Source organism: Frankia sp. Allo2 (assembly GCF_000733325.1).
Lineage (GTDB): Bacteria > Actinomycetota > Actinomycetes > Frankiales > Frankiaceae > Frankia > Frankia casuarinae.
In genome coordinates this window covers 1-57,671 of sequence record NZ_JPHT01000021.1, presented here as the reverse complement: position 1 = coordinate 57,671, position 57,671 = coordinate 1, and the positions used below count along the sequence as shown (strand labels likewise).

The following is a 57,671-nucleotide window of genomic DNA, read 5'->3' as shown; positions in this document are numbered from 1 at the left end:
GCCGGGTCGTCGGGGTCGGCCCGTAGCCGGGGCAGCACCGACCACGGCGGCAGCGCGGTGAGGCCACCTTCGCCGGTGAGGCCACCTTCGCCGGTGAGGCCACCTTCGCCGGTGAGGCCACCTTCGCCGGTGAGGCCACCTTCGCCGGTGGGGTGGAGGTCGCCGGTGAACCGCCGGCTCGGCGCCGGCGCCGGGGCCGGTGTCCCGCGTTCGGCCGCGACGATCTCCCGCAGCACCCCCAGCAGTTCGTCGTGCATCTCCTCGGCGCCGGTGAAGCGGCGGTCGGGATCGGGCGCGGTCGCCTTGAGCAGGAACCGGTACAGCGACTCGTGCCGGGCGAGGACGGGATGGTCCGCCGCCGGTGGCATCGTGTGCAGGTAGGTCGAGGTGTTACCGCGGAAGTCCAGGATGAGGGTCGCGAGAGTGCGTCCCACGGCGAACAGGTCGGAGGCGACCGAGGGGCCGGTGGTGGGCACCTCGGGTGCCTGGTAGCCGAGGGTGCCGCAGCCGGCTCCGGCTACTGCGCCGTCGTCGATGCGACGGATCGCGTCGAGGTCGATCAGGCGCGGTGTCTCCCGGCCGAGCATCACGTTGTCGGGTGTGAAGTCGCCGAACACCAGGCCGTTTCGGTGCAGGTAGGCGAAGGCGGGCAGCGCCGCGAGGAGGTAGGCGACGGCCTGGGTGACCGGCAGCGGGTCGGGCCGGCCGGCGTCGGCCCGACGCCGGCACAGCACCTCCCGCAGCGAGGTGCCGCCGATGTACTCCATCACGATGTAGCTCGTGCCGGCATGCTCGACGAAGGTGAAGATCCGCACGATCGCCGGATGGTCGACGGAGGCCAGGAACCGGCGCTCGGCGATGGCCGCGGCCTGTGCCTCGCGGTCGCCGGAGTCGAGCAGGCCCTTGAGCACGACCCAGGAGCCCTCCGCGACGCTCGGGTCCCGGGCGAGGTAGATCCAGCCCTGGCCGCCGTGCGCGAGGGCCCCCGCGATCTCGTACGGCCCGACGCGGTCACCGGCGTGCAGCGTGGGACGGAACGAGAACGGCTGGCCGCATCCCGGGCAGAAGCCCTCGGGACGCGCGGGCCGGCGGCCCCGGGCGCGTCCCACCGGCGCGCCGCACCCGGCACAGGCCCGCCGCCGTTCCGGGATCTGCGGGTCCGCCAGCAGCATCGACGCCGGGTCCGGCACGTCGGGCTCGGGCACGTCGGGCTCGGGCACCTCGACCAGACCCGCGCCCAGCCGGCTCGGTGCGGTCCGCGACCCGTCCTCGACGACGCCGCCGCAGTCCGGCTCCGGGCAGGGGATGACCGCGTTCACGCACGCTCCTCGGTTGAGATCGTGGTTGAGATCGTGGTTGAGATCGGGGTTGAGGTGAGGGGTGGGCGAGGGGGAGCGCCCCCCGAACGCAGCCGGGTCAGGACCGCGTCCATCTCCCACCGAGAGATCATCATCGGTCAGTCCCGGTAGCGGGCGACCGGTGGCGTCGGCGGCGGGGCGAACGGTGCCGACAGCCACCGCCGGGCCAGCCGTTTCCAGGTGCCGTCGGCGATCGCGCGGGCCAGCACGCCGTTGACGAAGCGGGTCAGTTCCGGATGGTCGAGGCTGACGGCGACCGCGTCCGGCTCGTCCGACAGGGCCGGTCCGACAACGTACAGCCGCGGGTCCTGGGCGGCCATCCCGTTGAGGATGGCCGTGGTGGTCATGACGGCGTCGACCTCCCCGGCCTGGAGCAGCACGAGGCAGTCGGCGATGTTCGGCACGGTGCGCAGCACCGGGCGCGACGGTGCCCGCCGGATGGTCGCCGCCGCGCCGGCCGCCGCGCCGGCCGCCGTGCAGACCCGTCGCCCACCGAGATCGTCCATCCCCTGGTACGGCGAGTCGCGGGGGACCAGGACCCGTTGCGTCTCGTTGTAGTAGACGGCGGAGAAGTCCACCAGCGCGCGCCGCTCGCAGTTCGTCGTCATGGTCGCCACGACGACGTCGACGGCGCCGTCGCGCAGGACCGGGATGCGCTCGGCGTAGGTGACCGCGCGGAACCGCACGTGTCCGTCCGCGCCGAAGATCCTCCGGCCGACCAGGTTGGCGATCTCCACGTCGAAGCCCTCGAACTGGCCGGTGAACGGGCTGATCGACCCGAAGGGCGGGACGTCGGCCAGCACCCCGGCGATGAGGTAGCCGCGGCGTTCGATCGTCTCCAGGACGGTGCCCGTGGGCATCGCGCCCGGCGAGGGCAGCCGGCCCGGCGGGCGCCAGCTGGCCTGCGGATCGTCGCAGGTGGGTGTCGGCGTCACGGCCGCGGCGGCAGGCGTGAGGGCGGCAGGCGTGAGGGCGGCGGGCCGCGGGGGCGTCGGCGTCGCGGGGGCCAGGGGTCGGGCCTGGGCCGGCAGCGGACTGTCGACCGTGCCGCAGGCGGTGACGCCGACCGCCAGGGCGACGGTAATCAGTACCGTCACCGCTCGCGCCGTCGCGACCCGGATGATCATCATCGGCTCACCGGTAGTCGTTGATTCTCAGCTGGATGCCGACGAAGGCCAGGGCCGCGGCGAGCCCGAGCGCCACGGTGGCGCCGAGCGGCAGGCGGTTCAGCGCCTCGCCGGCGGCGGACAGGCGCGCTTCGAAGCGGGTACGGCTGGTCGTGAACACCGCTTCCGAGGCGTCGTCGAACCGGGTGAAGGAGGTCGTGCCCTCGCCGAGCGCCACGGCCACCGCCTGCTGGAACCCGCCGACATCGGACACCAGGTTACCGACCCGCAGGCTTGTCGCCTGGTATCCGCGCCAGGCCGGTTCCAGGGCGGCGCGGGCCGGGCCGTCCGGGCCGCGCAGGGCCACCGTCGCCGGCAGAACCCCGGTCCCGCTCCGGCGCCCCCTGTCGTCGTAGCCCAGTCGGGCGGCCGCGGCGCGGGCGTCCTCGTCGAGTTCCACGCCGTTGCCGTGGGCGACCAGCGACAGGCTTTCGTCACCCCATGCCCGTAATGCCAGCACCCGGGCCTGCGCGGTCAGCGTCATCGGGACGTACCCGTGGTCCCGGCTTTCGACGAGACGGCCACGTTCCACGCCGAACGCGGTCAGCGTCAACCCGAGGATGATCGCGGTGAGCGCCGTGGCGGCGAGCAGCGGCAGATTGAGGATCCGGTGGGTGCGCCGGAACAGCCGCACCTGCAGCGCGACGAGCCCGGCGAGCGTCGCGGCGCCGACGGCGCCGACCAGGAACACCTGGTGCCAGGAGCTCGCCCGCCGGTAGCCGTGGTCGATGTCGGTGGCGTCGGCGGTGGCCAGCGCGTCGGCGGCGGGCAGGATGGTGTCCCGCATCAGCGCGGACGCCTGCCGCAGGTAGGCCCCGCCGACGGCGAGGCCGAGCCGGTTGTTCGCCCGGGCCCGTTCGACCAGGCCGGTGTAGACGGGCAGTTGCGCGCAGAGCACGGCCAGGGGCTGGCGCGGACCACCGGCGCGGGCGAGATCGACGACGCGGTCGCCCGCCGCGGCGATGCTGCGCGCGTAGGCGGCACGCTGCCCCGGTGGTTCGACGCCGCCGGCGAGGAAGGCACGGGCCGCCGTGGCGTCCGCCGCCCAGAGCTCGGCGCGCAGGCTCTGGGCGGCGATGAAGGACGCGCCGCTGTCCTTGGTCAGGGTGTCGATCGCGTGCCGGCGGGTCTGCGTGGCGCCGAGGGCGGNGACCCACAGTGCGACGAGCGCGAGGACCACGAGCACGGACAGCAGGCGCAGCCGGCCCGGCGGGGTCGCCGCCCGGCGCCGTACCCCCGTAGCCACCGCGGTCATGGCTGGTGAGCGTATGGCCTGCGCAACCGCCGGGTAGCCACACTGTCACCTTGGCGTCACCCCGGCTGGTACCTCGTGCTGGCGCTGCGGCTGTGGGGCCAGCCGGTAGCCGCCACGGGCTCAGCCGAGCCGCCGGGAGGAGGTGGCCGGCACCGGTTCCGGTTCGGCGGCCGTCGGCCGGTGCGCGGAGTGCTCCACCCAGGCGGCCCCGGCGGTCGTGGTGGGATGGCCGAGCAGGTAGCCTTGGCCGTAGGGGATCCCGGCCGCCATCGCCGTGTCGAGCTCCATCGGGGTTTCGATGCCCTCGGCGATGACGCAGCCGCCGATCTCGCCGGCGACCTGCACCAGTCCCGTCGCGATGGCGCGCCTGGCCGGATCGGTGTCGATCCCGTGGGTGAGGACCCGATCCAGTTTGATGATCTCCGGGCGCAGGTGGATGAGCTGTTCCAGGCCCGCGTAGCCGGTGCCGACGTCGTCGATCGCGATGCGGACCCCGCGGCGGCGCAGCACGCCGACGGCGACCAGCAGCTCCGAGTCGTCGCCGATGTGCTCGTGCTCGGTGATCTCCACGATGAGGCGATCGGCCCCCCGGTCGGGAAGGATGTCGACCAGGCCGGAGGTGATGGTGGACGGCGAGGCGTTGACGGCGAGGGTGAGGTCGGACGGGAGCGTCGGCAGGACGGTCAGCGCGTGGCGGATCGCCATGAGTTCCAGTTCGATGCTCAGGCCGACGGTTGCGGCGTCGTTGTACCACTGCTGCGCATCGCCGGTCGTGTGGGGGAAGCGGGACAGCGCCTCGACCCCGACGATCCGCTCGTCCGTGAGCCTGAAGATCGGCTGGAAGATCATCTTTGGGCCGCCCGCGTCGATGAGGTCGCTCACCTCCTGCCAGATGCGGCGTCGCTGTTCCCACAGGCGGTGCAGGTCGAGGACCGCGTCGCTCAGGAAGGCCGCCAACAGGTGCAGGAAGTGCACGTCGCGGTCGCGTGGGTGGGGGAGCGCGTCGTGGGCGAGGCAGCCGACTATGCCGTACACCTCGCCGTCGTTGTCGGCGACCGGCGCCGCGGCGTACGCGCCGACGCCCAACTCGCGGACGACGCCCGCGTCCGCGGTGCGCGGATCGGTGCGCGTGTCCGCGACGATCTCCGGTATCTCGCCGGACAGCACCCGCCCGAGCAGGGCATGCTCGCGGCGGATCGTCGAACCCGGCGCCAACCTGAACCCCCGTGCGTCCCCGCTGAGAACCTGCAGGACAAGCAGATCCCCGTCGATCCGGGCCAGCCCCGCGACGTCCATCCGCAGATGCCGGCGCAGGATCTCGAGGAGATCCGTCACTACTGTGTCCGGCTGTGTGACGCCTGCCGGCGGGCCCAACGTCGACAGCGCATCCGTCATCCGGACCACCTCCATGTTCGGCATGCCCGAAACCACCCGCTGTCATGCCGGGCCGGAGCGCTGTCATGCCGGGCCGGAGCTCAGGCCAGGGCGGCCTCGACGGCGTCACCGACCAGCTGGCCCAGCCGCGGTGGCGCTCCGCGACGCACGCGCACGTGCAGGGGTTCGGGCGCAACGGCGGGCAGGTCGTGGCGCCGTTCGAGCCCCGGGGGAACCGGCCCGACGTCGGCGAGCAGAGCCACCCCGACCCCGGCGCGGGCGGCGTGCAGCACACCGGCGAGATGGCCTGCCTCACCGACCACCCATGCCGTGCGCCCGACCCGCGCCAGGGTGCTCAACGCCTGGCTGCGAATGGTGCAGGGATCGTTGATCGCCACGAGGGGCAGCGGCCGGTCCGGCGGCGGAGGAGTCCAGCCGGCGGCGGCGTACCAGGCGAGGGGAAGGCAGCCGGCGGGGCGGGCCACCGCGCCCCGTGCCGTTCCCAGGAGCACGGCGACGTCGACGGCACCCTGGTCGAGGGCCTCGGTGAGCCGGGCTCCCCGGTCGAGGCGGAACCGGATCTGAGCCTCGGGAAAACCGGTGGTCAGGGTGGACATCCACAACGGCAGCAGATGGTCGGCGGCGTGCTCGGTCGCCCCGACGGTGATCGTCCGAAGCTCCGCGGGCGCGCCGCCCTCCCGCCGGCCGACCCCCAGCTGCTCGAGCGCGCCGTCGTGCAGGGCGAGGATCCGCCGGGCCGCGGTCAGGAGCAGCTCACCATCCGGAGTGAACCGGGTGGCGCGACCGTCCGGCTCGACCAGCGGGCGGCCGATCGCCTTCTCCAACCGGCGGACATGCTGGCTCACGGCGGACTGCGAGATACACAGCAGGTGCGCGGCGCGGCGGAAGCCCCCGCAGTCGGCAATGGTGACGAAACTTCGCAAAGCCGTTACATCGAGCACGGGGGACACGGGCGCACTATAACACGAATTGATTACGTTTCGTGATTAGTTTGATCACGAATCCGCGTTGGACATCGGTTGGAAAAGGCACCACTCTCAGGAACATGGTCGGCAGGTCGAGCGCATCCGAGTATGGGCTGGTCATGGCGTACGGGCTGGTCACGGCCCGGGCCGGGGCCTGCCGTCGGGCGCGGGACCCGCTCGGCCGGTGCGTGCTGACGCGGCGGCGAGTCGTCGACTTCGGGATCCTCGCATCCTCCTGCTGTCGCTGCTGTTGACGCGGTCCTCGCCGCCCGGCCCGACGGCGCTGCGCTCCCGACGGCGCTGCGCTCCCTGATGACCGTCTTCCAGCACGTGCGGCAGGCCCGCGATCCCTTCTGGCCCGACGATCTTTACCGGACGATGATCGCCGACTCGCTGACCCGGCCGGTCCTGCTCAACGCCGTCCGGGCCGAGCCGGAGCTGGGCGCCCCGGTCCGCGGCGGACTGCCCGCCACGAAGATCCGTCGTACCGCCGACGGTTGGGTGCTGACTGGGCACAAAGGCTACGCGACGAGCTCGGAGGGCCTGAGCTACCACCTGGCATGGGCGGCGACCGAGGACGACGACCCGTTGCTGGGACACGCGATCGTGCCGGCTGACAGCCCCGGAATCCGCATCGTGCGCACCTGGGACCACTTCGGGCTGCGGGCAAGCAGCACCCACGACGTGATCTACACCGACGTCGAGATCCCCACCGGGAACTTCCGGGGGGTGCCCCGCTCCGCCCAGCCTGCCGACACGAGCCTGGCCGCCGTCACGATCGGCGCCACCGCCCTGTATGTCGGGGCGGCGCGGGCCGCACAGGAGTTCTTCGTGCGCTTCGCGAACGAACGCGTTCCGACGTCGCTGGGCCGGCCGATCGCCACCACCGAGCGGATCCAGACGATCGCCGGGGAGATCGAGGCGCAGCTCGTCGCCGCCGAGGAGGTCGCCTTCGGGGTGGCCCGCCGCTTCGATGAGGGCGCGCCGGACGCCGCGGAGCGTGCGGTGCTCGCGAAGCCCCTCGTCGCCCGGGCCGCCATCACCGCCGTGCAGACCGCCGTCGCAGCCATCGGCAACCCCGGCCTGACGCGGCACAACCCGCTCGAACGGCACCTGCGCGACGTGCACTGCGTCCGCGTCCATCCCCCCAGGAGGACACGGCGCTGCTGATCGCCGGTCGCCGGACCCTCGCCACCGCAGCTCCCGCTGTGCGGTCCCCTGCCCCGCCCGCACCACCCGAATCGACGCCGACCTCGTCGTCTCGTCCAGGAGCACCTCCAGGAGCACCTCCAGGAGCACCTCCAGGAGCACCATCACCATGACTACCCCGACTACCCCGACTACCCCGACTACCCCGCACCGGCACCGAACGACGCGAAGGCTGGCCGCAGCGGCCGTCTCCGTCCTCACGACCGTCACGCTCGCGGCCTGCGGGAACGGCGGCGGCAGCACGGCGTCGGGCGGGACCCCCGTCCCCGGCGGGCGGCTGAAGATCGCCTTCTGGTCGGACCTCCAGAACTGCGTCGACCCCAACCAGGTGTACTGGATAGAGACGCGCAGCCTCGACCGGAACATCGCCGACTCACTGACCGATCAGGATCCCAGCACCGGGAAGATCGTTCCCTGGCTGGCCAACAGCTNGACGGTGAGCCCCGACGCCAGCGAGTACACGTTCTCGCTGCGTAAAGGTGTGACCTTCAGCGACGGCACCACGCTCGACGCGGCTGCGGTGAAGACGGCCTTTGACGGGTTGCACGCGCTCGGCGCCAAGTCGACGCTGGGCCTGAGCTACCTGGCGAACTACAAGGCGACGACGGTCGTCGACCCCACCACGGNGAAGGTCGCCTTCAAGGGCGCCGCCCACCTCGACGGCATCGACGTCACCTACATCGCCGAGGACAGCGTCCGCGTCGGCCTTGACGATCCCGTGCCCGGGCAGTACTTTCGCCCCCTCTGGGACGCGCTGCACCTCGACTTCGGCCTCTCGCTCACCCAGAACACGACCGTCGGCGCGCTGCTCGCCGACAAGCTGCCCACGACCCTCGCCCTCGCGGCGGTCGCCGTCGTGCTCATGGCGGTGCTCGGCGTCACGGTCGCCTACCTCGCCAGCTACCTCCAGTGGGGGCCGGCGCGGGCGCTGCTGCCCCGGCTGCCCGCCGTCGCCATCTCGCTGCCGCCCTTCTTCGTGGGGCTGCTGCTCATCCAGATCTTCGCCTTCTCCCTCGGCTGGTTCCCGGCCACGGGCACGGACGGGTGGCGCAGCCTGGTGCTGCCCGCGCTGACCCTGTTCGGCGTCCTCGTCGGCCACATGGTGGCGAACGCCGTGGTCGTCGAGACCGTCTTCTCCCGCAGCGGCATCGGGCTCCTGGCCCAGCAGTCGGTCCTCAGCCAGGACGTGCCTGTCGTGCAGGCGATCGTCCTGATCGCCGCGGCCCTGTTCGTCACCGTCAACCTGCTCGTCGACCTGCTCTACTCGCTTCTCGACCCACGCGTCGCGTGGACGCCCCGGGTCAACTAGGCAGGAACTGATGCCCGAGAACATCCTCGCCAGGAATCGCGACCTCGCCCACCGAGAAGCTGCGCGGCCCGAGCCTCCACCACCTGTTCGGCACCGACGAACTCGGCCGGGACCTGTTCACCCGGGTCATCCACGGCTCCGCCATGACGGTCCGGGCAACCGGGGCGTCCGTGCTCATCGCGGTCGTCGTCGGTCTCGCGATCGGTGTCCTCGCCGGATTCTTCGGCGGCTGGATCGACGTGTTCCTCATGCGCGTGGTGGACGTTCTGCTCGCGATCCCGCTGCTGCTGGCGCTCGCGATCGTCACCGCCCTCGGGTTCGGCCTGGTGCCGATGGCGGTCGCGGTGGCGGTGGCCCTCGTGCCGCAGTTCGCGCGGACCAGCCGGGCCCAGGTGTTCCAGGTCAAGGGCCAGGCCTACGTCGAGGCCGCCCGCACCGGGGGCGCATCCTGGGGTCGGGTGCTGTGGAAACACATCCTGCCCAACTCGTGGGGTCCGGTGGCGGTGCTCGCGGTCCTCGACTTCGGGACGGCCGTGCTCGTCATCTCCTCGCTCAGCTTCCTGGGCTTCGGTGCCCCGCCACCGGCGGCAGAATGGGGGACACTCATCTCGAACGGGCGCAACTTCCTTATCACCAGCCCCTGGCTGTCGCTGCTGCCGGGTCTGTTCGTCGGGCTGGTCGTGTTCAGCCTCAACCACATTGCCCGCACGATCGAAGAGGTGCAGCGGTGAACATGGTGAACACGGTGAGCGCGTGAATGCCGTGAGCACGGTGAGCACGAAGGCGGACGCCGTGGCGGGCCGGAACATCGTGGAGCTCACCGGGCTGTCCGTCGCGGGCACCGGCGTGACCGGCGCGTCCGAGCGGGTGCTGCGGACGATCCGCGGCACGGTGATCGGACTGGTCCCGCAGGACCCGATGGTCGGGCTCAACCCGACGATGCGGATCGGCGGGCAGGTGGCCGAGGCCGTGCGCCGCAGCGGCGTTGACAAGCGGCTCGTCTCCGCCGAGGTGGTCGAGGCGCTCGACCGGGCCGGGCTCGACAACCCGGTCCTGCGGGCCCGGCAGTACCCGAACCAGCTCTCCGGCGGCATGCGGCAACGGGTCCTCATCGCGATCGCGATCGCCGCGCATCCGCGCCTCATCGTCGCCGACGAACCGACGAGCGCGCTCGACGTCACCGTGCAGCGGCGGATCCCCGACCATCTCGGCCGCCTGGTTGCCGAGTCCGGCACCTCGCTGCTCATCATCACCCACGACCTCGGGGTCGCGGCCGACCAGGCCGACCGGGTCGTCGTGATGCGGCGCGGCCGGGTCGTCGAACGCGGGGCACCGGCGTCGATCCTGCGCACCCCGCGCGACCCTTACACCCGCCACCTCATCGAGGTGGCGCCGGCGTTGTCGTCCACCGGCGGCCTCGTCCCGCGCTTCCCCGAGGCGCCCCCGGCTCCCGAGCTGCTGCGGCTAGAGGGGATCACGAAGGACTTCCGGCTGCCCCGGACCCGGGGCGGGGAGCGGGTCTTCCGGGCGCTGGACGAGGTGTCCCTGTCGGTGCGGGCGGGCCAGACCCTGGGCCTCCTCGGCGAGTCCGGGTCGGGCAAGACCACCGCGCCGCGCATCGCGATGGGCCTGGAGAAGCCGACCAGCGGCCGGATCCACCTCGACGGGCAGGACATCACCTCCGCCGGCTGGTCGCAGCTGCGGCCGCTGCGGCGGCGGTTCCAGCTTGTCCACCAGAACCCGTTCTCCTCACTGGACCCGCGGTTCACCGTCGGGGAGAGCATCGCCGAGCCGCTGCTCTCCTTCCGCGTCGGCGACCGGGCCAGCCGCGCCGCCCGGGTGCGCGAGCTGCTCGATCAGGTCGCCCTGCCCGCCGCGTTCCGCGGCCGCCGGCCGATCGAGCTCTCCGGCGGCCAGCGCCAGCGGGTCGCGATCGCCCGGGCACTCGCGATCGAACCCGAGCTGGTCTTCCTCGACGAACCCGTCTCGGCGCTCGACGTGTCGGTGCAGGACCAGATCCTGACCCTGCTCCTGCGGCTGCAGCAGGAGCTCGGGGTCGCCTACTTCTTCATTTCCCACGATCTCGCCGTCGTGGCCCAGCTCGCCCACGAGGTCGCGGTGCTGCGCGCCGGCCGCATCGTCGAGAGTGCTCCGGCGGCCGACGTCCTCACCGCGCCGACGCAGGACCACACCCGCGAGCTGCTCGGCGCGATTCCCGGGCAACGGTTCGCGGCCGCACTCGCCGCCGCCCAAGGAAAGGACGCACGATGAGTCGCAGGTACGCACGCACGGTGAGTCGCGGGTACGCACGCACGGTGAGTCGCAGGTACATCGTCATCGGAGCCGGGGCCGTCGGCGCGACCGTCGCCGTGGAGCTGCGGCTCGCCGGGATCGACGTCGTCGTCGTGGCCCGGGGCGCGAACCTCGCGGCGCTGCGGGCGGGCGGGCTGCGCTACATCCGACCGCCGGCCACGCCCGGCGGTGAGCCCGACGAGCGGCGGATCCCCCTCGACGTCGTCGGCGGCCCGGACGAGGTCGACCTGCGTGGTGACGACGTGCTCGTCCTCGCCACCAAGTCGCAGGACTCCGAGGCGCTGCTCGCGCAGTGGGCATGGCGGCCGGTTGACGTTGACGGCACGCGGCGCACGGCGGCGGAGGCGCTGCCCGTCGTGCTGCTTCAGAACGGGATCGAGAACGCCCGTACGGCGTTGCGCCGGTTCGCCACGGTGATCGACGCGGTCGTCCTCAGCCCCTCCTCGCACGTGCGACCCGGCGAGGTCGTGTCCCCGGCGGCCCCGCTCGCGGCGGCCTTCTACCTGGGCCGCGCCCCTCGCGGCGCCGTTGACGACCCGACCGCCGAGGCTGTCGCGGCCGACCTGCGCCGAGCCTCGTTCGCCGTCGCGGTCGTCGCGGACATCGACCGACGCAAGGCCGGCAAGCTGCTGGGCAATCTGGCCTACAACCTCGACGCGATCTACGCTCCGAGCGAGCTGCGCGACGCGGCGGCTGCCGTGCTGGTCGAGGAGGCGCGGCGGGTGTTCGCCGCGGCCGGCGTGGAGACCGCCGGCGTCTGTCCGGACGACGGGCTCGACCTGTCCGGCCTCGTTCCGCACGAGATCCCCGGCTTCTCCCGGGAGGGCAGCTCCACCTGGCAGAGCCTGGCGCGTGGCGGGTCGGTCGAGTCGGACTTCCTCAACGGCGAGATCGTGCTGCTGGCCCGCCTGCACGGGCTGGCGGCACCGGTCAACGCCGGGGTGCAGCGGCGGATCGCCACCGCGGCGCGCACCGGCACGCCGCCGGGCGGATTCGACCAGGCCGACCTCGCCGCCCTGCTGGCCTCGGCACCTGCCGGCGTGGTCCCCTATGCCGGCGTGGTCCCCTATGCCGACGTGGCCCCGGATGCCGGCAGGACACGTGCCGGCGTGGCGCTCGGGGAGGTCCTCGTCAACGTGAGACGTCTGCACGACGAGCTGCTCTCGCCCGGCCCGCCGCTGCTGCTCGACGTCCGCTGGGCCCTGGGTGACCCCCACGGGCACGACCACTACCGCGAGGGCCACCTGCCGGGCGCGGTCTACGTCGACCTGGACACCGAGCTCGCCGCCGCACCGGGCGGGACCGCCGGGCGGCATCCGTTGCCCGAGCTCGTCAACCTCCAGCAGGCCGCCCGGCGCTGGGGGCTGACCGCCGGGCGTGCGGTCGTGGTCTACGACGCGGTCGGCGGGCTGTCCGCCGCCCGGGCCTGGTGGCTGCTGCGCTGGGCGGGCGTCGCCGACGTCCGCATCCTCGACGGGGCACTCGCGGCCTGGCAGGAGGCCGGGTTCCCGCTCGAGACCGGCGAGATCATCTCGGCGCCCGGCGACATCGTCCTGCACGCCGGTCAGCTGCCGGTGCTCGACGCGGACGGCGCCGCCCGGGTGGCCCGCGAGGGTGTCCTCCTCGACGCCCGTGCGGCCGAGCGGTATCGCGGCGAGGTGGAACCGATCGACCCGCGCGCCGGCCACATCCCGGGAGCGGTGAGCGCCGCGACGGGGGAGAACCTCGACGCGAGTGGCCGGTTCCTGCCCCGGGACGAGCTGCGGGCCCGGTTCGCGGCCCTCGGCGTCGTCGGCGGCGGCGACGTCGGCGTCGGCGGCGACGGGAACGGGGCCGGCGGGCGGGCGCGGCCGGTCGGGGNGTACTGCGGATCCGGAGTGACGGCCTCCCACGAGATCGCCGCGCTCGCCGTCGCCGGCATCGACGCCGCCCTGTACCCGGGTTCCTGGTCGGCCTGGTCGGCCGACCCCGACCGGCCCGTCGCCACGGGTCCGCAATGACCCCGGCGCGGTTCGCGGTCGCGCTGCCGGCCGGGCAGTGGAGCACCGATCCGGCCGTCGTCAACGCCCACCGGTGGGACCGGTCCGGCTGGCAGCCCGCGGGCCGCCCGATCGGCGTCGCGTTCGCGCGCGAGGTGACCGACGTCCAGGCGGTGCTGCGGGCGGCGAGCGCGGCGCGGGTAGCGGTGACGGTGCGCGGCGCCGGTACCGGCCTCGCCGGGGGAGCCGCGGCCTCGGCGGGCAGCGTCGTGCTCGACCTGTCCGGAATGAACCGCATCCGCGAGCTGTCGGTCACCGACGCGGTCGCGGTCGTCGAGCCTGGCGTGATCACCGCCGATCTCGATCGGGCGGCCCGCGAGGTCGGCCTGTGCTACGCGCCGGATCCGGCGAGCGCGGCCATCTCCACCATCGGCGGGAACATCGCGACGAACGCCGGGGGCCTGAGCTGTGCGAAGTACGGCGTGACCCGGGAGTCGGTGCTCGGTCTGGACGTCGTCCTCGCAGACGGCGAGCGCATCAGCACCGGGCGGCGAACCGTCAAGGGGGTCGCCGGCTACGACCTGACCGGGTTGTTCGTCGGATCGGAGGGAACTCTCGGGGTGGTCGTCGGCGCCACCGTGCGGCTGCGGCCCGCGCCGCGCTCCACGGTCACCCTGGCGGCCTTCTTCGACACCTTCGCCGAGGCCGCCGAGGCCGTCACCGCGCTTGGCGTCGCCGGGATCGTCGTGGCCGTGGCCGAACTGCTCGACGGCCGCACGGTGCGGGCCGTCGACGCCGCCACCGGCAGCGACCTTGCCTCCGCCGGCGAGGTCTTCCTGCTCGTCCAGACCGACGGGTCGGGCGCGGGAGAGGAGGCCGATGCCGTCGAGGGCATTCTCGCCGAGCGGGCGAGGAAGGTCCGGCGGTCGGTGGACGAGGCCACGGCGGAGGCGCTGCTCGCCGCGCGCCGCTCGGCGCTACCCGCGCTGGAGCGCCTCGGCCGGGTGCTCATCGAGGACATCGCCGTGCCGCGCGGCCGGATGGCGCAGGCCGCCGCGCGCATCGTCGAGATCGGCGCCGCCACCGGCGTGGACATCTTCACTCTGGCCCACGCCGCCGACGGCAACCTGCATCCCATCATCGTGGTCGACCCCGTCGACCCCGTCGACCCCGTCGACCCCGTCGACCCCGTCGACCCCGTCGACCCCGTCGACCCCGCCGACCCCGCCATCCCCGAGCGTGCCTGGCACGCCGCCGAGCAGATCTTCGCCACCGCGCTGGACCTGGGCGGAACGGTGACCGGCGAGCACGGCGTCGGGGTGCTCAAACGGCGCTGGCTCGCCACGGAGCTCGGCTCACGCAGCCACGACCTGCAACTCCGGCTCCGTCAGGTCTTCGACCCGGCCGGCATCCTCAACCCGGGCCGCGCGATCTGACCATTGACCGGCCCGCGCCGCCGTGAGTGTCGCTTCTCGCACGGTGGGCGGGGACCGGGCGAATCTTCCCAGCGCTCCCGATGGTGAGAATCGCTACCGACAGTGAGAATCGCTACCGATGGTGAGAACAGTCCCAACGGCGAGAACACGAGAACGGGGACAGTCTCGGCCGCGCGCCCCATCATTGTCGATGTGGGCAGTGGGGCCGGGCGCGCTGTTCGCCTCATGACTTCGTCGTCCCGAGGAGAAGACCATCATCAAGGGCACCTTCCGTTCCTTGTCCGTCTACAATTTCCGGCTCTTCGCGGGTGGCCAGGTGTTGTCCGTGACGGGAACCTGGATGATGGTCGTGGCCCAGGACTGGCTCGTCCTTTCGCTGAGCGGCGACTCGGGAACAGCCCTGGGCCTCGTGACCGCCCTGCAGTTCACCCCGATGCTGTTGCTGACCCTCTACGGCGGAAGGCTCGCGGACCGCTACGACAAACGCCGGCTACTGACCGTCGCGAACCTGGCCTCCGGACTGCTCGCCCTGGCGCTGTCGCTGCTGGTGTTAACCGGCACGGTCCGGCTGTGGCACATCTGCCTGNTCGCACTGGGCCTCGGTCTCGTGAACGCCGTCGAGATGCCGACCCGGATGGCATTCGTGAGCGAGCTGGTCGGCGCCGAACTCCTCCCCAACGCGTCGGCGCTGAGCGCGGCGTACTTCAACGTCGCCCGGGTCGCCGGCCCGGCCGTCGCCGGCCCGTTGATCGGCGGCTTCGGTACCGGCCCGGTCATGATGTTCAACGCCGTGAGCTACCTCGCGACGGTGGTGGGTCTGCGGATGATGCGCCCGGCCGAGATGCACCGCGACGCGCGCCGGGCGACCTCCACCCGCGTCGTCGACGGACTGCGGTACGTGCTCGGCCGGGAGGACCTGGTGCTCGTGCTTGGACTCGTCGCGACGATCGGGCTGTTCGGCCTGAACTTCCAGCTCACCGTGCCCCTGCTCGCCAGGACGGTATTTCATGCCGACGCGGCGGCCTTCGGGCTGCTCACCAGCGGGCTCGCCGCCGGATCGCTGCTCGCGGCCCTCGTGACGNCCGCCCGCCGCACCCGCCCGTCGGCCGGCATGGTGATCGGATCCGCGCTCGCGTTCGGCCTGCTGGAGACGGTGACCGGCTGGGCGCCCAGCTATGCCACGGCGGCCGTGCTCCTGATCCCTACCGGCTTCGCGACGATCTACTTCGCTCAGGCGGCGAACCACCGCATCCAGCTCGGCAGCGATCCGCAGTACCGAGGCCGGGTGATGGCGATCTATACCCTGATCCTGCAGGGATCGACGCCGCTAGGTGCCCTGTTCGTCGGCTGGCTCACCGAGCACCGTGGCGCCCGCGCCGGGTTCTACATCGGAGGTCTCGTTTCGGTCGCCGCCGCGATCGCCACACTGGTGGTGGACCGCATGCGGGCCGCGGCCGTCGACGACCCGCCACGCCCCGGCGCCCCGGCGCCCGGCGCCCGAACTGTAGAGGGTTAGTCACGGTCCACAGTCTCCGCCATTGCTAACCCGCCACACTTTCCCGTTTCCCACACCGGGCCGCCCGCCACCTAGTGGTCCTGTTGCCGGAGGTGATGTGTCGAACGCCGAGTCGAACGCCGAGCGGAAAAGAGCCCCGGGAACCCTTGCATCGCCTAAGCTGGAGACTGAGGGATTCCCCGGATAATTCGATTCCATCACGAGAGCGGTGTACTATCATCATGCGAGTATCCGACCGCGGCGGTGGCCGTGTCCAGTGACGTCGATCTGTGGCTGAGGCGTTTCCATCCGGCGTCGGCGAGCGCCCCGCGGCTTGTCTGTTTTCCCCATGCGGGCGGCGCGGCAAGCTTCTACGTTCCGCTATCCAGGGCATTGTCGCCGGTCGCCGAGGTGCGTTCGGTGCAGTATCCGGGCCGCCAGGACCGGCGGACGGAGAGGCCCGAGACGGCCATCGAACCCCTCGCGGACCGCATTGCCGACGTGCTGCGTCCCCTCACCGACCGCCCGCTGGCGTTCTTCGGTCACAGTATGGGGTCGACCGTCGCCTTCGAGGTGACCCGCCGGCTGGAGGCGGCGGGCGGCCCGGTGCCGTTCGTGCTGTTCGCATCCGGCCGCAGAGCCCCGTCGGCCTCCCGCGCCGAATCCGTGCATCTCCTGGACGACGAGGGTTTTCTGCGGGAAATCCGTGCGCTTGGTGGAACCGACCCGCGCATCCTCGCCGATCCCGAAATACTGAAGCTGATCCTGCCGCCCACCCGGGCGGACTACCGGGCGATCGAAACGTATTCTGCCCCGTCGGACGCGGTGATCGGTACGGCGATTACCGTGCTGGTCGGGGATTCCGACGCCAAGGCCACCGTGGCCGAGGCCGAACAATGGCGGGCGCACACGACCGGNGCGNTCACGCTGAAGGNCTTTNCCGGTGGCCATTTCTATCTGTCGGACCAGCAGGCCGCCGTCATCGACACCGTCTCGGCCGGGCTGGTTCCCGCGGCCACCGCGGGGCCCTCGCTCTGACCCGTCGGCTTGCCCCGCCGGCTGGCTCGTCGGTCAACGTTGTCGACCTGGACGTGTCGACCTGGACGTGACCCCCACCACGGGCACCGGCGGCACCCCGGGCGGGATTCGCGTCAGCGTATTTCGTTCGGGGCCGTGGCACCGCGGCTACGCTTCGACCGTGCGGTACGGGTCGGGACGCGAGGGACGCGAGGGACGCGAGGGACGCGAGGGACACGAGGGACACGAGGGACACGAGGGACACGAGGGTGTGGTGGCCGGTCTGCTCGCCGCGGCCGCGGCCGAGACGGGCGCGTCCGTGGGGCCCCCGCCGGCGCGGGCGATGTCCCGCGCCTACCGGGAGTTGTCCGACCGGTATCGCGCGAACACCGCCACACCGGGTGACGGCGAGCTGACGGCGGATCACGTCCAGGCCTACCTCGCCGCCCGACTGCCCGCGACGCTGGCGGTCACCCGCGCGGTTCTCGGTGAGGTGGCGCTGCGCCGCCCGGACTGGCGGCCCGGGTCCGTCCTCGACCTGGGCGCGGGTCCCGGGACGGCGACCTGGGCCGCGCTGGCGGTCTTCCCCGGCGTGACCCGGGCCGTCCTGGTCGAGCGGTCCGCGCTGATGATCGACGTCGGTCGCCGGCTGGCCCGCCGCGGTGGCGCGCCGGCGCTGGGCACCGCGACCTGGCAGCGCACGTCCGTGCTCACCCCGCCCGGCGACGGCGCGGACCGGGCCGACCTGACAGTGGCGGCCTATGTGCTGGGCGAGCTCGCCGACGGCGACCGGGCCGCAGCCGTGGCCGCGTGGTGGCGGGCCACCGCGGCGGAGTTGGTCATCATCGACGCGGGAACCCCGGCCGGCTTCGCGCGGATCCGCGCCGCGCGCTCGGCGCTCGTCGAGACCGGCGCGACCATCACCGCGCCCTGCCCCGCCGACGACGACTGCCCGATGACGGCGGGGGACTGGTGCCACTTCGGCCGGCGGGTCGAGCGCAGCGCACTGCACCGGGCGATGAAGGACGGTGCGCTCGGGTACGAGGACGAGAAGTACTCCTACCTCGTCGCGTCGCGCCGGCCGCCCGCGCACGCCGCCGGTCGGGTGCTGCGCGTGCCGCGGGCCCGCTCGGGCCATGTCCGCCTGACGGTCTGCGAGGCGCCGCGGCAGGGTGACGTGGTCATGCCGCGGCAGCGTGACGTGGTCGTTTCCCGCAGCGAGAAGGAGGCCTACCGCTGGGCCCGGCGGGCCTCCTGGGGGGACGCCGTCCCGCCCGGCNCNGGGCCGCGCTGNCCCGCTGTCAACGTCGGGACCCGCCGGTGACCGGAACCCGGTGACCGGAACCCTTTGACCTGGTACCCGGCAGTCATGGCCAGTTACCGGCTGTCTACGCTTATGTCTGTTATGCCGTTGTCTGTTATGCCGTGTCGGTGTGCGTCGAAGCCGGTCCATCAGATGGACGGCGGGTCGACGGCGGCCCGCCGCCGGGCCCGCCGGTCGGGCCGCACGCCGGCGCTGATCGTCGCGGCCATCTGCGGGTGTTCGTTTGTCGTCAGCCTGGTCCTGCAGGCGACGCTGTACCGGCACGGCTCGGGTGACGCGGACGAGGCGGCCTACGTCCTGCAGGCGCGCATGCTGCTCGACGGCCGCCTCACCCTGGACGCGAACACCGTCGAGCCGTTCTTCCGGCCCTGGCTGACCGGGGAGCACGACGGGCGGGTGTTCACCAAGTACCTTCCCGGGTGGCCGGCGCTGCTCGCCGCGTCCCAGGCGTTGTTCGCCACCATGGCCGTCGCCCCGGCCCTGGTGGCGGCCGGCTGGGTGGCCGGGACGTACCGGCTGGCCCGCGAGCTCTTCGACGACGCGGTCACCGCGGTCACGGCGGCGGTGTTCGTCGCGCTGTCCCCGCTCGTCCTGGTACACACCTCGCTGCCCCTCGCCTACGCGTGCGGAGCCGCGACGCTGACCCTGGCGTGCGCGGCGCTGCTGCGTGGCGGCCGGACCGGGGCGCGGCTGTCGCTCATCGGCGGCGGGGCAGGCCTGGGATTCGTCCTGCTCCTGCGGCCCTTCGACGCGGTGATCGTCGCCGTTCCCGTCGTGGTGTTCGTGCTGGCGCGGCTGTGGCGGTCCGCGGGTGGCCGGTCCGCGGGTGGTCGGTTCATGCGTGCCGTGGCGCACCGGACCGCCTGGGCACTCGCCGGCCTGGCGCCGTTCGTTGTCGTGCTCCTGGCGTACTGCCGGCGGGTGACCGGTTCTGCGCTCCGGGCGCCGCTGTCGGCCTCCGATCCGCTGGACCGCTTCGGTTTCGGGCCGCGTCGCATCCTGCCCTCGGAGCCGACGTTCCTGTTCACCCGCCGGCTCGCCCTCGAGGCCCTGCACGGCACCGTCGTGGCGGCCCCGAGCTGGGTGTTCGGGGGCGTCGCGGTCCTCGTACTCGCGATCTTCGGCGCGCTGCGGGCGCACCGCCGTCCCGAGCGCGTCCTGCTGGTCGTCATCGTCGCCGCCGTCGGTGGCGGCTACTTCTTCTGGTGGGGTTCGGCGTTCGCGATGCCGGGCCTGCTCAACGGTCTCGGTCCGCACTACCATCTGGCCGCGTTCGCCCCGATCATGATTCTCGCCGCCGACGGCGCCCGCCGGGTGTGGTCCATGAGCGAACGGTGGTTCTCCCCGTGGCCCGGCACCGGCTCTCCGCCGGCCCGACCCGTCCCGCGGCGACCCGTTCTGCGCGGATCAGGTCTGCGCAGACCCGTCATCGCGGTCCTCGCCGCCGCGGGCCTGATCCTCCTCACTGTGGACGCGATCCCGGACAAGGTCGCCGGCCAGCGATGGGTGAACGACCGCAACGCGTTCCTCGACGCCCTGCTGCCGGACCGCTACCCGGCCCCGGCGGTGGTCGTCGTGACGCCCGGCGTCCCGAGCCGTTACACCCAGGTGCCGTACCAGATGCTGCGGAACACCCCGGACCTCGCCGGGCCGGTGGTGTACGCCGCCGACATCGGTGCCGGCACGGCCACCCTGCCCGACCGGATGCCGGGCCGGGCGGTCTACCGGCTGCGTCCCGACGAGATCGTCGACCCGGCCGCGCCCGCGAGCTACTTCGGGTCCTTCACCGCGCTGCGCCAAGTCGCCGGCAACCGCGTCCGCGTCCAGGTGACGGCGCGCGATCCCGGTGGTGCTGGTGGCTCCGGTGGCACCCTATACATCCGGTTGGGTGCCACGACCAGAACCGTCCAATTCGGGCCCGCGAACGCCGGGCCCGCGGACGCTCCCGGGATCACGCACACCTTCACGGTGACGACCGGCACCCCGCTCGGACCGGACGAGCTCGGCATCGCCGGTGCGACGCTGCCCGACGAGCTCGTCGTCGGGTTCACCGTGCCGACGGGAGCCGGTGCGGCACGCTGGGAGGAGCGGATCCCGCTGGCCCGGCGTCCCTCCGGAGAGCTGGCCCTGCTCGTGCCCGGCCTGGGCTGGCGTCAGGTGCCGAACCGGCCCGGAGCGGGATGGCTGCCCGCCCCGGTCCGTCCGGCGCTGGCCGTCTCGGTCGGTGCGACGTGACCGGGGAACGGATCGTGACCAGATAATTCGATGGATTTGACCGGTGCGGCGCCGGGGTCAGACCCAAATCCGCCAGTAGCGTGATGGTGATTGTTTGCCGGTCGGTTTCGTGATCGAAATCGGTGGGGAGGGCTTCCCGGCCGGTTTCGGGTACGCCGAGAGCCCGAATGTTGCTCCGGGCGGGCCGGGGTCCTTTCCGGGGTGTGGGGGTGGCTGTGAGGTCGGGGTGGGGTGGTGCGACGGGTGCGCGGGGGCTCGGCGGCCAGCTGTCAGGTGGCGGCGGGCAGGGCGTCGAGCCGGTCGAGGGCGGCGGCGAGGTGCCGGTCACGCCCTGGTGGCAGCCTCAGCCGGCCAACATCACCCCGCTACTGGCGTAGCTGGGTCAGAACAGCGGCACGCTTCCGCTCTCGGACTGGCCGAGCCGGTGGCAGGTGTCGCTGTCGCGCAGGTAGCCGAAGGAGAAGGCCTGGGCGCGTTGACGGGGGGTGCCGTGGGCGCCCGGGGCGGAGGCCGCCTCCTGGTCGAACCAGCCACTGTCGCGGGTGTCGCCGATGCTGTAGAACAGCAGCGCGCCCTGCAGCGCGTCGGTGAACGCGATGCGCTTGGCGTCGTGCGCGCTCTTGGCCTGGCGGCCGGCGAAGCAGTCGGCCTGGTTCTCCTCCGCGCGCGACACCACGCCGATCGTCCCGCCGATCCGGGCGCCCCGATGGCCCAGCTCGTGCATGATCACAAACAGCGGGTAGGACGCTCCACCCGCCTGGAACAGCTCCGTCATGAAGTCGACGCTGTAGGCGACGGTGTCGTCGAGCTGGCAGTACAGTGCGTTGTCCGCGAACTGCTTGGGATCGTTCACCTGCGCGCCGCAGGCGTCCTGCGGAACCTGGCCGTCCCGGTAGGGGACGAACCGCGGTGGTGTCCACGCGTCGCCGAGTTCGCCGTGCCAGAAGCTGTTCGTGCCGCCCGGGCAGCCGACCGGTTCGGAGAGGAGCTTCTCGACCCCGGCGAGGTCGGTCACCCTGCCTCCGCACTCCCCGGCGGCCGCGATCGGCACCGCCGACGTGCTCACCGATGTCCCCCCCGCGGCCGCGTCCCCCGCGGCCGCGTCCCCCGCGGCCGCGTCCGCCGCGGGGGACGCGTTGCAGCCGGTCAGTACCCCGACGGACACGACGATCGCGGCCAACGCCGCCCAGATGACCCGCACGAGGCATCACCGTAGAGGTCCGCCCCGGTGTGTGGAACCCGACGTCGTCACCCTGACAGGCGCCGACGCCCTGACCTCGCCTAACTGCCGGTCGACGGCCCGGCCACAGGCCCCGATGGGCGCCCATCGGTGGAACCGGGTGAACCCGCCCGCGCCCGTCAGGCCACCGGCCACGAGGCAGAGGCGGTCCGGGGGCGTCAGGCGAACAGCTCGCGGATGTCGTCGGCGTCGAGCGTCGAGCTGAACACGTCACCGTCGTCCATGACGCTGGAGAACAGCCGTGCCTTCCGGTCCTTCATCGCCATCACCTTCTCCTCGATCGTGTCCCGGGCGACGAGGCGGTAGACCATGACGTTGCGGGACTGCCCGATGCGGTGCGTCCGGTCCACCGCCTGTTCCTCGGTCGCGGGATTCCACCACGGATCGAGCAGGAAACAGTAGTCCGCCTCGGTCAGGTTCAGGCCGAACCCGCCGGCTTTCAGGCTGACGAGAAAAACCGGGGCCGACCCCGTCTTGAACCGCTCGAGCACGGTGGACCGGTCGCGGGTCCGGCCGTCGAGGTAGCAGTGCTCCACACCGAGGGCGGACAACCGTTCGCGTACCTTGCCGAGAAATCCGGTGAACTGGCTGAAGACCAGGGCCCGGTGACCACTGTCGACGACGTCGGTGAGCTGCTCGAACAGAGCGTCGATCTTGGCGCACGGCAGGTCTGCGTGGTGGTCGTCCACCAGGCCGGCGTGCAGGCTGAGCTGGCGCAGCAGGGTCAGCGAGCGCAGGATCGTGAAGCGGTTGCGGTTCATGTCGTCGACCAGGCCCAGTACCTTCTGCCGTTCCCGTTGCAGATAGGTCTGGTAGAGCCTGCGGTGCCGCGGGTGCAGGTCCACCTCCAGGACCTGTTCCTGCTTTGGCGGGAGCTCGGGCGCCACCTGTTCCTTGGTGCGGCGCATCATCAGCGGCCTGATCCGCCGTCGGAGCTGGGCGAGCAGCTCGACGTCGTTCTGCTTCTCGACCGGCCGGGCGTAGTAGTCGCGGAAGCGGATCGGGTTCGGGAACAGGCCGGGCGCGGCCACCGACAGCAGCGACCACAGCTCCATCAGGTTGTTCTCCATCGGGGTCCCGGTGACGGCCAGTTTGAACGGCGCCGGCAGCAGCCGGGCGCACCGGTAGGCCTTCGCCTGGTGATTCTTGATCATCTGGGCCTCGTCGAGGATCAGGCCCGACCAGGCCAGGCTCGCGTACTCCTCGTGCTCGAGGCGGAAGAGCGTGTACGAGGTGATCACCAGGTCGGCGCCCGACACCGCCTCGTCGAGGGCCTCGCCACGCCGCCGCTGCGTGTCGCGGATCGCCACCGTTCGCAGCCCGGGCGCGAACCGGGCCGCCTCCGCGGCCCAGTTCGACACGACGCTCGTCGGCGCGACGACGAGGAACGGCGCGAGCTCGGGATCGGCCTGCCGGGCGTGGCAGACCAGCGCCAGCGTCTGCAGCGTCTTTCCCAGGCCCATGTCGTCGGCGAGCACCCCGCCCAGCCGGTACTTCCAGAGGAACGCCAGCCACCGGAAACCGTCGAGCTGGTAGGAGCGCAACGTCGCCGCGAGCGTCGCCGGCGGCTCCTGTTCGAGCTGGCCCTCGGCACCCAGCTCCAGCAGCCCCGTCACCTGCTGGCGCCACGACCGCGCCTGGCGCTCGACCACACCGAGCCCGGCGAGCTCCTCCCACAGCCCGACCTGGAACCGACTGATCCGCAGCGGGCCGCCGGGTGAGTCCTGTAGTGCCCGCGCCTCCTCGATCAGTCGCCGCAACGACTGCAGCTCGGGCTTCTGCAGGCTGAAGTAGGCGCCGTCGGCGAGGAGCAGGTGCGACTGCCCCTGACTCAGCGCCAGGAAGACGTCCGTGAACGGCACCTGCCGGCCCTCCACGGTGACGGTGACCCCGAGATCGAACCAGTCGGTCTCGCCCACCACATCGTCGGTGGACAGGCCGATGAGCAGCGAGTCGCCGGCCTCCCGGTAGGCCGCGGGGTCACCGCTGACCTCGACGGCCACCCCGGGCCGGTCCGCCAGCAACGGGAGCAGCTCCGTCGTCGCGCGCATCGTGTCGACGCCGCGCAGCCGCACCCGTGGCCGCAGACCGGAACCCTGGTCACCGGCGAGCAGGGCGGCCGTGCCGGAGGGCAGATCCAGCGCCGCCAGCACGTCCCGCAACGCGTCCTGCTCCTGGCGCGGATCCCGTAACCCGTCCGGTTCCGCGGCGGGAGGCGTCGCGGCGGGCAGCATCGTGCCGTCCGGTTCGGTGCCGTCCGGCTCCGTCGCGTACAGCGGCACGTGGATCCGCTCGCCGCCGACCTCGTAGGCCCATCCCCAGCTGAGGTCGAGTTCGTGGTCATCGCCGTAGGAGGCGTGCAGCACCAGGGCCGGCGGCGGCACCTCCGGCGGCTCGAAGGAACCGTCGCTGGACACCACGGGGGCCAGGCGCCGCAGGCGCGGGTAGAACTCCGCGCGGAAGCGGGACTCCTCGCTGCGGGGCACCCGCAGGCTCCGGTTCCCGACCGCCATCCGCTGCAGCCGTGGCGGCACCGGCTGGGCGAGCCGCGCGAGCCGGACGTGCCAGTCCCGATGGTCGTCGGAGGTCAGGACCTCCGCCCGGTCGACGTACACGACGCCGTGGCCGTCGCGGCCGATGAACGAGAACACGGCGGCGTCCGTCGCCGTCCCGCCGAGGTGGAGCAGGGGAGCCACGACCAGCGACTGCGTGCTCTCGTCCTGGGTGACGTTCAGGCACAGTTCCGCGGAACCGTACCGGCTCACGTCGCCGAGCTTCTTGCGGGCATGCACGAACCGGAGGCCGACCGCCTCGGCCTCGTCGAGCATCGACCAGAGCTGCCGGCTTTCGAACGCGCAGAGATCGAGTCGTTTCGCGCCGCCGGAAGAGTAGGAGGAGTAGTACGAGTACCCATACCGCTCCTCATGGGCCCGGTACACGGCGAAGAACTCCTGCAGCAGCCGTACCTGCGGCTGTTGGTACTCGCGGGTCTGGTACGCCGCGTTGAGGGCGTCCCACCCGATGGCGTTGACCCAGCCGTTCCGGCCCGGCTGCACCAGCCGGGCCGTGACCCGCAGGCCCAGCTCGGACCCGCCGCCGTGGGCCGGCGGATCCGCCGTGAAGCTCAGCTCGACGGCCAACGGCGTCGTCCCGGCGGCCCCGCCATGGCCGCCGCCGACGGCGGGCGAGGAACCCAGCAGCTCTCCCAGGTCCTCGGTCCAGGCAGCCGACCGGGACGGCCGCGGCTGAGCCGGCCGGGGCCGAGCCGACCGCGGGGAGGNCCCGGACCGCCGCGCCGATGGGCCGGGGGCCGCCGCACCCGTTGCCGCGCTCGCCGTGGCCGTCGCGCCTGTCGTGGCCGTCAGCACCAGCGCCACGACGTGCTTGCAGTCGGCGCCCACCGGGCAGGTGCACGAGCCGTACTGGAACGTCCAAGAGGACGGACCGTCACCCGAGAACTGCGCGTTCGTCGCGTAGACCTCGCCGCCGCTTCCACGCACCCGGCCCTGGAGGGTGTTCTCGTCGGGGTCCCAGTCGATCCTCGTGACCGCGCTCTGCTGGGCGTAGTGCACACCTCTGGCATACGAACGTTCGCTGACGGCTGTCCGGAGACCGGCGGTGCCGGGTCCCTGCCACGACACGGAGAGCATGCCGTTAAGGTAGCAGGCGGTGACGGAAGGTCGCCAAGTAGCCCGACTCGGCCGTCGACAGGCATGGCCTATCGCGTCGACGGTGAGAGGGTGCTGGGGATACGTGCGCCCGAGACGAGGCTGCGGTCGAGGTCCGCCACGGTCGCGGCGCCGAGCAGTGCCATCGCGTGGTCGAATTCCACGCGCAGCAGTTCAATCATCCGTAGGACACCGGCCTCGCCGCCCGCGGCGAGGCCGTACAGGTAGGGCCGACCCACGAAGACCCCTGCGGCGCCGAGGGCCAGCGCCTTGACCACGTCGTTGCCTCGCCGGACACCTCCGTCGAGGAACACCGTGAGTCTGCGCGCCGCCGCGTCAACCACCTCCGGCAGAATATCGATGGTCGCGGGGACGCCGTCCAACTGCCGCCCGCCATGGTTCGAGACCACGACACCGTCGACGCCCAGCTCGACGAGCCGGTCGCACTCGTCCCCGCGCATCAGGCCCTTGAGGAGCAACGGGCCTTCCCACAACGACCGGATCCGCTCGACGTCCTCCCAGGTGACGCAGTCCGACGACGATTTGATTGTCGCTCGGGTCTGGTTGAGGCTTAGCCGGGACGGGCCGCCGGGACAGCCGGCGCCGAATTGGCCGCGCATGAAGTCGAATTTGCGCATGAAGTCGAATTTGCCGCGGATGAAATCGGTCGCCCACGCCGGCTTGCTGGCCCCCTGCAGCAGCATCTTGGGATGCGGCGGCCGACTCATGAGCTTGTTGCGGGTGTCGCGTTCACGGTTGCCCAGGACCGGCGTGTCGATGGTGATGGCCAGGGCCCGGTAACCCGCCGCCGCGATCCGCCGGACGAGGTTCCCGACCTCGGCGCGGTTGGGGGGCAGGTAGAGCTGATACCACAGCGTGCCGGTCGAGCGCGCGGCGACATCCTCGAGCGGGAAGGCTGCCACGGTGCTCTGCATGTACACGATGTCCGCCCGCGCCGCGGCCCTCGCCACAGCGATCTCCGCGGACGAGCGCGCGAGGCGGCCCGCGCCCGTGGGCGCCAGCATGATCGGCATCGACAGCCGCTCGCCGAACACGGTAGTCGAGAGGTCTCGTGTGGCGACGTCGGCGAGCGGCCGCGGGCGGAACTCGATGCGGTCGAACGCCGTGCGGTTACGCCTGAGCGACACCTCGTCGCCGGCGCCGCCCTCCATGGCGTCGAAAACCGCCCGGGGAAGCCTGCGGCGCGCCAGTTCCCGGAAGTCCTCGACATTGATTGCGTCCTGCACCCTCACGAACACGGACCTTTCGCTGTCGGCCTGGCCACGGGATCGCGTTCTCCCGGTCGCCAGGATTGCCAGTCACTCCGGAAGCACTCAAGCGGCAGCCGTTCACGCCTTGCGGGAGCTGGTACAGCCAGCGAGGACCGCCCGGATGTCGGCCGCGATCTCGCTTACGACGGGTTCGCGCAGCACGGTGTCGTGGTCGCCGCCCACGGTGCGGTAGGTCGTCTCGCCGGTCAGCAGCGGGCGCCAGGCCTCCGTACGGTGCGGCGGCGAGGCGGCCGCCAGGTAGACCAGCGCCCGCCCGTTCCAGGGCTTGGGCCGGTAGAACCTCGTGAGCACCCGCGACTGGTTGTAGAAGACGTCGTACTGGTTCATGCCCTTGAACTGAACGACGCCAGCCAACGGGAGTTGGGCCGCCTGCCGGGCCCAGCCGAGCAGGACCCGTGCGGCAGCCCCCGCGCGCGCCGGGCCCATAGCCGATCCCCTCGCACGGTCCAAGGCTGGGGCCGGATTCGAGCTCCTGGTCGGGCCCCCCGGAACTGGAAGCTGAGAGGGCTGCACTCCTCCCGCGAAGACGCCGGAGGACGTGTCGGGCAGGAAGCTGTCGATGAGGACGAGCAGTTCGACGTGCTCGCCGGCCTCGGTGAGGAGTCTCGCGGTTTCGAGGGCGACGAGGCCGCCGAAGGAGTGGCCGGCGAGGTAGTAGGGGCCGGCGGGTTGGAGTAGGCGCAGGGTGCGGGCGTGACGGCGGGCGGCGGCGTAGATGGACCAGTCGGGGAGACCGCGGTATTCGAGGCCGTGGGCTTGGACGCCGTAGACGGGGCGTTCGCCGTCGAAGTGGCGGGCAAAGCCAAGCATGCCGACAGCGAGGCCGCCGGCGCCGCAGAAACAGAAGAGGGGCCCGCCGCNGCCGGNGGTGCGCAGCGGGACGACGGTGGGGTGGCGTAGGACGTCGGTGCCGGCATTGCGCAGGCGGGCGGTGAACTCGGCGACGGTGGGGGCGTCGGCGACGGNGGAGGTGGGGAGTTTGACACCGAGTTCGTCGGCGACTCTGGTGAGGAGCTCTTCGGCGATGAGGGAATCGCCGCCGAGTTCGACGAAGTCGTCGTGGATACCGACGTCGTCGAGGTGCAGGGCGGCGGCCCACACACCGGCGACGGCCTCTTCCCACTGGTCGCGGGGCGGGTCCTGGCCGGGTTTCGGACCGGCGGGGGGNAGGNTNAGTCGGTCGACCTTGCTGCGGTCGGTCCTCGGTAGCGCGGTGACCAGCATGACGGTGGCCGGCACCATGTAGGACGGCAGCTTGGCCCGTAGCAGGCGCCTGATCGAGGCCGGTGAGACCCGGGCGCCGGTCACGGGGACGACGTAGGCGACCAGGCGGGCCCGCTGCGTGGTCCTGTCGGCCACGACGACGGCTTCTAGCACATCCGAGCTCGCCAGCAGGGCGGACTCGATTTCGATCGGCTCGACGAGGTACCCACGGATCTTCACGGCCGCGTCGTTGCGGCCGACAACCCTGAGCTGGCCGCTGGCGTCGATGCGCCCGAGGTCTCCGGTGCGGTAGGTGGGTGTGCCGTCCGGCCCGATGCCGAACCGCGATGCGCTCGCCGCCGGCGCCCGCCAGTAGCCCCCCGTGATGAAGTGGCCCATCACGACGATCTCCCCCGTCTCACCGGGCGGCATCTCGATGCCATCCGGCGAGACCACCCTCACCGCGACGTCAACCACCGGCCGCCCGGCCGGCATCACGCCGTCGGGCAGGTCGTCGTCCGACCAGATCGGGGCACAGGTCGCCGTGCCGAGCTCCGAGGCTCCGTAGGAGACCAGGAACGCCGCGGCCGGCGGTAGGTGGTGGCGGGCCAACTCGACGTCGCGGGCGTAGATCGCCTCGCCGACCGACATGACGAATCGGAGGTCGTCGAGCACCTCGTCCGGCTCAAGGCAGCCGAACACGATCCGGATCAGCGCCGGCGTGGCCACGATGCCGGCCGGCCGGGTGGCGCGCAGCCAGTCGGCCAGGTCTCGGACGCCGCGGACCCGAGGGTCGTACATCTCGAGGGTGGTGCCGAAGACCAGGCCACCGACCGTCCGGTTCATCCCCGAGATGAAGGAGTAGGGCAGGAAGAGCGGCAGGCGGTCGCCCGGAACCAGCCGCATCACGTCCTGGACCTGGATGGCGTAGTGGATGCCCAGCAGGGCGCGGTGGTGCCACACGACACCCTTCGGTACTCCGGTCGACCCGGAGGTGAAGATGAGCACGGCTGGATCGGTATCGGCCCGGCGCGGCGCGGTCGACGCCACCCGGTCAGCCAGCGCCGGGGACCAGTCGGCGACGCGCTCGTCGCCGACGTCGATAGTCTCCACGATCCCCGGCAGCGCGGCGGCAGTCCGCTGGTCGGCGGAGCCAGTCGGTCCGGTGACGCACNCCGAGNCCCCCGCCAGTCCCACGACCTGAGCGAGACGGTCGGTGGGATGCATCCTGTCGAGGGGCACGCAGGGCCGGCCGCTCGCGATGACGCCCAGGACGGCGGCGATCCCGCTCGCGCCGTGGGGCAACAGCACCGCGACGGGCGTGTCCGGGTCAGCCGCGGCGGGCTGCCGAAGGATGCGGTCGGCGACGACGTCCACCCAGGCGACGAGCTGGGCGAAGGTAACGGCACGGTGTTCGTCGCGGACCGCCACGACGTCGTGGCAGACCATGGCGACGGTGCGGATCCGGTCGACGACGTTTCCGAACCGGTNGTCGGGACGCAGCGGCGGCGGTACCGGCACCGCCTGGGTGACCTGGCCTTTCCTCATGCCAGGCCTTTCCTCGCGCCAGCCAGGTCAGTGGCCCCAGGGACGGGCGGTGTTGTCATGGCGCCTCCCGGGCGGGCACTGGTATTGGAGCCGTGACCGCGCTCCGGTCCGTTCAGATCCGTTCATATCTAACACGAACGGCTTTGCGACCGACCATCCAGGCCATATTAATCATTAACGTAAGGGTATGGTTGCCATAAGGACCTGGCGCCCGCGATACGGCTCGACGCGAAGCGCCGCTTCGTCTCCCTATTGGCCGAGCCGGGTCTGTTGCGGCAGGGNCGGNGGNAGCGGNCGGCATGATCGACCGATATGTCTCCGCGCCGTCGGGCCGTTGGTGCCGGTGCCAGAGTTCGCAAGATTCCGGTGGTACTCGCGATTGGCCCGGTCCGCTCGGGATACCGAGGAACTGCTCACCAGGAGTGGTATCGACGTCGACCACGTTACTGAGCCTTTCCGCGTAACCATCTGTTGCATTGTGTAGCATTAATGGCGTGTTTCTGCGCGGTCTCAATAGGTCAGTGCACCACGTGTGGATCCAGTCACAGGGCTGGATCTGATAGGACGTGGTGTCCCTTGACCTGGAGGCGCGGTGCGCCGTCCCAGGCCACCTCGAAGGCCACCTCGAAGGCGATCTGATCATCGGCAAGGGTGGCAAGAGCCAGATCGCGACCCTCGTCGACTGAGTAGGTAGCCGCGGGCGCCGGTGCGTGGAGCGGCGAACACGAATTCGTCCTCGCCGTACATCGGCCAGCCACAACGCCCCCGAAGGGAGCGGTTCATACAACGCCTAACACCTGGTGGCCCGGAGGGAGCTCGAACAGCTCGAACCCCGAGGCGGCCTCGAACCCGCGGGAGGGGGACACCGTCCCGCGGGCCCGAGGCGGAGAGGTCCTTCGCCGGATCGTGGGATGCCGTGGCGGACCTCGGCTAGGGGCCTCGGCCAGGGGCCTGGGTCAGGGGGCCTGGGTCAGGGGGCCTGGAATCCCGCGTTGGTCAGCACGGTGCTCGCCTTGTCGGACAGGATGAAGTTGACGAACGCGGTGGCGCCGACGGCGTTGGGCGCGTTCTTCAGCGCGACGATCGGGTAGTCGTTGATCGCCTTGGCGGATTCGGGGAACTCGACGCCGTCCACCTTGCCCGCCGACGCCTTGACGTCCGTGCGGTAGACCAGCGCGGCGTCGACCTCACCGAGGGTGACCTTCGACAGCGCGGACTTGACGTCCTGCTCCAGGGTGACCGGGGTCAGGTTCACTCCGGTGGCGGCGAGCGCCTTCTTCGCGGCGGCTCCGCAGGGCACCTGCTCGGCGCACAGCGCGACCTTCACCCCAGGCTTGGTCAGGGCGGGCAGATCGGTGATGCCCTTCGGGTTGCCCTTCGGTACGGCGATGACGAGCTGGTTGCGGACGAAGACCTTGGGCGCGCCGACGTTGTCGCCGGCGTCGGTGACGGTCTTCATCGTGGCCGGGCTCGCCGCGGCGAACACGTCGGCCGGGGCGCCGGAGGTGATCTGCTGGGCCAGCTGCGAGCTGCCGGCGAAGGAGAAGGTCACCTTCGATCCGGGGTTCGCGGCCTCGAAGTCCTTGCCGAGCTGGGTGAACGACCCCGTCAGCGAGGCGGCGGCGAGCACCTTGACGGTCCCTTGTACTCCGCTCGCGGCGCTGCTGGCCGTGGCGGAGGGCGTCGCGGCAGCGCCGCCGTCGCTGCCGCCACATCCGGCGGTCGCGAGAAGCCCGGCGCCGAGCACCGCCAGGGCCGCCGTCTTCATCCTGCGAAATCTCATGTGTCCCGTTCCTCCACCCGTTCACCCGTTGTCCGGCTTCCGCAGCCGCGGACCATGTCGCTGATCTAATCCGCAGATACGAAACTCTGTGCATGATAGTTCCGCATCTGCGCGCTGAACAGGTGGGTTGTTCCGTGGTGTGCCGATGCGCGGCCGGGGCCTGCGCCACGGCGACCGGAGCCCCGCTCGGCGGGCGATGTCGAGAGCGGTGCCGAGAGCGGTGCCGAGAGCGGTGCCGAGAGCGGTGCCGAGGGCAGGGTCGAGAGCGGTGCCGAGCCGGTTGAGCCGGTCATGCTCCTCTGGCCGGCCGCGGGTTACGATGGCAGGACGTGGAAGGTCCGGTCGTGGTAGATGAGCGGGGACGCCTCCGGGTCGGTGTCCGCCTCAAGGACCTGGCCGATGACGAGGAAATGGTCCCCGGCCTCGACGGGTGGCCGGGCGGAGCAGCGCAGCCACGCCCGTCCCCCGTCGAGCAGGGGCTCGCCGGTGGGCAGCCTGGTCCAGCGGGTCGGCGAGGCGAATCGGTCGATCCCGCTGCGGGCGAAGCGCCGGGCGACCTCCTCCTGCTGGGAGGACAACAGGTTCACCACGAAGGTCTCCGCGACCCGCAGACGGGGCCACGTCGATGACACCCGGACTCTGGTCCTCGACTCCGCGCAGGCCAGACGAGTCGCAGCGCTGATCACCTGGCAGCATGCCGTCGGGGGGCAGGCGCACTGCTTGGCCCGGCTGGTGCTGCGCGCCGCNCCCGAACCGCCGGTCGCGGTCCTGTCCGAGCTGGCCGACAACCCCGACCGTCTCGGGATCAGCGGAGATATGGCCGGGGTCGCCGTGGCGTTCCTCGCGGCCATGCGGCCCTACGCCACCCTGGACCCCGCATCGCTGGTCTGGATCACTCACCACGGGCCGTTCTCCTCCCCCGATGACGACGGCGGGCCCCAGACCTTCACCCGCGTGGACCTCGACTACCGCGATGGCGCCTTCCACGACGACCTGCGGGCCGCCCGCAAGGCCGACATCGTGGTCTCCGCCACCGGGCAGCCCACCTGCTCACCGGCGAGCACATCGGCGAGCACATCGGCGCCCACCAGTGCCTCGTTGTGGACTCCGGGTTCATGCCGCGCGCCGACGGGTCGGTGGCCGGCGGCATCCACCCCAGCGCCGTCGGGATCCCGTAGCGGATCACCCCGGTGCCCGGTGGGGTCGGCCCGGTCGAGATGGCCGTGCTGATGGAACGCATCGTCCGCCAGGAGGCCGACCCGAACCTGCGCCCCTGGGCGCTGCCCCGGCGTCGCCCCGGACCCGCGCCCAGACCACGACGCGCGCCGCCTTCCCGGCCCGCAACCCGTCCCCATCTCGTACCCCACCCCGGCGGGAACCGCCACCTCCTCCACCGAGCCCCACCCCGCCCCGGCGGCCCCGGTGAGCGGCGGACTGTCCGCGCTGCGCATCGCCGCCCTGGTCCACGCCGGGGAGCTATCCGCCGAGCAGATGACCCGCGACGCGCTTGCGCGTATCGCGGACGGCGATTCGGCGGTGCGGGCCTTCGCCGCCCTGTGGCCCGAGCAGGCATACGCCCACGCGGCCGACGTGGACCGCCGGGTCCGCGCGGGCGAACGGCCGCCGCTGGCCGGGGTGCCTCTGGGGGTGAAGGTTACCGAGGGGCTGACCTCGACCCAGACCCGCCGGCTGCTCGCGGGCGGCTGCGTACCGGTCGGTGCCACCGCCGCCCCGGGCCCGGGCACTACCTGGCAGACCTGGGGGCACACCGACCGCGGCCCGACTCTCAATCCGCACGACCCGGCTTGGAGCCCCGGCGGGTCGTCCGCCGGATCGGCCGCCGCCGTCGCCGCCGGCCTGGTTCCCTTGGCCACCGGCAGCGACGGCGCCGGTTCGGTGCGCATCCCGGCGGCGTGGTGCGGCGTCGTGGGCCTGAAACTCACGGGCGGCCGGGTGCCCGCCCGCGACCGCGCGGGTCTCAACGCTGCCGGCGTGCTGGCCCGCGAGCCCGCCGACGCGGCCGCCTACCTCGACGCCGTCGCGGGCACCGCGACCCTGCCGGCGCTGCGCCGCCCCGACCGGCCGCTGCGCACGGCGTGGTCGGCCACGCTCGGTTTCGCCGATACGGCCCCGGCGGTCGCCGAGGTGGCCCGCACCCACCTGGACGCCCTCGCCCGAGCCGGCGCGCTCGCGGTGACCGATGCCGTGCCGTGCTTGCCCGACCCGGCGGACTGCTGGGTGTCCCTGCGTCACAGCGGCCAGGACACCGCCGGTACCCGGGCCGCCCTGCTGCGCTCTCTCGGTGGCCTGTTCGCCGGGCACGACCTGCTCGCCACCCCGACCACACCCAACCCCCCGCACGGCCACCAGGGGCCCGGGGAGACGATGAGCGTGGCACTCACCTGGGCGTTCAACATCACCGGCCATCCTGCGATCAGCATCCCAGCAGGCCTAACCGGTGTCGGGGAACCGGTTGGCCTGCACCTGGTCGCCCCACCGGGCCGCGAGGCCGACCTTCTCGCCGTCGCTCTGGTGGCCCGCGCCATGCCCACCGCGCCCATCCGAACATGGCGACGACGGCTACCGGGCCCGGGACTCGGGTTCGTGCCTTGACGGCGCCGACCTCGTCCTGGTCGCCGAACTCCTCGGCCACGCCCGCGTCGACACCGTCCGGATCTACACCCTGCCCACCGACGACGACGTCCAAGACGCCGTCGACCGGGTCACCGTCGACTACGAACCACTCCGAAACGGACCATGCCACTACAGAGAGCTACTTTGCGGCTGGTGGCACGAACCCGAGTCCTGGGCCCTCCAGCGCTGTCCCGTTGCTGTCCCGTGCCGTTCAGAAGATCCCGAAACGTCAGAAGATCCCGAAACGTACGACGCACAGGGCACCGGCCACCAGGCAGTAGACGGCGAAGGGGGTCGCCGTGCGGGTTTCGAACCATCGGGCCAGGAACCGGATGGACACGTAGGCCACGACGCCGGCGACGATCGCCCCGAACAGGGTCTGACCGCGAACACCGTCTCCGAGCGGGCCGAGGAGGTCGGGGAGTTTCAGCAGGCCGGCGGCGAGGATCACCGGGGTGGCGAGCAGGAACGCGAACCGGGCGGCGTCGAGGTGGGAGAGTCCCCGGGACAGGCCAGCGATCATCGTGACGCCCGACCGGCTGATTCCCGGAGCCAGGGCGGCGGTCTGCGCCACCCCGACGAGCAGGGCGTCCAGGCGCGGCAGCGCGGCGAGCCGCCGGTCGGCGTGCCGGGCCGCTGTCTCGGCTTCGGGTAGTGCTGTCTCGGCTTCGGGTAGTGTCACATCCTCGGCTTCGGGTAGTGCCGTCTCGGTCGTCACGGCCTTCGAGTGGTTGCCGGGCCCGGACCCGGGTGCGGATCCGTGAGCTACCAGGGGACCGGAGGCCGGGCGCGTCCCGACCCTGCGGCCCGTGACCGGCGCCGAGCGTGGTATCGGCATGGTGTGCTCGTCCCGGTATCCGGCCGGCCCGGGAGCGCCGCCGGTCGTCGACCGGCGGCGCAGACGCTCCCCCAGCAGCATGATCATGCCGTTCACGGTGAGGAACACGGCGGCCGGCAGCGGCCGGCCCAGGTGGGTGCGCAGCGGATGCTCGAGGAGCAGCCCGACGATGCCCACCGGAACGGTCCCAAGGATGATCAGCCAGGCGAGCCGGCCGTCGGCGGTGGTGACCCGCCGGTCCCGGACCGAGACGGCCAGGCCCGTGATGATGCGCCGCCAGTCGTCACGGAAGGCGACGATAAGCGCCGCGGCGGTGGCCACGTGCACGGCGACGATGAAGGCGAGGTAGGGCGACTCGGGCGCGGAGACGTCGAGGTCCGCTGCCCATCGGCCGCCGATGAGAGCCGGCACGAGCACGCTGTGACCAAGGCTGGACACCGGGAACAACTCCGTGGCGCCCTGCAGGGCACCGATCACGCCCGCCTCGGCGTAGCTGAACGAGGACATGCCCGGCACCGTGCGCCTTCGATCATGTGAACATGGTGTGATGACCGAGTCCCGCGGCGCCACCGGCCGTGACACCGGCCGCAGACCGGAGCGGTTCTGCGCTCGCAGCAGCTCTACGATCCGTTCCATGCGGGTACTGGTCGTCGAGGACGAGGCGCGCACCGCCGCCCTGCTCCGCCGTGGCCTGGTCGAGGAGGGCTACGCGGTCGACGTCGTCGGTGACGGCGCCGACGCGGTCTGGCAGGCGACCGAGATCGGCTACGACGCGATCGTCCTGGACCTCATGCTTCCCGGTCTCGACGGATTCGAGGTGTGCCGCCGCCTGCGCGAGGCGGGCCGCTGGGCCCCGGTGCTCATGCTCACCGCCCGGGGGGACGTTGACGACCGTATCCGCGGTCTCGACGCGGGTGCCGACGACTACCTGCCCAAGCCGTTCAGCTTCGGGGAACTGACCGCCCGGCTGCGGGCGCTCGTGCGGCGCGGGGCCGTGGAACGCCCCACCGTCCTGCGGATCGGGGATCTTCGCCTCGACCCGGCCGAGCACCGCGTCCTGCGGGCTGGATCGCCACTCGACCTGTCCGCGAAGGAGTTCGCGCTCCTCCACCTGCTCATGCGCCATCCCGACGAGGTTCTGACCCGTACCTATATCGTCGATCACGTCTGGGACTTCGCCTTCGACGGCACCTCCAACATCGTCGACCAGTACGTGCGCTACGTCCGCCGGAAGATCGACATTCCGGACGGTCCGTCGCTCATCGAGACCGTCCGCGGGGTCGGATACCGGCTACGGACCCCGGCCGAGACGCCGCCCGGGAGGTCCCGCACACCTGATGTGTCTGCCGCGCCCGGTGCGTCTGCCGCGCCCGGCCCGGTCGTCGACGGGGGATCGTAGCCCGACGTGCCGATCCGGGTGAGGCTGACCCTGCTGTTCGCGCTGGGGACCGCGATCGTGCTCGCCGTCGCTGGCGTCCTGTTCTACCTGCTGCTCCGGGTGAACCTGCGGGACTCCGTTGACGCCGACCTGCGGACCCGGTCGGATCTGCTGACGGTCAGGCTCGCCGATCGGTTTGATGCCGCCCGGCCCGGGGGCGCCGGGGGCGTTGGTCGAGCCGATGCGGCCGATCTGCTCGTGGGCGGCGGATCGATCGCCCAGGTGCTCCGGGCGGACGGGACGCCGATCGTCTCGTCGCCGGACGCCGGGTCGCGGCCGCTGCTGACCGCGGACCAGCTCGCCCGGGCCCGGGCGCAGCCGACCCTGGTCACCCGGGAAGTGCGGGCCGGCACCGGGATCAGGCCGACCGGAGATGTCCGCGTCCTGGCCGTGGCGGTGCACACGGGCCGGGCCACCATGATCGCGGTCGTCGGCACGCCGACGCACCTCACCGACAGGGCCGAGGACCGGGTCCGCAACGTGATGGTGGTGGCGACGGCTCCGACGATCGCGCTGGCCGGCCTCGCCGCCTGGCTGCTCTCGGGGGCGGCGCTGCGGCCGGTGGAGCGGATGCGCCGGCAGGCGGCCGCCATGGCGGCCGCGGAGGTGGTCGCCGCCGGTCCGGTCGCCGCCGGTGGCGGCGACCCGGTCACCGCCGGCAGGAACGGCGAGCTGGCGGTGCCCGCGACCCATGACGAGATCGCCGCTCTGGCCAGAACGATGAACGACCTGCTCCGCCGGCTGAACGCGGCCCGTGCCCGGGACCGTGCCTTCGTCGCCGACGCCGGCCACGAGCTGCGGACGCCCCTGACCGTGCTCAAGGCCGAGCTGGAGCTCGCCGCCCGTCCCGGTCGCACGCGCGAGGAGCTGATCGAGGCGATCGTCAACGTCTCGGACGAGACCGACCGGCTCATCCGGCTGGCCGAGTCGTTGCTCACGCTCGCCCGGATGGACGGTGGTCTCGTCGGACAGGGGCGGGTCGCGCTCGACGAGGTACTCACCCGCTCCGCCCGGGCAGCGACGGGCTTTCTCCAGGCGCGCGGGCTACGACTCCGGCTTGGCGTCGCCGACGCGCAGCGGCCGCTGGAGGTCCTCGGCGACGGGGACATGCTCCGGCGGGCGGTCGACAACCTGCTTGCCAACGCCGCGCGTCACGCACCCGCGGGCAGCGTCGTCGAGCTGCGGGGATGCCGCACACCGCGGCGGGTCGTCGGGCCGTGGGTGGGTGTGGACGGGCCGGGCGAGGTCGTCATCGTGCAGATCCGCGACCGCGGCCCCGGGTTCCCTCCCGAGTTCCTGCCGTACGTGTTCGAACGGTTCCGTCGCGCGGACACCGCCCGCACCCGGGACCACGGCGGTGCCGGGCTGGGTCTCGCGATCGTCGCCGCGATCATCAGTGCACACGGCGGCACCGTCGAGGCGGCCAACTGTCCGGACGGCGGCGCGGTCGTCACCGTCACCCTGCCTGCGACCGCCTGGCCTCCCGGTCCGCCGTCGGCGAGCCTGGCCTCCCGGTCCGCCGCCGGCGAGGGTGCACCGGGTCGTCCGGGTGAGCCCCGCCGTCCCGACGGGCCCGCGCGTCAGCCGTCGGCGAGGGATCTCCGGTCCCGGCGCAGGGGATGATCGGGCGGGATCTCCACGACCACGATCGGGACGCCGTCCGGATCCTCGATCCACATCTCGTCGAGTCCCCACGGCTCACGCCGCGGCTCCCGGGTGATGACGACACCCGCCGCGTTCAACCGGGCGTGTTCGGCTGCCAGGTCACGCACCTGCAGCCAGAGCCGCGCCGTCCTCACTGGTTCCCGGCCCGTGCCCGCCGGTTCCCCGTCCGCGCCCACCGGCCGTGCCGGCCGCGGCGAGCGCCCGGACACCTCCAACAGGCCCTGGCCGAGGAAGAACACCAGCCCGGGTTCCNCCGGCGGCCCGAACTCGCGGTAGACCGCCAGCCCGAGGGTCTCGCGGTAGAAGTGATGACTGCGCTGCGGATCCGTGGGCCGGAGCAGGATGCGGCTACTGAGAACCTCCATCCGGCGAGTCTGCCCCGCCTGCGGACCGCCGTCGTCACCCGCGAGGTGCTGCGGGAGGCCGAGAGCGACCCGCGGCGGCGCCCCTTCGTCCACGTCGCGTAGCGTCCCGTTGTTCCCGTTGTTCCCGTTGTTCCCGTTGTTCCCGGGCCCGGCGGCCGGTGCCGTCCGTCCCGGCGGGGCGGATCAGCCCTTGCTAGATTGATCGAATGTGCGAGCCCGCCGGCCGGCGTGAGCGCAAGAAGCGGCGCACCCACGACGCGCTGTCCGCGGCGGCCATCGCGCTGTTCCTCGACCGCGGCTTCGGTGCGGTGTCGGTGGCGGAGGTCGCAGCGGCGGCCGGGGTGTCGAAGCCGACGCTGTTCACCTACTTCACGAGCAAGGAGGACCTGGTCCTGCACCGGATCCTCGACCATCGTGGGGAGTTCGCCCGGGTGGTGGCGCAGCGCCCGGCGGGCAGTTCGCCGCTGGCCGCCATCGAGGAACATCTCGCCGCCGGGCTCGAGCGCCGGGAGCCGGTCACCGGTCTGAACGACGACCGCGAGGTGCTCGCCTACCACGGCATGGTCTTCTCCACCCCGAGTCTGCTCGGCAGGCTGGCCCAGCACACCGGGCAGGATGAGGATGCCCTCGCCGCCGCGCTGGCCGCGGCGGTGCCGGCGGCCGGCGAGCTCGCGGCCCGGCTGGCTGCCGCGCAGATCATCGCCGTCCGGCGGGNGCTGGCCCGGGNGAACTGGGCCCGGCTGGGGGAGGGACGGTCCGCCGCGCAGGTGTTCCCGGACGCGCTTGCCGCCGCGCATCAGGCGTTCCGCGCCCTGCGGCGTGCCCTCCCCGACTACGCCTGAGTGCCTGCCATGTCCTGACTGTTCCTTCATGATCGCGGGTTGCGGCGGGGAGTGCCGCCTTCGTCCGGATAGTATTCCTTACCGAGTTAAGAAAGGGGTGCTCGGTGATGATTGACGGCATGAACGCCGAACCGGATGCGGATCCGGTCGACCTGGCCGTCGATGTGGCTGTCGATGTGGCCGGACCGGACGCGGAGCTGGCCGCGGAACGCGAGCACCTCCGGCGCAGCCGGCGGGCGCTGGCGGGGATGCGGGCCGAGGTCGAGGGAACGGAGATTGCCGCGGGCGACGCGGTCGTGGACAAGGTGACGAACGCCTACCTGAAGCTGGCGAAGCAACGGCGGCTCGCCAGCTTCACCGAGCAGGAGCATTCGACGCCGCTGTTCTTCGGCCGGGTCGACTACGGGCCCGACGCGCCCCGGGGCCCCGGCCAGCGCTTCTACCTCGGGCGGCGGCACGTGCGCGAGGCTGCCGGGGACGATCCGCTGGTCGTCGACTGGCGCACCGAGGTCGCCCGGCCGTTCTACCGGGCGCATCCGGGCGACCCGATGGGGCTCACGGTCCGACGCAGGTTCGGCTACGACGGGGCGGAGCTCACCGCGTTCGAGGACGAACCGCTCATCCCCCGCCGCTCGGGGGCGGGGACGGCGGCGGGAGAGCCGGCGGCGGCGGGAGAGCCGGCGGGGGAGGCGACCGGGCCGGCCGGCGACCTGCTGGACCGGGAGATCGAACGGCCCCGCACCGGGCCGATGCGCGACATCATTGCGACGATCCAACCCGAGCAGGACGAGATCGTCCGGGCGGATCTCGCCGTGAGCGTGTGCGTCCAGGGCGCCCCGGGGACGGGAAAGACCGCCGTGGGGCTCCACCGGGCCGCCTATCTGCTCTACGCCCACCGTGAGCAGCTGCGGCGCTGCGGGGTACTCGTCGTCGGCCCCAACCGCGCCTTCCTCGGCTACATCGCCGCGGTGCTGCCCTCCCTCGGGGAGTTCACGGTGCGGCACAGCACCCTCGACGACGTGGTGGGCGCGGTCGCCGTGCGCGGCACGGACCCCGACGACGTGGCCGCGCTCAAGGGCGACGCCCGGATGGCGACGGTGATCCGTCGGGCGTTGCACGGGGCGATCCGCCCGCCCACCACGGCCGGTCTCCGTGGACACCCGGGTCGGCCGGTGGACGGTCGGCGCCGACGAGTTCGTGGACCTGGCCGCCGACCTGATCGCGCAGCTGGGCGCGGGCGCGTTGCGCTACGGTACCGCCCGGGCACGCCTGGCCGGCCGGATCGCCGAGTCTGTCCGTCGCCGGGCCGAGGCGAGCGGACACTTTTTCACCGACGGGGCGCTGCGCACCCTCGCCCGCGGCCGGGCCGTCCGCGAGGCCGTCGAGGCGGTCTGGCCGCGGGCCGACGCGCCGGGCCTGGTGCACCGCCTGCTCACCGACCCGGCGTTCCTGGCGTCGGCGGCCGACGGGGTGCTCACCGACGACGAACAGCGCCTGCTGCTGACCGGCGCACCGCGGGGCGGGGTCCGGACGGCGCGCTGGTCGCTCGCCGACGCGTTCTGCGTCGATGAGGCCCGGGACCTCATCGAGAGCGGACCGGGCTTCGGGCACGTGATCATCGACGAGGCGCAGGACCTCTCCGCGATGCAGTGCCGCGCGCTCGGCCGCCGCTGCGCGGACGGCTCCGCCACCGTCCTCGGGGACATCGCCCAGGGCACCACCAGCTGGGCCGCGACCTCGTGGCCGACGTTGCTGGCCCATCTCGGCAAACCCACGGCGCACCTGGAGGTGCTGACCCGCGGTTACCGGGTGCCCGCGGAGATCCTCGACTTCGCGAACCGGCTCCTGCGCCACATCGCCCCGGATCTGCGTCCGGCGACCTCGGCGCGGACCACGCGCGGCGCGCTGACGACGGCCCCAACCNCCCCGCAGGGGCTCACCGCCGCGGTGGTCGACCACACCCGCCGGACCCTGCCGCACCCCGGCTCGCTGGCGATCATCGTCGCCGACCGGGAGGTGGCGGCACTCGCGGCGGCGCTGGACGCCGCGCGGCTGCCGATGCCGATCGTCCCGCTCGACGGGGACNCCCCNCCCGGGCGGGCCTGCCTCGTGCCCGCCTCGCTCGCCAAGGGACTGGAGTTCGACCATGTCATCGTGGTGGAACCCGCCGCGATCGTGGCGGGTGAGGCGTGGCTGTTGCAGGGGTTGCGCCGGCTCTATGTCGTCCTCACCCGCGCCGTGAGCGCCCTCACCGTCGTGCACGCCGACGCGCTGCCCGCACAGCTGCGGTGAGCGACCTCGCGGGCCCGATCCGGGTGGTTGCCGTGTCGCCACCGGACGAGTGGGAGAAACTGTCGATGTGGCAGATGAACGGAACGTTCTCGGTGGGGAACTGGAGCCCTGCGGCACCGATCCGGTGACCGGCTTCTACCGCGACGGGTGCTGCAGCACCGGTCCGGAGGATCTCGGTAGCCATACCGTGTGCGCGGTGGTCACCACCGAGTTCCTACGGCACCAGCGGCAGGTCGGCAACGACCTGTCGACGCCCCGACCCGAGTACTCCTTCCCCGGCCTGCGCCCGGGTGACCGCTGGTGCGTGGTCGCGGTACGGTGGCTGCAGGCCTATGAGGCGGGGGCCGCCGCGCCTGTCGTGCTGGCCTCGACGCACGAACGCGCCCTGGAGGTCATCCCGCTGGAGGCGCTGCGCGCCCACGCCGTTGACGTGCCCGCCGACCCACGATCACTCGGCTGACCTCGGCCGGCCCCGCCGGTCGCCGGCCCTGTCAGTCGATGATCTCGTCAGTCGATGATCTCGGGTTCGAGGCCCACGGTGAGCCAGTCGACGTAGGACAGGCCGGTGATCTCTTCGAGGCGGGCGATGTCGTCGACGAAGTACGGCAGCACGGCGCGGTGCTGCTCGGCGGTGAGCTTCGGGCGTCCGCCCTTCTGCCGCTGCAACGCGGTGAGCAGCGGACCGCGGAAGGTCCTGCGCGNGGGAACNGGGAAGTGGTGCCCGATCCGCCCGCCGGTGCGTAGCGCCGCGCGCAGCACGCTGTTCACGGGGGTGTCCGCGACGAACGGCGTGACGTTCTCGGCGGGCACCAGGTCCACCAGACCCGTCTCGACGCCGAGGAACTCGCAGACCCGGTCCAGCGTGGCGGCGGGGGAGTCGCGCAGGTCCCGGTAGCGCAGCAGCAGGACCTGGTCGCGGGAGAACAGGGTGAACAGATGGCTGAGCTGCTCCCCGTACAGGCCGAGGGAGACGTAGTGCCAGAACTGGGCCCAGCCGGCGTCCCGGCGCTCACGCTCCAGAGCACAGGCCCGGACGAAGTCACGTTCCGACTCCAGCCCCGCCGCCCACAGATGGGTCCAGTTCGAATGTGCGCGGTCGACCGGGTTGCGCAGCATGACGATGATCCGCGCCTTCGGCAGGAGCCGCCTGATCCGGTTCTGGGCGTCCAGGTCGTAGAGGTAGAACGGAGTGACCTCGCCCTTGAGCGTCCCCGCCGGAGCGGCATCGAACAGCGCTTCGTAGTCGGCCCGCCGCCACACGTGCTCCTGGTACGTCTGGGCGTCACCGGGGCCGCCCCGGGCCGGCGGCGGCCCCTGCGACAGGAAGAACTTCGGCTCCTTCACCGACGGGAGGAACAGCGCCGGGTGTCGGACGAGTGCCGCGTGCAGCGCCGTCGTTCCGGCTTTCGGCACGCCGATCACGAGGAAGTCGGGAAGGGCCATATGACGGGCGCTCCTGGACGACTGGGGTCGGTAAGCGACTGGGGTCGGTGGGCGGCCCCGGGGTACGTACCTCGCATACTCCAGTAATCCGACCGGGGACCTCAAGATAGTAGCGGTCAGGGCAGGACGGCGTGAACGGAACGTTCGTCATCCTTACCCGGCCGGTAGGGTTGCCGCGTGGTAGTGAGCAAACAGCACTTGGCGGCGACGGCCGTACCGCTCCCCGGGCTGAGGCCCGCCGTGACCGTGGTCGCGCCGCCCGGTGACGGCCCGGGGTACTGGGCCGGCGCGCCGTGCGCCATCGCGGTGGGCGGCGTATTTTACCTGGCCTATCGGCTGCGCCGTCCCGTTGGGATCGGCCGGGGCTTCGGCGTCGTCATCGCCCGCTCCACCGACGGGGAGAACTTCACCGAGATCGCCGTCGTGCCCCGGGACCCGTTCGGAGCCGAGAGCCTGGAGCGGCCCGCTCTGGTGGTGACCCCGCAGGGATCATGGCGGCTCTATGTGAGCTGCGCGGCTGCGGGCAGCCCGCACTGGTGGGTGGACCTGCTGGAGGCCGACGACCCCGCGGCGTTCGACCCGGCCCGCCGCCGTACCGTCCTGCCCGGCGATCCGGCCAGCCTCGCCGTCAAGGACCCGGTCGTGGTCCATTACGACGGGCAGTGGCATCTGTGGGCCTCCTGCCATCTGCTCGACGACCCGCTGGCGACGGACCGGATGGACAGCCGCCACGCCACGAGCCCGGACGGCGTGACCTGGACCTGGACTGGAACGGCGCTGGCGCCCCGCCCCGGCTGCTGGGACGCCCGCGGCGTGCGGATCAGTTCCGTGCTCACGGGCGGCTCCCAGCCGGTCGCCCTGTACGACGGTCGGGCCACCGCGGCGGAGAACTGGGCGGAACGCACCGGTCTCGCCGTCGGGGTGACCGTCGACCGGTTCCACGCGGTCGGCACCGAGCCGGTCGCGGTCTGTCCGGACGGGGACGGCGCCCTGCGCTACGTCAGCGTGGTCGAGCTCCCGGACGGCGGCCGGCGGCTGTACTACGAGGCCTCCCGGTCGGACGGCAGCCACGAGCTGCGCACGGAGCTGCATCCGGCCCCCTGAGCCGCCCCCGGTGCCCTGAACGCCGCCGTTTTGCCTGGTTGGCGGCATCCTGGCGGGGATGCTGCCGGTTTTAGGGAGGGGTCGCGTTTGAGGGGCCGGGTTCAGGGAGAGGTGTGGCGGCGCTCGCGACGAGGGCGTGCCCTGCCCGCGGATTTTGGGTCAGGCGATGGCCGCTCGGATGGGTTCGCGGTCGGTCAGGCCCACGCCGCCGCGCGGAGCGTCGGTCTCCCCCTTCATCTGACGGAAGATCGAGTCGTTGTCCCAGTACGCGCGCTCGGCAATGATTTTGCCCGGTTCCTGGCCGCTGAAGATGTAGAGCACAACGCCTTCGAAACGAACCGGACGACCCCGAGGGGCAATGCCGGCGAACTCGCCCTGATGTGTCCCTACCAGGGTCACCTCTCGCCAGGAGTAACCGGGGAGGTCGTATTCTCCGGTAACAGTGATGATGAAGTCCGGTAGGGCAAGGGCGAGCATTTCGTAGAAGTCCTGCACACCGCGGATGCCTTCGTAGCGGGCGTTCATCGGGACGACGTCGTAGAAGGCACGCTCGTCGCGCAGGAAGGTGTCGTAGACCTTCTCCCAATCCTTGGCGTTCTCCTGGCGGATGTGCTCCTCGATGGTCGCGCGCTGCCAGGAGATACGTTCCTCGGTAGCAATAGTGGTCATGGTCTCGGTTTCCTGGTCCTTCTCGTAGAAGGAGAATTCGTTGCGGATTCATCGTACGACAGGTCTGGACGCGGAACAGTTCGGCTCTTCGAATTACGGTGGATGTCGTAATTAGGCGGACACGCGTGGCGGGGCGGCTTGGGTTGCGGGATGCAGCCAGCAGGGCCGGGTGGATCGGGACACGGCGTTGCGGCGTCCGCCATGCTGGAGCGGAACGTGCCGCCCGCACCGGTGATGATCGCGACTGTCAGGTCCCTGTGCGGCCCTTGCCGGCTTCTATCGTGACGGGTGACGCCAGGGCTCGGGGGCGCGCGTGCCCGCGGGTTCGCCCGGTCGGCGGGGGAGGTGGGGGTGGTGCGCGAGATCGCCGGCACCCTGCGCCGGTGGCGGGCGGCGGGCACCGCGTTCGCGGTGGCCACGGTCGTCGATGTCCGGGGCAGCGCGCCGCGCCAGCCGGGCGCGGCGATGGCTGTGGCTGCCGATGGCGAGGTCGTCGGCAGTGTGTCCGGCGGCTGCGTGGAGGGCGCCGTGTACGAGGCGGCCGCCGAGGTGGTCCGCACGGGGACGCCGGCCTTCGAGACCTATGGGATCCGCGATGACGACGTGGCCGCCGTCGGACTTACCTGCGGCGGCGTCATCGATCTGNTTNTTNCNCCNCNCCTGCCGCACCTGCCGCACCTGCCGGACGTGTCAGATCTGTCGCCCCCGCCGGGTCAGTCGGACCCGGGGCCATTGCCGCTCGACGCGGTCCTTGCGGCGATCGCCGCCGACGAGCCGGTGGCGCTGCTGACCGTGGTCGGTGGCGAGCGGCTGGGCAGCCAGGTCGCGGTGTGGCCGGAGCGGACCGCCGGTTCGTTCGGTTCGTCCGGGTGCGAGGTGACCGGGTGCGAGGTGACCGCGGTCGACGACGCCCGTGGCATGCTCGCGGCCGGGCTCAGCGGCCTGCGTCACTACGGTCTCCACGGGCAGGGGGGTCTCCACGGGCAGGGGCGACTCGACGCGGTACCGGTGTTCGTCTGTTCGTTCGCGCCGCCGCCGCGGATGCTGGTCTTCGGGGCGATCGACTACGCCGCCGCGGTGGTCCGCATCGGGCGTTTCCTCGGTTACCGGGTGACGGTGTGCGACGCGCGGCCGGTCTTCGCCACTCCTCGCCGTTTCCCCGACGCCCACGAGGTGGTATGCGAGCGACCGGCGGCGTTCCTCGCCCGCACCGAGGTCGACGCGCGCACGGTGATCTGCGTCCTCACCCACGACCCCAGATTCGACCTCCCGGTGCTGCGCGCGGCGCTGCGCTCCCCGGCCGGATACGTCGGGGCGATGGGGTCGCGGCGCACCCACGCCGACCGGCTGCGCCGGCTGCGCGAGGACGGGGTGAGCGAGTCCGACCTGGCCCGGCTGCGCTCACCCATCGGACTGGATCTGGGTGCGCGCACGCCCGAGGAGACGGCCGTCTCCATCGCCGCGGAAATCATCCAGAACCGGTGGGGCGGGAGTGGCCGCCCGTTGCGAGCCACCCGCGGCCGCATCCACGCCGAATCCGGTGATCCCGGCGGTGCCGGCGGTGCCGGCGGTGCCGCGGACGGACGCCCGAGGACAGCAAGATAATCAACGGTGTTGACGAGCATCCACACCCAAGATCATAAAAAACAAGATCATAAAAGAACAAAGCAACGCTCCCAGCCCCGGTCGGTGGTGCCTGAGTCGCGGCCAGAGTCAAACTCGGGGGTGAGACGCCAGGGTCGAAGGGGCCGTGGCGGGAGCCGGCCGGAGGAGTGGCGTACGTGCGTATCGCGATGTCGCTGGGGTACAGCGGAGGTTTCGAGGAGACCGTCTCGGGGCTCGCCGACTACGAGAAGGCCGGGCTCCAGGTCGTCCAGGTCGCCGAGGCCTACAGCTTCGACGCGGTCAGCCAGCTGGGGTTCCTCGCCGCCCGGACCTCACGCGTCGAGATCGCCTCGGGGATCATGCAGCTCTACACGCGCACCCCGAGCCTCATCGCGATGACCGCCGCGGGCCTCGACTTCGTCTCGCGCGGGCGGTTCACCCTCGGGATCGGCGCGTCGGGGCCGCAGGTCATCGAGGGTTTCCACGGCGTCCCCTACGATGCCCCGCTGGGCCGGACCCGCGAGACCATCGAGATCTGCCGGAAGGTCTGGCGCCGGGAGGTCCTCGAGTACCACGGCCATCACTACGACATCCCGCTCACCGCGGGGCGGGGGACCGGCCTCGGCAAGCCCTTGAAGATCATTAATCGACCGGTGCGGGACCGGATCCCGATCGTGCTGGCCGCGCTCGGTCCGAAGAACGTCGAGCTCGCCGCCGAGCTCGCCGAGGGTTGGATGCCCGCCTTCTACCTGCCGGACAGCGCGGACGAGGTGTGGGGCGAGGCGGTGCGGGCCGGTACGGCCAAGCGGGACCCGGCGCTCGGCACCCTGGACGTCTGGGCCGGGGCGTCCCTGGCCGTCGGCGACGACGTCACCGCGCTGCGCGACACCGACCGGCCGCAGCTCGCGCTGTACATGGGGGGCATGGGCGCGCGGGGCCGCAACTTCTACAACGACCTGGCTCACCGCTACGGCTACGCCGCGGAGGCGAAGCTTGTCCAGGACCTCTACCTCGCGGGTCGTAAGGAGGAAGCCGCCGCCGCGGTGCCGGCCGGCCTGCTGGAGAGGCTCTCCCTGATCGGGCCGCGCGGCTGGGTGGCCGAACGGCTCGCCGTGTTCGCGGAGTCCGGGGTCACGACGCTCGCCGTCAATCCGGTGGCGCCGACGCACCTGGAGCGGGTGCGTCTCATCGAGCAGATCCGCGAGCTCGCCGACGGCCTGTGAGGTGCCGACGGCCCGCGGCGACCCGTGCGGGGCGGCGAGCCGCGACGGCCCCGGCGGAACCGCCCTGCCCCTGATGCTGCCCTGCCCCTTGTGCCCTCCTCGACTTGTGCCCTCCTCGACTTGTGCCGTCCTCGACTTGTGCCGTCCTCGGCACATCGTGTGATCAGCTCATGCCGGACGTGGTGAGGTCGTAGACCGTCTGCCCGCCGACCGTGGTGGCGGTGAAATGCGCCGCCACCCAGGCGGCGATCTCGTTGCCAGAGGTGGAGTTCCNCCCCCCNCCCANCCCGGTCCCGCCGGCAACGAAGTAGTGGATCTTGCCTTCGCTGACCCACTGCTCGAACTGCGCCAGCGTCGGTGCCGGGTCGCTGCCGTCCCATCCGCCGATCGCGATGACCGCCTTACCGCTGCTGAGCTCCAGCTCGGCGGCGGTGGTCGCACCGCCGGTGGTGGCGGCAGCCCAGGTCGTGGTGCTCGTCCTGAGCAGCGCGACCAGAGCCGTGCTCCCCGTGCCCCTTGCCACCGGCGAGTCGCTGGAGGAAGCGGAGGAACCGCTGGACGAGCCGCTGGACGAGCTCGGTGGGGTTCCACCCGGAGCGCCGGAGGGCAGGCCGCCGCCCGCCGCGGCCCCGCCCGGCCCACCCCCGGCGCCGCCGGCCGTGGCGGCCACCGCGGGACCGGAGATCGGGATGGAGCCGCTGTGCGGGTTCGCCGCGGTGGCAAGCGCATAGGCCGAGGTGCCTGCCGAGGCGCTGATCACGGTCGCTGCCGCGAGCACGGCGGTGATCCTGGTGAGCCGGGCGGCACCGGCCACCAGCGCGACGGCCACCAGCACGCTCGCCGGGAGGATGATCCAGCGCAGCACGGGCAGCCAGGAGGCCACCCGGTCCAGCAGGACGAAGCCCCACAGCCCGGTCACCGCGATCATCGCGGCCAGGGTGGCGCGGTGCGAGATCCGCGCCCGTCCACGCCAGCACACGGTTCCACCGGACGCGACGAGCGCGGCGACGGCGGGGGCGAGGGCGACCGTGTAGTAGGGGTGGGTGATGCCGCTCATGAAGCTGAACACCAACCCGCTGACCAGCAGCCAACCGCCCCAGAGCACGAGCGCAGCCCGGGTCGGGTCGGTGCGCGGCGTCCGCCGGGTGAACCACAGGCCGGCCACNAGAACGATCAGCGCGGCGGGCAGCAGCCAGGAGATCTCCGCCCCNATGCTCGCCCCGAACAGCCGGGTGATGCCGGTGGCGCCACCGAAACCGGTAGTCATACCCCCACCCCCGCCACCGCTGGCGCCACCACCGGCGGAGCCACCGAAGATGCGGCCGAGGCCGTTGTAGCCGATCGCGAGCTCCAGCAGGCTGTTGTTGGTGGAGCCGCCGATGTAGGGGCGTGACGAGGCCGGCCACAGCTCGACCAGGGCGAGGTACCAGCCGGCCGAGACGACGATCGCGGCCACGGCGCCGGCGAGGTGCGCGAGCCGTCGGCGCAGACCGGTCGGCGCGGCCGTCAGGTACACCAGGCTGAGGGCCGGGACGACCAGGAACGCCTGCGCCATCTTGGTGAGGAAGCCGAAGCCCACGCAGGTGCCGGCCAGCAGCAGCCACCGCAGGCTCGCCCGTTCGGTGGCCCGGACCGTGCAGTAGGCGGCGGCGACGAGCAGCAGCACCAGCAGCGCGTCCGGGTTGTTGAACCGGAACATCAGCACCGCGACCGGGGTCAGCGCGAAGGCGGCGCCGGCGAGCAGGCCGGCGGCGGCACCGGAGGTCCGGCGCACCGTGGCATACAGCAGCCCCACCGCGGCGACGCCCTCCAGCGCCTGCGGTGCCAGCACGGTCCAGCTCGAGAACCCGAAGGCCCGGGCGAACAGACCGGAGACCCACAGCGAGGCCGGCGGTTTATCGACCGTGATGGCGTTGCCGGAGTCCAGCGAGCCGAACAGCAGCGCCTTCCAGCTGTGCGTGGCCGCCTGGGTGGCGGCGGCGTAGAAGCCGTTGCCGTAGCCGGACGCGCTGAGGTCCCACAGGTAGAGGACCGCAGTCGCCGCCAGCAGGGCCAGCAGCGACGGCCGGATCCACGCGGGGTCGCCGGCCGGGCCGCGTACCAGGCGGCCGATCCGGCCGCGGGACCGGGAAGGCGGGGGCGGACCGGATGGGTGGCCCGCGGGATGCCGCACGGGCACGTCCGCGTCGGGTGCGTTCACGAGGGGGGAAACGATGGTCATCTCGAAGGCCGTCTCGGGACCGGGAAGTACGTCATGGGTAGACGATCGGTCCGGCGGCTTCGCGGATCCTGTGCCCTTACTGTGTGAATCCTGTGCGCTACGCGGATCCTGTGCCTTTACTGTGCGGGCCCCGTGCCCTGTGTTGTGCCTGTCCGGGTGCGGCATGCGCCGAGATGACTCTTACGTCACGGTAGAGTTGTCGGCGTGAGCGGATCGCGGTGGGCGTATCCTGACGGCCCCGCCGTCACCGACGGTCTGACCATCGGTGCCACGCGTGAGCATATCGCGGCGGCTCCAGCGGCGGATCTACCGGCGGCCGATCCGTACCCGTCCCGGTCCCGCGGCCGGATCAACGCGCTGTGGACGATCGTCGACCAGGTCGTGTCCAGTGGCACCAACGCGGCGATCAACTTCATCATCGCCCGCCGGGTCGACCCGACCGAGTTCGGTGCGTTCGCGATTGCCTACACGATCTTCGCGATCGTCGTCGGCCTGTCGCGCGCCGCTGCCACGGCGCCCCTGGGGATCAGCTATGCTGCCGCCGCCCCAGCCGCGTTCCGCACCGCCGCTCGCGCCGCGTCCGGCCTGGCCCTGGTACTCGGTGCCGTCGTGGGCGCCGGCCTGATGGCGGTCGGTGGCGTCCTCAAGGGCGTGGTCGGGACGAACCTGATCGCGATGGGTGTGGTCATGCCGGCCCTGCTGGTGCAGGATGCCTGGCGCTACACGTCGTTCGCCCAGGGACGTCCCCTCCGCGCCGTCGTCAACGATCTCGTCTGGGCTGCCGGGATGGGCGTGGGCATCGTCCTGCTGGCCATCGGCGGGCCGGATGCGGCCGGCGGCGCGCCGGTGATGGTCCTCGTCTGGGGTGCCGCCGCGGCGCTGGCCGTGCTGGTCGGCATCGGGCAGCATCGGGTCTGGCCCGCCCCGCGGCGGGCGCTCGCCTGGTTCACTGGTCACCGCGAGACGACCGGCTTCATGACCGCCGAGTTCGTGACGGTCCAGGGGGCGCAGCAGACGTCGACTCTGATCATCGCCGCGGTCGGCTCGCCGGCGCTCGTCGGTGCTCTGCGCGGTCTGCAGACCCTGCTCGCCCCCACGACGAACCTGGCCGTCGCGTTGATGAGCTTCGCGATCCCCGAGTTCGCCCGCCGCAGGGGTGCCCCGGCCCGTCGGATCATCCGCGCCGCCTACGTCGTGTCCGCGCTGGTGGTCGCCTCCAGCGTGCTGTGGACCCTCATCTTCCTGATCCTCCCCGACGATTTCGGGACGGCCCTGCTGGGCGATACCTGGAGCCAGACCCATGAACTCCTTCTCCTCGCGATGATCGCGCAGGCCGGGCCGGCGCTGGCGGTGGGACCGGCCGCCGTGCTCTACGCCTTCGGCCGGACCAGACTCACCTTCTGGATCAATCTTTTCTTCACGCCCTTCCTGCTCGCCGGCCCGGTCACGGGCCTTCTCCTCGGCGGAGCCAAAGGGGTGATCATCGGNAACATCATTGTGTTCTGGGCGACGATCCCGCCCTGGATTTACCAGCTCCACAAGCAGGCCCATGCCGTCGACCGTGGGTGACCTCCCCGCCCGCGCGGATTCCCGAGCCCGGGCGTGGTACCCGGCGGCGGACGAAGGTGGGGGCCCGGCCGGGGTCATTTCCCTGATCTTGGATCTGGCAGGCATGATGAGCGGGATCTGAACGGCCGGACCGCACCGGGCCGGGCGTGTGAGGCCCTGACCTTCCCCGGGAAGGTACATCGCGGGATCGAGGGGGAGTGGCGACCTATCTGCTCGGCCTTGGTTCCGCGGTGTGTTTCGCGGTGGCCGCGGTGATCCAGCAGCGGGTTGCCTTCCGGGCGCCGCCCGATGACGTCCTGCGGCTGCGGCTGCTGCTGTGGTTGGTGCGGCGACCGTGGTGGGATGTCGGGGTCGCCGTCGCGGTGATCGGCAGTGTGCTGGCCGCGGCGGCGCTGAGCCGGGGCGCGGTGGCCCTCGTCGAATCCCTGCAGATCTGCCAGCTACTGTTCGCCCTGCCGCTCGCCGCCCTGCTGGCGCAGCGGGCGGTGCCGCGCCGCGACTGGGCGGCGGCCGCGGCGACGGCCAGTGGCCTCGTGCTCTTCCTGATCGCCGGAGATCCGCATCCGGGCGATCCGGGGGCCGTCTCGACGTTCGGCTGGGTCCTCGCCGGCGCGGTGGTCGGCGGGCTGGTGTGCGGTGCGGTGTGGGGGACGCGGCGGCTCGCCGCCGCCCGGCGGGCCCCGATGCTGGCCACGGCCGTGGGCCTGCTGTCCGCGACGCAGGCCGCCCTGACCAGCAGCATCGGTCACCTGCTGACCACCCGCGGGATCGATGCGGTCCTGGTGTCCTGGCAGCCCTGGTCGGTCGTGGCCACGGCGATCGTCGGTGCGTTGCTGCTGCAGAGCGCCTACGAGATGGCCCCGCTGCCGGCGTCGCTGCCCGCCGCGGTGAGCAGCGAGCCGCTGGCCGGGGTGGTGATCGGGGTGGCCCTGCTGGGCGGCGACCTGCGGCTGGCGCCCCTCGCGTTGGTCGGTGAGGTGCTCGGCCTGGCCGTGATGGTCACGGGTGTCCGTACGCTGGCGACGTCTCCGCTGATCACCGGGCAGATGTCGCGGCTGGTGGCGAGGCAGGCCCAGGGGCGGCTGTCCCGGCTGGAGGAACAGGTGCACCATGACCTGGAACGGCTGCGCGCCGACCTGCGCCGCAGCCGGCGGGCCGGCGTCCCGGGGCCGGCGTTGCGACGCGCGCGTCGCCGGCTGCGCCGGGACCTCGACCGCATCGGCGCGGAGCTGGCGAGCCTCGTGGACGAACGGCACCGGTTCGACGATCGGATGCGGCCGGTCGCCGGGCAGGTGGGCTCGAACGGGTCCCGATCGGGGGAGCGGGGCCTGCTGGGGGACGACGCCGTGCCGGAAAGGGAACTGCTCGCCGCGCGACGTGCTCTCGACACCCGGGCGGACGAGCTTCGCCGGCGGGCGGATCGACTGCGCGGTGAGGCCGGTGCCGTCCTGGCTCAGAGGAATCATGCGCGATAGTCAGTCGACCGGGACCTGCCCGCGGGCGTGGCCGGGAGCCGAGTATCACCAGCCTCGGCGAGTGAGTGCCAGCGGCGCGCGAGGGCGCGGCCGACCACGAAGATCAGCAGCTCGGTGAGCAGGTGCCAGATGAAGTGCGTGCCGATNGGGAAGGNCCCGCAGGCCTCCTCGTCGATCGTGCGGGCGAGCAGGCCTGCCGCGAACNCCCCGGCGGCCGTCGCGAAGTCCCGCCAGTACCTGGACCGGTCCTCATGGTGTGACCCGTACAGTGCCACGGTCAGCCCGATCATGAGCAGCAACACCGGCACGTACGGTGCGGAACGGTTGGGGATCTGGCTGCCGAGGAGGGCGATGAACGCGGCGGTCACACAGGCGAACCCGGCCACGCCGGCCAGGCACCACGTCCAAGGCAGCCGGTAGAACCAACGCAGGAAACTTCCGACATAGATGAACACGAACAGGCCGATGGGCGCGATGTCCAGAACCTGGGCCCACCTGGTCGCCAGCGTGTGGAACGCGAAGCTGCCGACCCCGATCAGCACCGCGAGCGGCGGCATGAACGCGACGCTGGCCGGCACGCCGCTATGGCGCCGCAGGAGGCGCCATAGCGCGAACGCCGCGGTGAGATACGCGAGGTTGCTCACCGCGTCGAACTGCCGGACCGCGTTGTACGCCCCGGCCCCGGCGCCTGCCTGGTGCGGCGGCAGGTTGTGGGCGGCGCGGCCGCGGCGAGCGTTGGCCAGATGGCGGCGTTGGCTGTCCCGACCAGCCCGGCGCCCACCAGAAACACGGCGACCGGCGAAGTCAAGCCCTGCTGGCCTACCAAGGGCTGACCTGCGACGCTGTGTCGCTGGGCGGCATGCCAGCGATCAATGGCCCTATCCGCCCAGTCCATTGTGACTACACGCCCTGGCGTGCAAGGCTGCACAGCGATCTTGTGCGACAACCAGGGTTGTCGTTGCAGTGGCGACAACTATGGTTGTCGCATGGCGGACGATGCGCTCATGGCCACGCTCGGCGAGTTGGCGGACGCGAGCGAACGCGCACGGTCGATCGAAGCGGAGATTCGGACACTCGCGGCGCGGGCGGCGGCCGAGGGCGCGAGCTACGGGGACATCGGCCGCGCTCTGGGGATCACGCGGCAAGGAGCGCGCAAGCGGTTCCCGCGCCTGGTCGCCACCCCACCTGTAGCGACAACCTCCGTTGTCGCTACAGCGGCGCCGGCTGGAAGCCGACCCCCGGAGGATCTCATCGGCGGACCGCCAGCCTCGACGCCAGAGGCGACAACCGTCGTTGTCGCGCCCGGGGCGGCGGCAGACTCCGTGGCTCCGGCGAAACGACCGACCGGCAAGCCAGAACGGACACCGGCCCCGTCCGCGCCTCGCACAGGTTCGACAACCACAGTTGTCGAGCGTGCGGGCGCATCCACGGCGGACCGAACCGGCGGCCCGGAGGATGCCGCCGGGCGGCCCGCCACCTCCCGGCGGCAGAAGGCGGCGGACCAGCCGCGTGCGCGGGCAGGCTCGCTGCCGTCCGCGATGGATGCTGCGGTGGCCGCTGTCGCGGCCATGACCGAGGACACCGGATACACCCTGGTACGGATCGAGACCGGCTACCGCGTCCTCGTCGATGGCGTGGAGTCCGGCACCCTGCGCCCCGACTACACGGGCACCACGAGGAACCGGCCGCGCGGATGGCTCCCGAAGGCTCCCGGTCTCGTCTCCGTCTTCCCGCCAGGACGCAGCTACCGGACTCGCGACGAAGCCGTCACGCACCTCCTTGCCGACCTGCGCCACCAGGGGGAGCAGCGGCGAGGCAGGCAGAGGAAGCCGCGGCTATGACCGAAGGTGGGAGTGGTCGGGCAGATGCCGACCGCTCCCACCTCGGGAAGGCGGACGACGGACCGCCTTTGCGGCGCTGAGGTCCGGTCTCGGTCCGCGTGGGAAGTCGGTAGTCGGACTTCGGCTCACCGCGCGGCCAAGGTCCGACTACAGCCCGAGTCCTTGCCGGAGCGCGTCCACGGCGAGGCGTCGGTGGGAGATGGCGTTCTTCTGGTCGCTGGTCATCTCGGCGAAGGTCAGGTTGCCNCCGTCCGGCGCNAAAATCGAGTCGTAGCCAAAGCCTCCCTGCCCCCGCCGTTCGGTGGTCAGCACGCCTTGTAGCGTGCCGGTGAAGACGCGGACGCCGTCAGCGTCGGCGTAGCCGAGCGCCGTGGTCACCGTGGCCGTGCGGTCAGTGACCGACGCGGCCATATCGAGCAGACCTTGAGCGCCCACCGAGTCGAGGAACCAGGCGACCAGTGCGCCCGGCAGCCCGTTCCAGGCGCTCAGGGTTAGGCCGGTGTCATCGACTAGCACCGGGCTGTGCAGCTTTGAATAGGCGTCCTCGGCCTTTCGTCGCACCACTTTTTCGACGTCGAGGGACTGAATCTCGATCAGGTCTTCCTTGACGGCCTTGACCTCGATTCCGAGAAGCGCGGCGTACTCCCGGGCCTTCCCTTCGTTGCCGGTGATCAGAGAGACATGGTCGATCATCTTTTCTACCTTCCGCGGGGTCCTGGTTAGTCGTCGATCCGGAGCCAGTGCCGGGAGTAGTCGGTGAGCCGGATGGCGTGTGCGTGATTTGCCGGTAGAAGGCTACCACGTACCGTTACAGCGTCTCCGTCCTGCACCGGCGTGCTGAACTTCCACCACAGCACGTATATTTCGACGATTCCACTGCCGGTTACAAGGTCGAATCGGCGGGGGAAGAGGTTGCTTCTGCTCGCGTTCGTGACGCGGCCAGAGACGGTCACGTGGTCGGCCCGTGGCGTGGGGGCTATCAGCGCGGCGGGCGTCGTTTGTGACCGGTCTCGCACGCGGATTGTGGTGACGACGTCGTTGGAGAGTTGCAGTCCGGTCCACCGTCGCGCGATGATCGACCGGATGGAGTTGTTGTCGTTGCGAAATACCCGTCGGTAGCGCTCGTACTGCTGGATTTGGCGTTCGGCTGTGACGGTGGTGAAACCCAGCCGATCTCGAATACCGGGCAGCTCCTTTCGGAGGACTTCGACGTTGGCCAAGTCTTGGATCACGAAGTCGACGTCTTTACGCACTGTTCCTCTGGGGGTGAGGTGAAGACCGAACATCGATGACCCGAAGATGCCCACCGATTCGGGTCCGACGAGCTTGACCAGTTCCGTGTAGAGGTCGAACCAGACGGTTGAACGGAACGTCTCGACCATTGCGATTGCGGACCGAATCGGGTCGTGATGTTCGGCTACTTCTTGCACCGGGACGAGCGTGTAGGTATCGAGTACGTCCGCTGGCAGTCGTTCGTCTTCGATGAAGTTCTTCCGGTACCGGGCGTTGCNGTAGAATCTGTCGCCTTCTGGATGCGGCGAGTAGACGTTGTATCCGAGAAAATGAGTCCGGCTGTCGAGGTTGCCGAGGACTCGGTAGATCTTGCCGTCCTCGGTTACGACGTGGTCTAGGTCGAGGAGGGCACGTCGGTCGGATTCCACGACCGCCTCCATTCGTCGGCTGTGCTGACTTCGATGTCCTTCCCGCGGGCGTCGGCGATGAGGTAGTCCTGGATCGTGANCATGAAGGGGATGTTGTCNTGCCATTCTTTGAGCGGGTTGCCGTCCGCTCGGTCTCGGCCCTTCTGGGCTACGCGCTTCCTGAGTTCTTCGGCGGTCCGGACGATCAGTAGCGTTGCGCGTATGTGCGCGGTTCGGTTCTCGTCTCGCAGCGCGGCAATGATCGGGCTGTGAAAGTGCGCTCCCTCGACTACTGCGTCGAATCCGTCGAGGACCAGCTTTCTGACCACTTGCCCGATGGCCGGTGCGATGGCTGCGGCATGATCGGCGAATCCGGTCACGATGTTGTGTTGGGTCGGCGATCCATAGAGTTCCCAGGCGGTGTGCGTCACCTTGGCGAGCACCGGAACGCGTTCGAGGTCCACGTAGGCTCTCTGGACCTCTCTGAGGTAGTCAGTCTGAACGACGGTTCTGATAGCCCGGTGATGCGCGAATGCTACCGCTCCGGTCGACTTCCCAACGCACGGAATACCGTAGACGATGTGGATGGTAGTCTCAGGCGTCGCCATAGCGGTACTTCCTTCCGCAGGCGATGACCTGATCGTATTCATCGCCGGTCAGCCCAGCGAGGCTGAACTCGCTTTCGAGACTCGTGCGGAACAGAACGGGGTCGTCGGTGTTGATGGACACTGGTATGCCGAGTTGGAGTGCNACCCTCGCCGGGCTCGTTCGGTTCCAATCGGCGACTCCCAGCAATGTGTTGCTGGTTGGGCACATGTCGAGACAGATGCCGTTGGCTCGCACGAAGTCCACAAGCGCCTCGTCGTCGAGAAGCAGAACGCCGTGGCCGATCCGGTCGGGTGTGATGCGGGCTAGGACGTAGTGGGAGATCGCGTTGTTGAACAACTCTCCCAGGTGGATGTTTACCTTCATTCCGCCGGTTTGCAGATTCCGCAGAGTCCGAAGATAGCGGTTGAACTTCGGGAGATCGTAGGGCAGAAAATTGAGGTCTACGCCGGCGATGCGGGTCGTCAGGTCATCCTGCTCGGATAGGACGTCAAACAGCGCATCTAGCTGGTCCTGGGTTTTGGTCATGTTCACGCCAGCGAGGAACGTTATGGAAAGAGCGGTACGGTAGGAAAGCTCCTCGCGGAAGATGTCGATGCCGTCACCGGCGCTGTGCATCCATCGCCAGCGGCCTGTGGACGGACCGATGCGGAGGTCAATGTGTTCGATCCGCGACGCCTGCATCTCGTCCAGAAGGCGGCGGACGACTCGGCGGAACGTTGCCTCGGTGAAGATGTCCGCGTCGTCGGTCAGGCTCATGACCGTCTGCCAGAGCAGGGTTAGCCGTTCCGCAGGCGTTGACTGTAGGTAGGCGTCTGTCTCGTATACGCCTCGTAGGTAACCTACCCTCTCGGGTTTCGCGATTTCGAGCGCCCGTAAGGCTGATTCGAAGTGGCAGTGTAGAAGGCTGTGCATGGCTGGTCCCCGTGACCTGATCGAAGTGTCTGCTGTGCGGCCGGCGTCGTGGCGTCAGCGCGGCTGCGGTCTGCTCGGCAGCGTGATCCGTCGAAC

42 protein-coding genes and 2 pseudogenes (1 of these 44 running past the window's edge) are annotated in these 57,671 nt (G+C 71.6%); 23 read left to right on the top strand and 21 right to left on the bottom strand.

Features of this window, described 5'->3' with window-relative positions; all coding sequences use genetic code 11:
- The 5 genes from ALLO2_RS14760 to ALLO2_RS14740 form a co-directional block, all read right to left on the bottom strand.
- Positions 1 to 1,319 carry the 5' portion of a serine/threonine-protein kinase gene (locus ALLO2_RS14760; protein WP_023840263.1) on the bottom strand. 841 nt of this gene lie to the left of the window's left edge, so 1,319 of the gene's 2,160 nt are visible here — the first part of the coding sequence; the start codon lies at positions 1,317 to 1,319; the stop codon falls past the left edge of the window.
- A 137-nt stretch (positions 1,320 to 1,456) separates the two neighbouring features.
- On the bottom strand, positions 1,457 to 2,488 hold the full coding sequence (locus ALLO2_RS14755; protein WP_011436835.1) for a glutamate ABC transporter substrate-binding protein: 1,032 nt from the start codon (positions 2,486 to 2,488) through the stop codon (positions 1,457 to 1,459).
- Positions 2,489 to 2,492: 4 nt separating this feature from the next.
- Positions 2,493 to 3,779, bottom strand: coding sequence for a hypothetical protein (locus ALLO2_RS14750; protein ID WP_035732768.1), 1,287 nt, complete (start codon positions 3,777 to 3,779; stop codon positions 2,493 to 2,495).
- A 120-nt stretch (positions 3,780 to 3,899) separates the two neighbouring features.
- Positions 3,900 to 5,174, bottom strand: a complete 1,275-nt coding sequence (locus ALLO2_RS14745) for an EAL domain-containing protein (RefSeq protein WP_232235112.1) — start codon at positions 5,172 to 5,174, stop codon at positions 3,900 to 3,902.
- Positions 5,175 to 5,254: 80 nt separating this feature from the next.
- On the bottom strand, positions 5,255 to 6,124 hold the full coding sequence (locus tag ALLO2_RS14740; RefSeq protein ID WP_011436832.1) for a LysR family transcriptional regulator: 870 nt from the start codon (positions 6,122 to 6,124) through the stop codon (positions 5,255 to 5,257).
- Positions 6,125 to 6,451: 327 nt separating this feature from the next.
- On the opposite strand from ALLO2_RS14740, the gene ALLO2_RS14735 reads away from it, so the two are divergent.
- The 11 genes and pseudogenes from ALLO2_RS14735 (at position 6,452) to ALLO2_RS25695 (ending at position 20,833) form a co-directional block, all read left to right on the top strand.
- Positions 6,452 to 7,309 carry an acyl-CoA dehydrogenase family protein gene (locus tag ALLO2_RS14735; RefSeq protein ID WP_023840265.1) on the top strand — a complete coding sequence of 286 codons (858 nt, stop codon included), beginning with the start codon at positions 6,452 to 6,454 and terminating at the stop codon, positions 7,307 to 7,309.
- A 148-nt stretch (positions 7,310 to 7,457) separates the two neighbouring features.
- Complete coding sequence (locus tag ALLO2_RS27325; RefSeq protein ID WP_051875287.1) at positions 7,458 to 8,657, top strand: ABC transporter substrate-binding protein; 1,200 nt, start codon at positions 7,458 to 7,460, stop codon at positions 8,655 to 8,657.
- Positions 8,658 to 8,677: 20 nt separating this feature from the next.
- A pseudogene (locus tag ALLO2_RS14725) lies at positions 8,678 to 9,388 on the top strand (ABC transporter permease); the annotation flags it as partial.
- A gap of 22 nt (positions 9,389 to 9,410) precedes the next feature.
- On the top strand, positions 9,411 to 10,928 hold the full coding sequence (locus ALLO2_RS14720) for an ABC transporter ATP-binding protein (RefSeq protein WP_035732766.1): 1,518 nt from the start codon (positions 9,411 to 9,413) through the stop codon (positions 10,926 to 10,928).
- Positions 10,925 to 12,970, top strand: coding sequence for a rhodanese-like domain-containing protein (locus ALLO2_RS14715; protein WP_051875285.1), 2,046 nt, complete (start codon positions 10,925 to 10,927; stop codon positions 12,968 to 12,970). The genes ALLO2_RS14720 and ALLO2_RS14715 overlap by 4 nt, the downstream gene beginning before the upstream one ends.
- Positions 12,967 to 14,385 carry an FAD-binding oxidoreductase gene (locus ALLO2_RS14710; RefSeq protein ID WP_023840270.1) on the top strand — a complete coding sequence of 473 codons (1,419 nt, stop codon included), beginning with the start codon at positions 12,967 to 12,969 and terminating at the stop codon, positions 14,383 to 14,385. The genes ALLO2_RS14715 and ALLO2_RS14710 overlap by 4 nt, the downstream gene beginning before the upstream one ends.
- A gap of 277 nt (positions 14,386 to 14,662) precedes the next feature.
- On the top strand, positions 14,663 to 15,901 hold the full coding sequence (locus ALLO2_RS14705; protein ID WP_157493413.1) for an MFS transporter: 1,239 nt from the start codon (positions 14,663 to 14,665) through the stop codon (positions 15,899 to 15,901).
- Between the two features lie 243 nt (positions 15,902 to 16,144).
- Positions 16,145 to 16,918: a thioesterase II family protein gene (locus ALLO2_RS14700; protein WP_035732762.1), complete on the top strand. Its 774-nt coding sequence runs from the start codon at positions 16,145 to 16,147 to the stop codon at positions 16,916 to 16,918.
- Positions 16,919 to 17,078: 160 nt separating this feature from the next.
- A complete protein-coding gene (locus ALLO2_RS14695) occupies positions 17,079 to 18,221 on the top strand; it encodes a small ribosomal subunit Rsm22 family protein (protein ID WP_198031011.1) in 1,143 nt (380 codons plus the stop codon).
- Positions 18,222 to 18,353: 132 nt separating this feature from the next.
- The gene (locus tag ALLO2_RS14690; protein WP_023840273.1) at positions 18,354 to 20,456 is read left to right on the top strand and encodes a hypothetical protein; all 2,103 of its coding nucleotides are present in this window, start codon (positions 18,354 to 18,356) and stop codon (positions 20,454 to 20,456) included.
- 209 nt (positions 20,457 to 20,665) lie between these two features.
- Positions 20,666 to 20,833, top strand: coding sequence for a hypothetical protein (locus tag ALLO2_RS25695; RefSeq protein ID WP_157493410.1), 168 nt, complete (start codon positions 20,666 to 20,668; stop codon positions 20,831 to 20,833).
- A gap of 5 nt (positions 20,834 to 20,838) precedes the next feature.
- On the opposite strand, the gene ALLO2_RS14685 is transcribed toward ALLO2_RS25695, so the two are convergent.
- From ALLO2_RS14685 to ALLO2_RS14660, 6 genes are all read right to left on the bottom strand, one after another.
- Positions 20,839 to 21,657 (bottom strand): metalloprotease, encoded by an 819-nt coding sequence (locus ALLO2_RS14685; protein WP_023840275.1) that lies wholly within the window; start codon positions 21,655 to 21,657, stop codon positions 20,839 to 20,841.
- A 197-nt stretch (positions 21,658 to 21,854) separates the two neighbouring features.
- Positions 21,855 to 25,346: a DEAD/DEAH box helicase gene (locus tag ALLO2_RS14680; protein WP_035732760.1), complete on the bottom strand. Its 3,492-nt coding sequence runs from the start codon at positions 25,344 to 25,346 to the stop codon at positions 21,855 to 21,857.
- A 68-nt stretch (positions 25,347 to 25,414) separates the two neighbouring features.
- Entirely contained in the window at positions 25,415 to 26,617 is a 1,203-nt protein-coding gene (locus tag ALLO2_RS14675; RefSeq protein ID WP_023840276.1) for an alpha-hydroxy acid oxidase, read from the bottom strand.
- A gap of 96 nt (positions 26,618 to 26,713) precedes the next feature.
- Entirely contained in the window at positions 26,714 to 29,407 is a 2,694-nt protein-coding gene (locus ALLO2_RS14670) for an AMP-binding protein (RefSeq protein WP_035732758.1), read from the bottom strand.
- A gap of 970 nt (positions 29,408 to 30,377) precedes the next feature.
- Positions 30,378 to 31,190, bottom strand: a complete 813-nt coding sequence (modA, locus tag ALLO2_RS14665; protein WP_023840278.1) for a molybdate ABC transporter substrate-binding protein — start codon at positions 31,188 to 31,190, stop codon at positions 30,378 to 30,380.
- A gap of 314 nt (positions 31,191 to 31,504) precedes the next feature.
- Positions 31,505 to 31,822, bottom strand: coding sequence for a flavin reductase family protein (locus ALLO2_RS14660; RefSeq protein WP_232235111.1), 318 nt, complete (start codon positions 31,820 to 31,822; stop codon positions 31,505 to 31,507).
- A gap of 790 nt (positions 31,823 to 32,612) precedes the next feature.
- Between ALLO2_RS14660 and ALLO2_RS14650 the strand changes: the two genes are divergently transcribed.
- Positions 32,613 to 33,803 (top strand): amidase, encoded by a 1,191-nt coding sequence (locus tag ALLO2_RS14650; protein WP_023840280.1) that lies wholly within the window; start codon positions 32,613 to 32,615, stop codon positions 33,801 to 33,803.
- A 250-nt stretch (positions 33,804 to 34,053) separates the two neighbouring features.
- Here ALLO2_RS14650 and ALLO2_RS14645 read toward each other — a convergent pair whose 3' ends face one another.
- Positions 34,054 to 35,169, bottom strand: coding sequence for an undecaprenyl-diphosphate phosphatase (locus ALLO2_RS14645; RefSeq protein WP_035732755.1), 1,116 nt, complete (start codon positions 35,167 to 35,169; stop codon positions 34,054 to 34,056).
- A 127-nt stretch (positions 35,170 to 35,296) separates the two neighbouring features.
- Here ALLO2_RS14645 and ALLO2_RS14640 point away from each other — a divergent pair, with 127 nt between their 5' ends.
- A complete protein-coding gene (locus ALLO2_RS14640) occupies positions 35,297 to 36,061 on the top strand; it encodes a response regulator transcription factor (RefSeq protein WP_023840282.1) in 765 nt (254 codons plus the stop codon).
- Positions 36,062 to 36,067: 6 nt separating this feature from the next.
- Positions 36,068 to 37,723 carry a cell wall metabolism sensor histidine kinase WalK gene (locus tag ALLO2_RS14635; protein ID WP_011436812.1) on the top strand — a complete coding sequence of 552 codons (1,656 nt, stop codon included), beginning with the start codon at positions 36,068 to 36,070 and terminating at the stop codon, positions 37,721 to 37,723.
- On the opposite strand, the gene ALLO2_RS14630 is transcribed toward ALLO2_RS14635, so the two are convergent.
- A complete protein-coding gene (locus tag ALLO2_RS14630) occupies positions 37,681 to 38,130 on the bottom strand; it encodes a VOC family protein (RefSeq protein WP_035732795.1) in 450 nt (149 codons plus the stop codon). The two genes, ALLO2_RS14635 and ALLO2_RS14630, sit on opposite strands and share 43 nt — an antisense overlap.
- Positions 38,131 to 38,336: 206 nt before the next feature.
- Here ALLO2_RS14630 and ALLO2_RS14625 point away from each other — a divergent pair, with 206 nt between their 5' ends.
- From ALLO2_RS14625 to ALLO2_RS14615, 3 genes and pseudogenes are all read left to right on the top strand, one after another.
- Positions 38,337 to 38,972 carry a TetR family transcriptional regulator gene (locus ALLO2_RS14625; RefSeq protein WP_035732753.1) on the top strand — a complete coding sequence of 212 codons (636 nt, stop codon included), beginning with the start codon at positions 38,337 to 38,339 and terminating at the stop codon, positions 38,970 to 38,972.
- Positions 38,973 to 39,091: 119 nt separating this feature from the next.
- Positions 39,092 to 41,264 (top strand): annotated as a pseudogene (locus ALLO2_RS28305) (ATP-binding protein).
- 67 nt (positions 41,265 to 41,331) lie between these two features.
- Positions 41,332 to 41,724, top strand: coding sequence for a DUF2237 family protein (locus ALLO2_RS14615; protein ID WP_011436808.1), 393 nt, complete (start codon positions 41,332 to 41,334; stop codon positions 41,722 to 41,724).
- Between the two features lie 47 nt (positions 41,725 to 41,771).
- Here the strand turns inward: ALLO2_RS14615 and ALLO2_RS14610 are convergent, their stop codons facing one another.
- Complete coding sequence (locus ALLO2_RS14610) at positions 41,772 to 42,707, bottom strand: sulfotransferase (RefSeq protein WP_035732751.1); 936 nt, start codon at positions 42,705 to 42,707, stop codon at positions 41,772 to 41,774.
- 177 nt (positions 42,708 to 42,884) lie between these two features.
- Between ALLO2_RS14610 and ALLO2_RS14605 the strand changes: the two genes are divergently transcribed.
- On the top strand, positions 42,885 to 43,811 hold the full coding sequence (locus ALLO2_RS14605) for a hypothetical protein (protein WP_051623842.1): 927 nt from the start codon (positions 42,885 to 42,887) through the stop codon (positions 43,809 to 43,811).
- 159 nt (positions 43,812 to 43,970) lie between these two features.
- Here the strand turns inward: ALLO2_RS14605 and ALLO2_RS14600 are convergent, their stop codons facing one another.
- Complete coding sequence (locus tag ALLO2_RS14600) at positions 43,971 to 44,480, bottom strand: ester cyclase (protein WP_023840289.1); 510 nt, start codon at positions 44,478 to 44,480, stop codon at positions 43,971 to 43,973.
- 354 nt (positions 44,481 to 44,834) lie between these two features.
- Between ALLO2_RS14600 and ALLO2_RS14595 the strand changes: the two genes are divergently transcribed.
- Both ALLO2_RS14595 and ALLO2_RS14590 read left to right on the top strand, forming a co-directional pair.
- Positions 44,835 to 46,085 carry an XdhC family protein gene (locus ALLO2_RS14595; protein WP_035732793.1) on the top strand — a complete coding sequence of 417 codons (1,251 nt, stop codon included), beginning with the start codon at positions 44,835 to 44,837 and terminating at the stop codon, positions 46,083 to 46,085.
- Between the two features lie 176 nt (positions 46,086 to 46,261).
- Positions 46,262 to 47,308: an LLM class F420-dependent oxidoreductase gene (locus tag ALLO2_RS14590; RefSeq protein ID WP_023840291.1), complete on the top strand. Its 1,047-nt coding sequence runs from the start codon at positions 46,262 to 46,264 to the stop codon at positions 47,306 to 47,308.
- Positions 47,309 to 47,471: 163 nt separating this feature from the next.
- On the opposite strand, the gene ALLO2_RS14585 is transcribed toward ALLO2_RS14590, so the two are convergent.
- Positions 47,472 to 49,529: a glycosyltransferase family 39 protein gene (locus ALLO2_RS14585; RefSeq protein ID WP_035732747.1), complete on the bottom strand. Its 2,058-nt coding sequence runs from the start codon at positions 49,527 to 49,529 to the stop codon at positions 47,472 to 47,474.
- A gap of 204 nt (positions 49,530 to 49,733) precedes the next feature.
- Here ALLO2_RS14585 and ALLO2_RS14580 point away from each other — a divergent pair, with 204 nt between their 5' ends.
- Entirely contained in the window at positions 49,734 to 51,098 is a 1,365-nt protein-coding gene (locus ALLO2_RS14580; RefSeq protein ID WP_011436801.1) for a membrane protein, read from the top strand.
- A 197-nt stretch (positions 51,099 to 51,295) separates the two neighbouring features.
- Positions 51,296 to 52,573, top strand: coding sequence for a DMT family transporter (locus tag ALLO2_RS23420; protein WP_011436800.1), 1,278 nt, complete (start codon positions 51,296 to 51,298; stop codon positions 52,571 to 52,573).
- Here ALLO2_RS23420 and ALLO2_RS14570 read toward each other — a convergent pair.
- Positions 52,561 to 53,217 carry a ceramidase domain-containing protein gene (locus ALLO2_RS14570; protein WP_051868788.1) on the bottom strand — a complete coding sequence of 219 codons (657 nt, stop codon included), beginning with the start codon at positions 53,215 to 53,217 and terminating at the stop codon, positions 52,561 to 52,563. The two genes, ALLO2_RS23420 and ALLO2_RS14570, sit on opposite strands and share 13 nt — an antisense overlap.
- A gap of 342 nt (positions 53,218 to 53,559) precedes the next feature.
- Here ALLO2_RS14570 and ALLO2_RS14565 point away from each other — a divergent pair, with 342 nt between their 5' ends.
- A complete protein-coding gene (locus tag ALLO2_RS14565) occupies positions 53,560 to 54,414 on the top strand; it encodes a hypothetical protein (protein WP_023840294.1) in 855 nt (284 codons plus the stop codon).
- A gap of 147 nt (positions 54,415 to 54,561) precedes the next feature.
- Here the strand turns inward: ALLO2_RS14565 and ALLO2_RS14560 are convergent, their stop codons facing one another.
- From ALLO2_RS14560 to ALLO2_RS14545, 4 genes are all read right to left on the bottom strand, one after another.
- Positions 54,562 to 55,107 (bottom strand): non-canonical purine NTP pyrophosphatase, encoded by a 546-nt coding sequence (locus ALLO2_RS14560; RefSeq protein WP_035732743.1) that lies wholly within the window; start codon positions 55,105 to 55,107, stop codon positions 54,562 to 54,564.
- Positions 55,108 to 55,133: 26 nt separating this feature from the next.
- Positions 55,134 to 56,087 (bottom strand): hypothetical protein, encoded by a 954-nt coding sequence (locus ALLO2_RS14555; RefSeq protein WP_035732741.1) that lies wholly within the window; start codon positions 56,085 to 56,087, stop codon positions 55,134 to 55,136.
- The gene (locus ALLO2_RS14550) at positions 56,042 to 56,662 is read right to left on the bottom strand and encodes a mevalonate-3-phosphate 5-kinase (RefSeq protein WP_035732739.1); all 621 of its coding nucleotides are present in this window, start codon (positions 56,660 to 56,662) and stop codon (positions 56,042 to 56,044) included. Before ALLO2_RS14550 ends, ALLO2_RS14555 begins: the two co-directional genes overlap by 46 nt.
- A complete protein-coding gene (locus ALLO2_RS14545) occupies positions 56,649 to 57,575 on the bottom strand; it encodes an adenosine deaminase (protein WP_011436794.1) in 927 nt (308 codons plus the stop codon). Before ALLO2_RS14545 ends, ALLO2_RS14550 begins: the two co-directional genes overlap by 14 nt.
- Positions 57,576 to 57,671 lie beyond the last annotated feature (96 nt).

Excerpts from the sequence above, each read along its gene's own strand:
- ALLO2_RS14645 (WP_035732755.1), bottom strand. The coding sequence starts at position 35,169 with ATGTCCTCGTTCAGCTACGCCGAGGCGGGCGTGATCGGTGCCCTGCAG.
- ALLO2_RS14755 (WP_011436835.1), bottom strand. The coding sequence starts at position 2,488 with ATGATGATCATCCGGGTCGCGACGGCGCGAGCGGTGACGGTACTGATT.
- ALLO2_RS14735 (WP_023840265.1), top strand. The coding sequence starts at position 6,452 with ATGACCGTCTTCCAGCACGTGCGGCAGGCCCGCGATCCCTTCTGGCCC.
- ALLO2_RS14710 (WP_023840270.1), top strand. The coding sequence starts at position 12,967 with ATGACCCCGGCGCGGTTCGCGGTCGCGCTGCCGGCCGGGCAGTGGAGC.
- ALLO2_RS14690 (WP_023840273.1), top strand. The coding sequence starts at position 18,354 with ATGGACGGCGGGTCGACGGCGGCCCGCCGCCGGGCCCGCCGGTCGGGC.
- ALLO2_RS14640 (WP_023840282.1), top strand. The coding sequence starts at position 35,297 with ATGCGGGTACTGGTCGTCGAGGACGAGGCGCGCACCGCCGCCCTGCTC.
- ALLO2_RS14600 (WP_023840289.1), bottom strand. The coding sequence starts at position 44,480 with ATGACCACTATTGCTACCGAGGAACGTATCTCCTGGCAGCGCGCGACC.
- ALLO2_RS14745 (WP_232235112.1), bottom strand. The coding sequence starts at position 5,174 with ATGACGGATGCGCTGTCGACGTTGGGCCCGCCGGCAGGCGTCACACAG.
- ALLO2_RS14565 (WP_023840294.1), top strand. The coding sequence starts at position 53,560 with ATGGCGGACGATGCGCTCATGGCCACGCTCGGCGAGTTGGCGGACGCG.
- modA (WP_023840278.1), bottom strand. The coding sequence starts at position 31,190 with ATGAGATTTCGCAGGATGAAGACGGCGGCCCTGGCGGTGCTCGGCGCC.